Source organism: Undibacterium hunanense, from assembly GCF_014284335.1.
Classification (GTDB): domain Bacteria; phylum Pseudomonadota; class Gammaproteobacteria; order Burkholderiales; family Burkholderiaceae_D; genus Undibacterium; species Undibacterium hunanense.
In genome coordinates this window covers 1-57,671 of the sequence record NZ_JACOGF010000011.1, presented here as the reverse complement: position 1 = coordinate 57,671, position 57,671 = coordinate 1, and the positions used below count along the sequence as shown (strand labels likewise).

Genomic DNA, 57,671 nt, shown 5'->3' with positions numbered 1-57,671 from the left:
AAACCCTATGCCCAACCAGCTAGCCCCCTCTTCAACGACCACGTCGGAAGAAATGAAACAGGAAGTCATTGCAGAAAACAAGCCGGTCGAGAAGCCAGCCAAAGCAGAAAAACTTGTCAAGGCGACAAAGCCTGTCAAGGAAGCGCCTGCTGAACTGTCACGCTCCGTCATCTTCCTTGACCGTGAAATGTCGCAAATCGCCTTTAACTGGCGCGTGCTGGCACAGGCAGAAGACCGTAGCATTCCATTACTGGAACGACTGAAATATCTGTGTATCGTCGGTAGTAACCTGGATGAATTTTTTGAAGTCAGGGTAGCCAGCCTGCTGGCCCAGAACACCGTCGATGGTGAACTGGTACAACATCCGACCTTTCAAGCCATGCTTGAGCGCATCAGCAAGGAATGTCATCAGTTAGCACATAGACAATATGAGCTGCTGAACCAGGAAATCCTGCCCCAGTTATCCAAAAAAGGCATACACCTGCTGCGTCATTCAGAACGCAATGAAGCGCAGCGTGCCTGGGTCAAAGCATATTTTGAACGTGAAGTGCGCCCGCTGCTGACGCCGATAGGCCTGGATCCGGCCCATCCCTTCCCGCAGGTAGTCAACAAAAGTCTGAACTTCATCGTCTCGCTGGCGGGCAAGGATGCATTTGGTCGCGGCACCGGCATTGCCATCGTCAAGGCACCGCGCGTCTTGCCTCGCATCATACGGCTGCCGGATGAGCTGTCAAACAATGGCATGGCCTTCTGCCTGCTGTCGTCGGTGATTCACTCGCATATTGAAGATTTATTCAACGGACGTGAAGTCTTATATTACTCACAATTCCGCGTCACCCGTGACAGCGATTTGTGGGTAGATGAAGAAGAAGTCAAAAACCTGCGCCAGGCACTGCAGGGCGAATTGCAAACGCGCCAGTTCGGCGCTGCCGTGCGCCTGGAAGTCGCCAAAAACTGCCCGGAAAACCTGTCGCGCTTCTTGCTGGAGCAGTTTTCACTCGACAGTGACCGTCTGTATCCGGTCGATGGTCCGGTGAATATGGTCAGGCTGGGCGAACTGGTTGACCATGTGAAGCAGGCAAATTTGCGCTTCCCACCGTTCTCTGCCAAAGCCATTGTGAAATATGCGCATGCAGACATATTCACATTATTACGTAAGCAAGACATCTTGTTGCATCACCCCTTCCAGCCTTTCCAGACCGTGATTGATTTCATCCGCTCTGCATCACTGGACCCCAGCGTGGTTGCCATCAAGCAGACGATTTATCGTACCGGCATGAATTCCGACCTGATGGAATCCCTGATCACGGCAGCCCGGCTGGGTAAGGAAGTCACCGTCATTGTCGAACTGATGGCGCGCTTCGATGAAGAAGCCAATATCAACTGGGCAGACAAGTTGCAACGTGCCGGTGCCCAGGTTGTATACGGTGTGGTCGGCCTGAAGACCCATGCCAAACTGGCGCTGGTGATACGCCGTGAAGAAGGTGGCCTGTTGCGTCACTATGCCCATCTGGGAACTGGAAATTACCACCCGTCCACTACCCGTTTCTATACCGACTTTGGTTTATTGACCGCCCACCCTGAAATGGCAGCAGAAGTGAATGAAGTCTTCATTCACCTGACTGGTCTGACCAAACCGAAGAAGCTCGATTACCTGTGGCTGGCCCCCTTTGCGCTGCAACCGCAGATCATCAAGGCCATCCGCAATGAAGCACGGATTGCCCGCGAGGGCCGCCCTGCCCGCATCATTGCAAAAATGAATGCCCTGCTGGATGAATCCGTGATTCGTGCCCTGTATGCGGCCTCGTCTGATGGCGTGAAGATAGATTTGATCGTACGCGGTGCCTGCGCCTTGCGCCCTGGCGTACCGGGTCTGTCAGAAAATATACGCGTACGTTCGATTATTGGGCGCTTCCTTGAGCATAGCCGCATTTATTACTTCCGTAATGACCTGGCACACGATGTACATCTGGCCAGTGCTGACTGGATGAACCGTAATCTGTTCCGCCGCATTGAAGTGGCTTTCCCGGTACTGGAAAAATCACTGAAAAAACGCGTGATATCAGAAGGTCTGGAACCCTACCTGAAAGACAATGTGAATGCCTGGGTACTGGATTCTGAAGGCCGCTATGAACGCAAGAAAGTGCGTGCAAAACAATTGCGTTTCTGCGCCCAGCAGCATTTGATGCACAGCCTGGGTTCGGTAGCGGATACGGATAGTTAGGAATAGTTAGCGATGGATTTAATTCTCTGGCGACATGCGGAAGCCGAACCTGCAACAGAAGAGCTCACTGATGAATTCAGGAAGCTGACTGGCAAGGGTTTAAAACAGGCAGGCAAGATTGCCTACTGGCTTGACAGCACGCTGCCGGAGACCTGCAAAATCCTGGTCAGTCCCACCATACGCACCAGGGACACGGCCGAAGCACTGATCGCCTGCGGCAGAAAATCCAAAGTCTTGCCCGAACTGGGGCCCAGCGCCAATGTCGCCGACATATTGACGGCAGCAAACTGGCCCAATAGCCGTGAACCTGTACTGATCGTCGGCCACCAGCCCTACCTGGGTCAGGTGGCGGCAGAATTGCTGGGCCATCCCTTGCAGGAATACAGCGTACGCAAAGGTAACGTCTGGTGGATCACGCAAAGACAACGTGAAAACAGCGTTACGCAAACTTACCTGAAAGCGATCATGTCACCTGACCTGGTCGTCAAATAATCGCTTTCCTCTGCGCGCCCGATCGCGTTGATACCGGGGCCGCAAGCAGCAATACAGGCTAACTGTTAGTATACCGGTCTGCCATCACTATTTTCCCGCCGATGAAACCCGTACACATTCTCGCCGCAATGATTGCTGTCATTACCTGGGGCGTGAATTTTGTGGTCATCAAGATCGGTCTGCAAGGTTTGCCACCGGTATTGTTTACGGCATCCCGCTTTGTCTTTGCCGCTTTTCCGCTGGTTTTTTTCATCCCCCGTCCGCAGACTGCCTGGAAATGGATTATTGCTTACGGCATGTTCCAGTTTGCCTTCCAGTTCACCTTGCTGTTTTGTGGCATGAAGCTGGGTTTCCCGGCTGGCCTGGCATCGCTGGTGATGCAATTACAGGCTTTTTTCACCATGGGTCTGGCGGTATTAATGCTGGGTGAAAAAAAGCCGCAACTGATGCAGGTGCTGGGTGCACTGATCGCCCTGTCGGGCATGGCTCTGGTTGGTATGCATATTGAAGCGCAAGCGACAATGCTGGGCTTTCTGCTGGTGGTGGCTGGCAGCATTTGCTGGAGCATCGCCAATATCGTCACCAAGAAAATTGGCGTCGTCAATCCGCTGGCTATGGTGGTGTGGGGGTCGGCCATTGCCAGCCCGCCGCTGATGATTGCATCACTGCTGCTGGAAGGCAGCGATGCCTGGCTCAACGCCTATGCGCAATTGAACTGGACATCGGTCGCAGCGATTGTGTATCAGTCTTACCCGAATACCTTGCTGGGATTTGGCATCTGGTCCTGGCTGATGCGCAAATATCCTGCCGCTACGGTGGCACCTTTCACCCTACTGGTACCAGTCGTAGGCATGCTGAGTGCATCCGTGATACTGGATGAACCGCTGTTCTGGTGGAAAATCTGTGCTGGCTTGCTGGTACTGGGCGGCCTGGTGTGCAACCAGTTTGGTCAGCGTCTGTGGGTATGGCTTAAACCAGCGCCGTCGAATTAACTGCCAACGGCTTCCAGTTCCGCTTCATGCTCTGCTTCTGCGAAGGTTTCAACTACGCTTGCCGGATGGATGATGTCATGCCAGGTCACCAGTTTCAGCACGCCCTGCGCATCTTCCACCAGGGCTGACAGGCTTTCTACCCAGTCACCATCATTGCAATACAGGATACCGCCGATATCGCGGATTTCTGGCTTGTGGATGTGGCCGCAGATAATGCCGTCCAGACCTTTACGACGCGCCTCATCTGCCAATGCATCTTCAAATTGCGTGATGTAGCTGACGGCGTTCTTGACCTTTTGCTTCAGGTATTGCGACAGCGACCAGTAAGGCATACCGGCACGTGCGCGCCAGTTATTGAAAATCTGATTGAATTTCAGGATGACCGTGTACAGGCTGTCGCCTACATAGGCCAGCCATTTGGCACAGGCAATCACACCATCAAAGCGATCACCATGCAACACCAGCATGCGCTTGCCGGCAGCGGTGGTATGCACAAGTTCATCACGGATCTTGATACCACCAAAATCGAGATCGATGAACTGACGTATGGATTCGTCGTGGTTGCCAGGCACGAAAATAACATTCGTGCCTTTCTTGGCTTTCTTCAATACGGTCTGCACCACATTATTGTGGGTTTGGTCCCAGTACCAGCGGCGCTTTAACTGCCAGCCATCAATGATGTCGCCCACCAGGTACAGGGTTTCAGAGTCGGTCGCGCGCAAGAATTCGAGCAGTTTGGCTGCCTGACAGCCGCTCGTTCCCAAATGTAAATCAGAAATCCAGATGGTGCGGAAACGCTGGGTTTCTTTTTTACCGGACTTGTACAATTTACTGTTGAGGAACTGATCGGCTGGTTTCATGCTTGCTACTCCCCTGTTCCGTAGTGACGTGCATAACGGTTGTCCAGATTCGCCAGTGGCAACATGACGAACAGATCGGCACTGTGAAAATCAGGATCCCAGGCCGGGTCACCGCACACCCAGGCACCGGCACGCAGATAGCCCTTCAACAAAGGCGGGATGCGGGCTTCAGTTGCACTGCTGTCGATTTCGTCCAGCGGGAAAGGCGTGTGTGGCGTGACGCGGTATTCAAGCGGTGAAAAATCAGCTGCAGACAAGCCGCGATAAATCGCTGCCGCATTCTGGCCGCCATCTGTCAGGCTGATGCTGGCACAACCGATAAGGTGCGAGCAACGTTCACGGCGCATATAGGCAGCCAGGCCAGCCCACAACAGCATGATGACAGCACCACTGCGGTAATCTGGATGGATGCAGGCACGTCCGGCTTCTGCCACGCTGTGACGGATATTGTGCAGGCGAGACAGATCAAATTCTGTTTCCGAATAATAACGGCCCATCTGGCGGGCTGCGTTTGGCCCCATGATGCGATAGGTGCCAACTACTTTCAGGCTCTTGGAGTCACGTACGATCAAATGATCACAGTAATCATCAAATTCATCTTTATCCAGCCCATCCGGGTTGGACAGGGCTGACAAGCCCATACTTTCGATAAATACCTTGTAACGCAGGCGTTGCACTTCCGTGACTTCTTCTGGCGTTGTAGCAAGGCTCAGATTGAGTTTGGAAAAACTTGGATTAGCATCCGCGGGTATCGTAAGTAATCGCATTCATCGTCCTTGTCATGTTGTTCGTTGATTCGACGAACGAAGGATAATCAAGGATTACTTCAGCAAGATGACAGCCAGATGTCGGTTTGATGACAGGTAAAAAAACAACAATCCCCGGTCAAACCAGGGTTTTCCGGGGATTTCTTAGCGACAAGACAGCAATACGATCTGTGTTGTATGCGATCTGTATTATTTTTCTTTCTTTGGACGCCCGGCCTTCAGGGGAGCCAGTCCGGCGATCAGTTTTTTCAGTGCCGGCACGTCTGTCTTGCTCAGCAGCGCCACGCCTATGCGCAACAACTGGCTTTTCTTTACTTCCACGCCAGCCTTCAGACAGGCTTTTTTGACAGCACCAAGTGCTGCGTATTCGCTTTCCGGCATCGTGAAGCTATCACGTACCAGCTTTGCTTTCTTCACTTTTTCTACCGGGACGGCAATCAGCTTGGCAGCAGGAACCACGACTTTGACTTCTGCCGCTTTCACTGCCTTGGGTGCTGGAGCCGGTTTGGTGACCGGTGCAGGCTTGGCCTTAGGTGCAGGCTTAGGTGCAAGTTTAGGTGCAGTTTTTTCAACGGACACAGACTTCGCTACAACTGCTTTTTTAACTGCAGCGACTGGACTTTTTCTCACAGCCACTTTTTTCGGCGTACTTGCTACTACGGAATTCACGGGATTCGGTTTTTTGCTTGTTGCAGTTGCCATCTCAACCTCCAAATTTAAAAACATGTAAACAATATAAACAATTTATTGTCGATATGCAAGGACGAAGCATAGCCAGCAGAAATGACAGCCGCATTACCAAATGCGGCTGTCACAGAAAAATCCCTCTGCCATATGAAAATTTTGACCCGTTTTTGACCCGCTTTTAGCCCGCTTACATTCATATTGCGCTTTAAAAAGCTGATCTCTAGCGCTCGTCTGATCAACCGAAAGCGTTCTACGCCGATGAAATAGCCTTATTGGGGCCTGGCTTCCGCTTCGGCCTTCGGAGGAATGACAGGTGCCTCAGGGACGGCAGTAATCACATAACGGGCGTCAGAAAGCTGATCAACCGCCAGGTTTTTTTTAACGCAGGCGCTGGCGAGTTTTTTGGTGTATCAACGCCGTTGGCTACGCTGACAAGGATGGAAACAAGGGGCAAGGAAAAAAGCAGGCCTACAGCACATACTGACGATAGTCGTTTCAGTCGCTTTACGTTTTGATCGCGGAATATAAAAATAATTTACAAAATTGCAATTTTAATCGAAATTATTCCTGCACACTCCATTACACGCCATTAGACGACTAGTCCGCGCTACCGATCATCCACAACAAGTCTCAATCCAGCGTCGCGGTACGATAACGATTGACCTCAGGTGCCGTCACCACAGATGCATGATTGCCCCAGGCGTTACGCACATAACTCAATACCAGCGCCACCTCATTGTCCGACAGGACCTGGCCAAATGGCGGCATGCCATATGGACGCGGGTTACCCTTGGTGACGGGTGGAAAGCCGCCAGCCAGAATCAGGCGCACAGGGTTAGCTACCAGTTGCGTCTGTATCGCCGGATTGCCTTTCAGGGCCGGGTAAATCGATGGCACACCTGCACCAGTGGCGCCATGGCAATCCATGCAATGTGTCTTGTACAGCGCAGCGCCAGATTTCATGACACCGTCCATGGTTTCCTTGCTGATGTTTTGCGCAGACAGCGCGCGATCAAACAGATCTTTTTCTTCGATCCTTACCGCCGGGGTGGCACGCAGATAAGTCACCATCGCACTCATATCCTGGTCTGACAAATGCTGCAGACTGGCGGACACGACTTCCGCCATGGGGCCGGATAGAGCGGTATCTGCATTGATGCCGTGTTTCAGCAAGGCCAGCAGTTGCGGTGCCTGCCATTGCGCCAGATTGATTTCCCCGCCGTTTGCCAGCGAAGGCGCGTACCAGCTGGTCAGCGCCAGTTCACCACCAGACAAATCTGCCGTGCCAGCATTCGCCCCCAGCATATTGCGGCTGCTATGACAGGCGCTGCAATGGCCAAGCCCGTTCACCAGATAGGCACCCCGGTTCCATTCCACGCTTTGCTGTGCATTTTGCCGGTACACCGCAGGACGGAAATAGGCAGCACGCCAAAACGCCAGCAAGGCCCGTTGATCATAAGGAAAACGTAATTCATGCGGCTGGTTGGCGCGCTCTATCTTGGGGATGGACTGAAAATAGGCATACATGGCATCAGAATCTGTGCGTGTTACCTGGCTGTAATTGGCATAGGGAAAAGCCGGATACAACATGCGTCCGTCGCGCCCTTTGCCGTTGTGCAAGGCTTGCCAGAAATCGTCAGCACTCCAGCTACCGATGCCGGTTTTCACATCCGGTGTAATATTCGGCGCGACAAAATCCCCAAATTCGGTCTGCAGTACCCTGCCGCCGGCGAAGGCAGCACCGCCGCGTGCAGTGTGGCAGGACATGCAGTTACCGGCACGTACCAGATATTCACCACGGACGATCAGATCAGCAGTCTCTGCACTATTTACGCCATTGGCACCATTAGCACCATTAGCAGGCTTGAGCTGCTCAGCCAGTGTCTGATGATCATCTACCAGATAATAACCATACGCAGCCACACCGGCAGCGCCCAACACACCGACCGCCACCAGCGCCAGTAAAATCAAATAAAATCTTTTCATGTGGTTCTGTCGTATCTGGATTTAGCGAGGAATACTGCCGCAAGACAGCGGAAACTGACGCCCACCGGCATCAGCAGATACCAATGCTGTTGCTTCCGTCGGTACATGCTGTGCTGCCAGCCAGGCAGCAATTGCTGAAATATCCTGAGGTTTCAGTTTGGCTGCCACTTGCTGCATGCAGTCTGGTGCATGGGCCTTGCGGCTGCCGGTTTGCCAGGCGCCTAGTTGCGCAACCAGGTAATCCCTGGGCAAGCCCAGCAAACCCGGGACATAGGGTGCCAGACCAGTCATCTTGTCGCCATGGCAGGCAACACAGGCAGGCAGATCACGTGATTTATCTCCATTCAACACCAATTGCCGACCTTGCTCCAGCACGGATGCCGGGGCATCCGGTGCCTGTGGTGCCGAATAAGGGGGATGCTGATTTGAAAAGTAATCTGCAATTTCTTTCAGGTAGGCGTCCGACATATGCGCCACCATATAACGCATGGCAGGGTATCCGCGTTTGGCATCACGAAAATTGAGCAACTGATTGTAAAGATAACCAGCTGGCTTACCTGCTATCCTGGGATAAAAACCATCCGTACCAGCCCGGCCTTCGGCACCATGACAGGCTGTACAGGCCTTCAGGCGCTGGGCCAGGGTATCAGGTATGCTTTGTGCCATGACAAAAACCGGCATGATCAACATGACCGAAGCAAGAATGTTCCTGCAGCAGGAAGAAAAAAACCGGGTAATCGCTACCATCATCGACACAGACAAAAAAGAGGGGCAAAGACGATAGCTTAACAGTTTGCCTCCGATATTTCCCGACATGCACCTGTTGTATGATGCAGATCAAACTTTATGCACATTTACTTATCAAGCCAACCAGACAATACCCATTTCATGGAAGAAATCCTGCCATTGCCGTGCACATACCCGGCTTTAAGAGGCAGGAAATGATCTATAAGTTATAGATAAATACTTTGCCTGGACACTTTCTGCGTAGAAAAGCAAAGTCTTGCTTGTCAAGAAGGCCCAAGCCGAGGATAATTCTGCCCTTTCGTCTCGATTTGAGACCCAGATTCAGCAAGATGAGATTAGCCCGCTTTAATTCATTTAATCAGCGGGCTTTTTCATCCGCGCCACGCCTGCCGTTGATCTGTTACTGACGATCGCCAGCAGCTTTTTCGCCCTTGCTATTGCCAAACACTTTTGACAAGCATTTGTTGTCGTATTCGAATTTGTTACATGAAAAACAGCTTAACTGACTCAAACACTTCTCCAGCAACAAAAACAGGATCCACGCTCACTTTAGGTAAAAAAGCACCACTGCAACTGAATCGCAATGCGCCGACCATTTCGCGCACAACGACAGTACAGATGGTGGTGCCCGTCGCCGATATCACGGAAGAAACGCCCACACTGGTTTCTGCACCGGTAACGGTCATCACCAAGCGCCGCTCGCGCCTGCAAATAGCCGGCGCCGATACTGGCATGACCGACACAACAGAAATAGTTGCGCATGCTGAGCCTGACGGATCTGCCTTGCTTGCTGGCGATAACAATGACCAGGCAGATGAGGTCATGTCCAACCACGCGCAGCCCGTTCAGGCCCGTGAAGAAGCCGTTGCCGCAGACAACAAGCAACAAGATACAAGCAATGCAGGTAATGCAGGAGATAGCGACACCGCCAAGCCACGTGTGGTCGTGATCCGCAAGACCGCGCCCAAACTGGCCAAGAAACTGCTGCTGGCAGACCAGCAAGCACCCGCGCCCGTGATCATTAAGCGCGAAGCACGCATAGGTTCGGGCAAACTGGCACCACCGGCACCGGTAGTGACACTGAAACCGATGTCCGTAACACCCGCATCCAGGCCAGTACCGGAATCGGCTGCGACACCTGTCATGACGCCCATAGCAGCTTCTGTGACGGCTTCCATAACAGTTGCCGTCGCGGCCCCTGTCACCAGTATGGCGGACATCGACACCTCGGCTTATATCTTGCCTGCAATGCGGGAACCGGCAAAACGTGGCCGGAAATCATCCGAATTCAATTTTGAAAACGATGAAATCCTGGCCTTGAATGCAGCAGAATCTGCAGAAATAAAACGTGCTGCACGTGCCAAGGCTAAAAAATCGAGCACGGGCAGTTCCGCCAGTATCGCCAGCAATGAAGAGCAACTTGACCAGTATCGCAAGCAACTGACCAAACTGATCAATCTGGGTAAAGACCGTAGTTATCTGACCCATGCAGAGATCAATGATCACTTGCCGGACGATGTGGCAGATGCCGAAATGATACAGGGCGTCATCAGCACCCTGAATGATATGGGTATCGCTGTCTATGACAGCGCGCCGGATGCCGCCATGATGCTGTTGACCGACAATGTCGCCACCAATGTCAGCGAAGATGAAGCCGAAGCGGCTGCCGCGGCAGCACTGGCGACCGTGGATTCTGACTTTGGCCGTACTACGGACCCGGTACGCATGTATATGCGCGAAATGGGTGGCGTTGAACTGTTGACGCGTACAGGCGAAATCGAGATAGCCAAACGCATAGAAGATGGCCTGAAAGACATGGTGCAGGCGATCTCTGCCTGCCCGGGCACGATACAGGAAATCCTGGATATCGCAGACAAGATTTCCAAAGATGAAATCCGTGTCGACGACATCATAGACGGCTTGCTGGACCCTGATGCCACAGACGCAGCAGCGATAGAACTCAGCGATGCCGATGACCTGGACGACCTGGATGATGACGATGATGCCGTAGCCGACAATGCCAGCGGCATCAGCGATGAGCAATTGCAACAGTTAAAAGCCACCGTACTGCAAAAATTTGCAGTCGTGGGCATGCGCTTTGAGCAAATGCAGGCAGCCCGTGCAGCAGACGGTTATCAGTCACCTGCCTATCAACAGGCACAGCAAGCAATTACCCGTGAATTGCAAGGCATGCGCTTCAGCGTGAAAACTGCCGAGAAATTGTGCGACACGCTGCGCAAACAAATGAAAACGCTGCGCCAGACAGAAAAGCAGATGCTGGAATTGATGGTCAACAAATGCGGCATGCCGCGTGCTTACTTTGTTGAGCATTTCCGTCAGAATGCCTGTAATACCCAATGGCTGAACCAGGAAATCAATGGCACCTCCAGTTACGCTGCCATCCTGGGCCGTAACATCCATGCCGCACGTGAATTACAGCAACGACTGATTGATTTGGAACAAAACGTGCGCCTGCCGTTGCATGATCTGCGCGAAATCAACAAGCAAATGGTAGCGGGCGAAAAACGCTCCAGCGAAGCCAAGGCAGCCATGACCGAGGCTAACTTGCGCCTGGTGATTTCCATCGCCAAGAAATATGTCAACCGTGGCCTGCAATTTCTGGATCTGATCCAGGAAGGCAATATCGGCCTGTTGAAAGCAGTTGATAAATTTGAATACCGTCGCGGTTATAAATTCTCTACCTATGCCACCTGGTGGATCAGACAGGCGATTGCACGTGCCATTGCTGATCAGGCGCGCACCATACGTGTGCCGGTGCACATGATAGAGACCATCAACAAAATGAACCGCGTCAAACGCCAGTTGCTGCAAGCCAGCGGACTGGAGCCAGAACCGGCAGCGATTGCTGAAAAGATGGGTCTGCCAGAAAACAAGGTACGTGAAATCCTGAAGATTGCCAAAGAGCCGGTGTCTCTCGATGTCCCTATCGGCGATGATGGTGATTCACAACTGGGTGACTTTATTGAAGACAGTATGACTCTGTCGCCCATGGCCGCAGCCATGCAGGCATCGGTACAGGAAAAACTGAAGGAAGCCCTGGATTCACTCAGTCCACGCGAAGCCAAGGTCTTGCGCATGCGCTTTGGCCTGGAAACCAGTACGGAATTTACACTGGAAGAAGTGGGCAAGCAATTTGAAGTCACGCGCGAGCGCATACGCCAGATTGAATCCAAGGCCATGAAAAAATTGCGCCACCCTGCCCGTGCCGATCATTTGAAGAGCCTGATGGAAAGCAGCTAAGCCTTATCGGTTTTTTAGCGCGCTAAAAACACTGTTCTGAAAGCACTGCCCTTTGAAAGGCAGTGCTTTTTTATTGGTGAAACTTAAAACCGTCTGACAAATTACATCATTAAAAACGACAGGGCAAACTGTACCTGCTCCAGTCTTTGCGCCTTACTGCCCTCAACCAGCAGGAATGGGATATCCCGGTCCTCCAGCACATTCAGCACCTCTTCATGAATCAACTGGCGTACTGCAGCCGATTCACGTTGCAGGCCATCCGGCATCCACGGAAAATCTGGCGCGGTCACGATGGTGAAGTCGTATTGATGTGCCTGATCCAGCGCATCCAGTTCAGCACCGGCATCACCAAAGTAATGGCGGCTATAAATGGCTGTCATGCAGGGGCCGGTATCGCAAAACAGCCAGTCTTGTGCTTTGGATGCCAGCTCGGCTTCACGCTGCAACTGTGTGCGGGCGATCAGTATCTGTTCTTCCTGCCTTGGTACGCGCTGCTGTTGCTCGACAAACTCACGCAGATACTCAGGCACCCAGATGGTCTGGTAATGTGCCGCCAGTGCCTCGGCAAGGATAGATTTACCTGATGATTCTGCTCCCAGAATCACGACCCGGTTTACTGTGGACATGCTTTACTCCAGGCGCGCAGGCCCATGATCGCCATCACAACGAAGATGCCATACAAAATAGCAGTCAGCATCAGGCCTTTATATACATATAAACCGACATACAGAACATCAACGATGATCCAGACATGCCAGTTCTCGATTTTTTTCCGGCTCAGCAAGACCTGTCCCAGTAAACTGCCTGCGGTCAGAAAACCATCGGCATAAGGGACATCGGTATCAGTGCAGTATTTGAGAAATACTGCCAGCACCGCAAATGCCAGCAGACAGGCGACAAGCGCCTGCCAACGGCCTTGTGCACCAAGTCTGGATACCGGCAAGGCCGCCGACTGATCATCGCCGCGCAGCCATAGCAACCAGCCCCAGACAGACACACCGATAAACACAAACTGCAAACCCATGTCGCCATACAGTCTGGCATCAAAAAATACCACCGCATATAAAGCGGATGACAGAATGGAAAACAGCCAGGCCCAGTGCAACTGCCGTATATTCAGGGCAACGGTGATGACAGAGAGAACAAAGGACAGTAGCTCCAGCAAATTGGTTTGGAGCCCGAACAGGATAATCGGATCATTCATCATGTAGAAATGCGGCAGATATTGAGTGCGGATATGAAGTGCTGGCGTGCCCGCATTATCGGCGAAAGTGCCCAGAATTCACAGGAAAATGTCATTAAATCCAGCCTGCAATAGCACAAGCCAGCTGACATTCAGATGGTAATTGACCCCGACAGCAATATTTCGATTGTGAGATAGCGCGCTTATCCGCTATATTTCTAAGCGGCTGTTGCAAAATTAACTTGTGCCTGGCGATTTGCCAACCATAGTCCTTTCATAGTCCTTTAACAACAGCCTCCAAACACATTATTGAAGCAGATTTCATGAAAAAACAACGCGGCTTTACTCTTTTGGAAATGATGCTGGTGATTGTGGTGATCGCCACGCTGGCAGCGCTGGCCATTCCATCTTATTTATACAAGATCGTCAGGGAACAGATAGAAGCTGCAATTCCACTGGCAGATATCGCTAAAAAACCGGTCGCAGCCACCTGGCTGGCAGAACAGAAATTCCCGGCAGACAATGCTGCCGCAGGCTTGCCCATGGCTGACAAGATCGTCAGTAATCTGGTCAGCTCTGTCGCCGTCAAGGATGGGGCTATCCATATCACCTTTGGCAACAATGCGCATTCTGCCATCAGAGGAAAAATTCTCAGCCTGCGCCCCGCCGTGGTGGAAGATGCGCCAGTGGTGCCGGTCGCCTGGGTCTGCGCAGCAGCATCGGTACCGGACAAGATGACGGTCAAGGGAGTAGACAGGACCACGATCCCAGCCGTTAACCTGCCGCTGAATTGTCGTGCAAAACTCAGTAAGTAAATTCAGCGAATAAAGTCAACAATAAGCTCAGCAGATTGCCACTACCGCCTGAATTATTCTTTTTTTATCAGCGCAAAAAAAACATGGGCACTTATCAGTGCCCATGTTTTTTGCTCAAGCAGAAAAGCGTAGCGCCATCACATTCAGAACTTGTGTTCAAACATCACTCGTGCAGCCACCGTGGTAGGTGTCGTGTTTGTCTGGTGAATAGTACCTTTGCTATCGCTGTAAGTGCTGGCATTGATATTGTCCTGATGCAGGGCATTCCCTATTGATACACGCAGGTTGGTTTTTGCATCAAACTTCCACAAGGCGTAAAAATCGAGTACACGCTTGGGCACAGAATAACTGCTTTGCGCTACAGAAATACGTACTGGCCCGCCATCCTGGAAGCTGGCATTGCCGCCCACTGTCAAAGGCAGTTTGTCGAACTTGTAATCAATGCCAAGGTTGGCGCTGATAGGTGTCTGTGAATCAAGACGATTATTCGGCCCCGGTACGGTACTCAGGTCAGACCAGTTAAACGACAGGTTAGCCCTGAAATCAATTGCTGGAGCATCCGCCATGATGGCCTTCAACGGCAGCTTGGCTTCCAGTTCTATGCCCTTGGTCGTGGCCTGGCCACTATTCACTGGCATAGCAACCCATTTTCCATTGGCGTCCTGAGACAAATCTGTACGGGTAATATCATCGATCCTGCGCATGAACACGCTGGCACTGAGCATACCGCCACCAGGCAGGTAATGTTCATACGCCATGTCCAGACCCCAGGCCAGTTCGGGTTTCAGGTTAGGGTTACCCGTGTAATCAGGGCTGGTGGCGCTGTTATTATTGGAAATAGAACGGCGTGGAATCAGACGACTGGTATCCGGTGCCTTGTAAGTACGGGTAATACCCAGTCTGATCTGGTCATTTTTACTGTCTGGCAGTTTATACAGTGTCTGCAATATCGGGCTCCAGACGCTGGATTTATTATGTACTTCGTTAAAAGTATTACCCTGGCTACGGGTATCCAGGCCTTCCCAGCGCAAACCACCGTAGACCGACCATTGCTTGGTCACATTCCATTCATCCTGGGCAAACAAAGCCAGGCGCGTCACGTCTGCAGTGAAATCTTCATTGAGAGGAATGGCAATCAGTTTGTTATCAGGGTCAGTAACTTTATCCGTCTGTTCACGTGTCTCGCTGCGCTTGCTGTAAGCACCATCCCAGCCAAATACGAAGGAATGATTTTCGACAAAGGGCGCACTGTACTTGCCGCTCATGGTGATGCCTTTGTCGGTACCGCCAGAAGTCGATTTGCGATCCAGTATCTGCGTTTTATTAACGTTATATCCCAACAAGCCTACATCCGATGTGCGCTTGTTGTAGTTGGCGCCCAGCTTGAAATCCAGTTTGGCACTGTCGGCCAGCTTGTGTATCCAGTTCAGGTTGGTACGCAACATGGTAGCGTCAGACTGAATTTGCTGGTTATCGCTTGCATAAGTCGACGGGGTACCAGTCGATGAATCGCGATTATTTCCAACAAAACGATTCGCATTGATAAAACTCTGCGTCGTCACGGTATCGCCGTTTTCCAGATTCCAGTTCACCCTTGGTGAAAATCCCACATTGGTGAAAGTTCCCCAACCCAGGCTGTCGGTATGACGCAGCAAATTGGGCTTGCCATTGGCGTCAGTACCGACTTCATCTGAATAGCTGGGGCGTTCATACTGACCGCGATTCAGGTTGCCGGACAAGGCATAAGACATACGTCCGGATTTATCCGAAACCTGATAACTCAGATTTTCACCAAATTTGCCTCCGTCTTCAAACAAACCTGCCTTCAATTCTTTCTGCGCGGTCTGTACACTTTTCTTCAGCACGATATTGATGGAGCCAGCAATGGACTGGGTGCTCAACTCAGCTGTCGCAGCACGAATGACTTCTATCCTTTCTATCATGTCTGGCGACAGAGAATCCAGAGAAAAACCTGGTGGGCTGGGTTCACCATTCAACATGATCTGGGTATATCCAGCACCCAGTCCGCGCATGCGGATATCACCGCCACGGCCCTGTACGCCACCCATGGTGACACCTGGCAGACGCTTCATGACTTCGCTGACGGTAGTATCACCATAGCGCACGATATCTTCCTGCGTCACCACGATTTTGGTGGCCGTGTCCTGGCGACGTTCGTCATAATTGCGCGCACCCTGCACTTCAACTTTTTGTATTTTTGGATCGGTTTTTTCTGTTTTTTCTGCCGATTCTGGTTTTACTGGAGTGGCTTGCTGCGCCATAGCTGGCTGGCTGAATGCCGCCATGATTGCCAGGGACAGGATAGTTGGACGTAAAGAAAGGTTCTTGCTTTGCATATAGATATTATTGTGGCAATAGTGGTAAATGGTGAGTCTTGGACCATACCACATCAAGTAAAGTTCCGCGCCGCAACAAGGCCTTGCGTCAACTTATTGAGCGATTATTTGCCACATCAAAAATTGCACCAATAGCAATCTTGCTCTGCTAACTGAACAAAGTCAGCTCACGTGATTTGGAAACAACGGAAACATAGACTTACATTCTGGCAGTCAACGCCAGACGTGGTCGCGCATTGTATGTGTATGCGATCAAAAAGGAGAACATCATGCGCATTCATCGTCTGGCCATATTGGCATTGCTGGCCGCCACATTGAATCTGTCAGGCTGCGTTGTATTGCCACCACATGGCTATGTGGCAGGCCCATCCGTGGTCGTCAGAGGACCACCGATCGTCATCGACAATGGTCCTTACTGGGGTGGTGGCAGGCACTGGCGCCGCTGGTAAGCTGGATGCAGTACCTGATCATGGCGAGCGCAGTTAAAGACCTCGCTTAAAGATCTTGCTGCAGCATCTTGCTGCGGCTTGATCAGGCGTGATCAGACTTGATCATTCAAACATCGGTGTAATGATGACAGGGGCATTCTGGGTCAGTACTTGCCCCTTGTCAGCCGCATCTGCAAAACGGATGTGGGCAATTTTATTTATCCTGGGTAATTCATTTGAAAATGGATTGCCGTCCTGTACCGGCAACGCCGTCAGTTGCTGCGTACCACTTCTGAAGCGTATCAGTGCCTGTTCAATATTGCGTCCATAGGCAAATTTGACACCCGTGCACTTTTTGTCAGCCACAGTGACATCGCCCTCGTTTTTCAGATAAGTCCATGCCTGCTCGCAAGCTGCGCGTAATTCTGTCATTTCATACACACCATCGGCGCGGGGAATGATGGAAATTCTGGACTGGAATATCAACTGTTCAGGCGCATGATTGACAAGCAGTTCTGCATTCTCATCATAAGCCGACTTCAACAAGGGAAAATTGGCACGACCTGCCGCATCAAGTGGCAAACCAAGGCGCATGCTCTTGCTGACCAGCGTCAACTCCAGATCGTCCGGCGCATAATTGCCCTGCCGGGTCAGTATCTGCAAATGATTTTGTATGAGATTTTTTTGTTTGCCGTATTTTTCAAAACGTATCATCAGCTTGTAGACATTGCGATAGCTGACCCATCCGGCATCCGTTTTTTTCGCCTGTTCCTGCGTCGCTGGCTTATGGCTTGCCTCTGCGGCCGGCAGCTGCGCAGACGCTATCCCGGATGCCAGTAACAGCATTGCAAAGAGTGAGGAATAAGGAATGATCATACGTTTTAAAACTGATTAATATCGATAAGCCAGACCGGAATACACGGTCACATAATTACGCTTACCCAGCCACAGGCTGTCTTTACCACTATCAAACTGGTGTGTTGCCGTGACATGGGAAGTAAGCATCCATGCCGGGCTGAATTCCCAGTTCCAGTTCAGCCCCAGATAAGCGTTCCTGACATTGGCATCCATCTGGTTTTGCATCCTGGTTGCAGGTGTACCGAAACCATTGCTACCAGAAGCCATTATGTCAGGATCAAAGCGGGTACCTGACTGATCATAAGAGCGCTTGCTCCAGGCCAGACCGGTTGACAGGGCAATCCCGTGATGTAGCGCCAACTGGTGGTAACTGCGGGCTTCCAGATTGATGTAACTGCTTTGTTTACCGGCGACTTTTCCCACCAGGAATTTGGAGCTCAGGCGCAATCCGGCCAGTGGGTAATAATTTAAAAATCCACCCGCCTGGAAACTGCCATCCACATCCCCATATCCCGCCAGCTTGCGTGCAGCAGATGCACTGCAACCGCGCTGATAGGCCAGCAAGGGACCAAACTCAACACGATCAAATGGGCTCAGATGCAGGCCCAGGTTGGTGTTGCGCAAGAACAGGCCATTACTCCATTGCATTTGCACATTGGGCATGATGCGTGTGGTTTGTTCACCACCCAACTCACAGCTAGGTTCGGAAATCACGCCCAGTCCCACGTACTTGTCAGAGCTACCGTCAGGCAGCATGGTCGCCGCTGGTGTCTGTGCCAAAGCAAATTGCGCGACACCTGAAAAAAATAAGAAAGAAAGAAATTTCATGCTGAATGATTTTTTTAGTTAGGATAGCCAGCCTATTGTAAACACAGTAGAAATCTCAGTCTGTCTTTTTATCGCGGCCAAGACGAAGGATGCCATGGAAAACACAGTCACCGGGAAAACCTGCACCTTGCCCCTAGGGCATGGTGGTATTACCCGAGATCACATCGACATACAGACGCACATAATTGCTCGCCATCAGGTCGGCAGTAAACACTGATTCGTATCTTTGTTGCGCCAGCCGCCCCATCTGCATGGCCTGGCGCGGGTTGTTCCACAATTGTGTCATGGCGGCACGCAAAGCCAGGGAATCATCGGGTGGTACAACCAGGCCGGTTTCATCGGCGATGTTGATATAACTTGTACCGGTACCTATTTCGCTGGAAATCATGGGCTTGGCAAACATCGCCCCTTCCAGCAATGAAATACCAAATGCTTCCGAACGTAAATGAGAAGGAAACACCAGGCCGTAACACAGGCTCAGCAAGGCAATTTTATCTTCTTCTGGCAGCGCGCCTAAAAAATGGACGTTCGTCAATTTCAATTCCTGCGCCTGCTGCTTCAATGCCTGTTCTTCGGGACCATTGCCAACGATAACAACGGGCATGTCCGAATCTGCCACCGCTTCCAGCAAGATATGCAAACCCTTGTAATAACGCAGCATGCCCACGAACAGGAAAAAACGTTCGCCAAAACGCTGACGCCAGTGCGCAACCACCGCAGGCGATGCTTCAGGATAAATGTTCTTGTCCAGACCATAGGTAATGACCTCGGTCTTGTCGCGATAGCGATGCAGAATCGGACTGGTAGACAAATAATTGGGCGAGGTAGCCACTATCCGGTCAACATCGTTCAAGAACCAGTTTTTCAAAGGCTCATACACCTTGTGCAAAAATTTCTGTCTGACGATGTCGGAATGATAGGTCACGATACTGGGTTTCCTGATTCTGCCGATAAGGTGCATCAAATCCATAAAAGGCCAGGGGAAGTGATAGTGAATGATGTCTGCACTATTCGCCAGTTCGATGAAACGCGAGAGTGCCTGCCATGAGAATCCGGTCGATGCAATTTCAAAATTCTGCCTGACCCTGTGCACCTGATGCCCTTCCAGTTCAAGCTCAAGCTGGCCCTTGCTGCGCGTCAGTGTCAGTACTTCATTGCTGACACCCAGGCGCGTGGTGCCCACAGCCAGTTGCCGTATGACCTGCTCTATCCCGCCAAAGGTATCGGGATGATAAGTGCGATAGAAATGTAAGACCTTCATTGCAAACCTCGTCTGTTACGGCATATTCCTTATCCCCGCCTGCATGGCGGGCATTTCTTCAGTACGAGCTGCGTGCCGTATTCCTGCGCAAATCGGCCTCTACCATCATCTGACACAACTCTTCCAGCGTAGTCCTGGTTTCCCAGCCTAAAACCGTTCTTGCTTTTTGCGGATCGCCTATCAACAACTCGACTTCGGCCGGGCGATAAAATGCAGGATTGACTTTCACCAGGGTCTTGCCGGTTTTGCGACAAACACCGACTTCATCTTCACCTTTTCCGCGCCAGTGCAACTGGCGGTCTGCCGCCCAGAAAGCCAGCTCGACAAAATCACGGACAGTCTCGGTGCGATTGGTTGCCAGTACGAAGGTGTCGGGCGCATCAGCCTGCAACATGCACCACATACCTTCGACATATTCTTTCGCATAACCCCAGTCACGTTTGGCGTCCATATTTCCCAGCTCCAGACAATCCAGCAGACCCAGGCGGATTTTCGCAACGGCATCGGTAATCTTGCGGGTGACAAATTCACGTCCGCGCAAAGGCGATTCATGGTTGAACAAAATGCCGCTGCTGGCGAAAATATCGTAGGATTCGCGATAATTGATCGTCATCCAGTGTGCATACAGTTTGGCGACACCGTAGGGACTACGCGGATAAAACGGTGTCGTTTCAAGCTGGGGAATGGCTTGCACCTTGCCAAACATTTCAGAAGTCGATGCCTGATAAAAACGGATCTTCTTGTTAACAATGCGTATGGCTTCCAGCAAATTCAAAACACCCATGCCGGTGATGGCCATGGTGGTGACAGGCTGTTCAAATGACACACCGACAAAGCTTTGTGCCGCCAGATTATAGACTTCCGTCACATTGGTATTTTGCAGCAGACGTATGCTGCTACTCAGATCAGTGAGGTCATATTCCACCAGATGTAAATTGGGGTGGGTGCTGATACCCAGTTCTTCCATACGCCAGAAATTAACCGAACTGGTACGGCGATAACTGCCAAATACGGTATACCCCTTACGCAATAACAGCTCTGCCAGATAGGCACCGTCTTGTCCTGTAATACCTGTAATTAATGCTCTGCTACTCATTCGCCCTTCTCACTTGTTTCTGAAGCTGCCAATAACAAAAAACTATCTCATGCAAGAATGATAGTGACAGTGAGAAAGCAAGTCTTCCCCGAGTTGTCGCGCAAATGTCATGAATTTGTAAGAGAGCTCAGGCAAGAAGACAGCGCCGCAGACAGCACTTTCAGGGCTGCCAAGATAAATAATGAATACTGTGGCGGGTATCAGGTAGCGATTACTGCGGCTTGCGGGGTGGCAGGAAGGCTTAACACGAATCTGGCGCCACCCAAGGGACTATCCTCTACGGTAATACGGCCGCCATGCGCCTGTATGGCTTTTTGGGTGATTGCCAGCCCAAGTCCAAAGCCGCCGGTTGCCCGGTCACGGCTGCGATCAAGCCGGTAGAATGCATTAAAAATCTGCTCACGTTCTTCCACAGGTATACCTGGGCCGTCATCATCAAGCATGATAATGATATCGCCAGCGGCTTTCTTGAGCGTCAGGCTGATATGCTGACTGGCGTATTTACCGGCATTTCTGAGTAAATTACTGACCGCCCTGGCCAATAAATGCTGATCAGCGATCATGCTTCCCACTGCATCTGAAAACAGGGTATCGACCTGAAAGCCAGACAATTCATGTTGCAAGCTATCCAGACAGGTCTCCAGGCAATCGGCGACGACAAACTCTGCCAGTTTCAATGCGGGTTGCTGGTCGAGTTTGCTCAGGCTCAATAGCTCGGTCACCAGCGAATTCAATTCAAGCAAGTCGGCTTCCATGGCGGCGGCGCGGGTTTCCAGTTTGGGGTCTTTGGCTGCATTGCGCAACAGTTCCAGACCAAATTCCAGACGGGCGATAGGGGTACGCAATTCATGCGAGACCGAATGCAACAGGCTTTTTTGCGCATCCAGCAAGCCTTCTATGCGTGCCGCCATCTGGTTCATGCGCTGTGCCAAGGGGTAGATGCTGTCGCTTTCACGCGTCTGCGCACGTATCTTCAAATGTCCTTCACCGAATTCATCAGCAACTTTTTCCAGCGCCTGCAAGCCGCGCCAATGGGAACTAGACCAGATGGCAATCGGTATCAACAGACAGAGTGCGACTATGATGTAACGCACGACTTCGGTCCTGATCACGGGTATCACATCAATAGGCAATTCTTGCGCATGCAAGACTTCTTCATCACTGCCTATATAACGCAACCCCTGCAAGTCAACCCGGCGATAAAAAGATTTTCCCGCAATATCGATCACCACTTCGCCGCGCATGAATTGTGGTTTTTTTTCTGTCGCGACCTGTTGAAGTGCGCTTTGCAGGGGAATCAATTCCAGCTTGCTGTGGGTAATTTCGCGGATTTTATTCAGACGCACCAGCCATTCATCAGGACCGGCCTGATCGACATACTGCGTGAGTAAAAAGACTTGTCCTGCGGCCTGCTGTTGCGCGACTTCTTCCAGCGGATCACCAAAGAAGCTACGAATCACGACGTAGACAGCAATAGTGGCGACACTGATGGACAGCATCACCAGGATGACAAAACGCAGGAACAGGCGATTCATAGACGATTCATGGAGGAGTCATAGTCTAGTCCCAGGCGGACGGGCTGAACAGATAGCCCTCTCCCCAGACGGTCTTGATCTTGTCTGCATGCGTATCATCAAATTTGCGACGCAGGCGGGAGATTTTATTGTCAATGCTGCGATCCAGTCCGTCAAACTCTATACCGCGCATCTGTATCAATATATCGTTGCGCGACAAGACCTTGCCAGCAGCCTCGGCCAGGACCAGCAACAGTTTGTATTCGGCACTGTTGAGCAGAACATCCTGTTCGCGCCACGACACGCTACGATCACGCCGGCACAACCGGAATGCGCCAAACACCAGGTCTTCGCTATCATCCACCGGCGCGTCCTTGATACGTCGCAACAAGGCACGCAGGCGGGCCAGCAGGATACGTGGCTGTACCGGCTTGTTGACGTAGTCATCCGCCCCCTGCTCCAGTCCGGAGACTTCATCAAAGGCATCTTCGCGGGCCGTCAGTATCAGGATGGGCACGGTACTGACCGCACGCAGCTGGCGACAGACGACCATGCCATCCAGCCCTGGCAACATCAGGTCCAGTACCACCAGGTCAGGCAAGGTTTGCTGAAAATGGGACAGCGCGGTATCCCCCCGGCTGACAACGTCAACGGTGAATTCATATTCGCCCAGATATTCGGCGACCAGATTGGCAAGCTTGGCATCATCTTCTACCAGCATTACACGAAACATAGCATCTCTCCTTTGCCCGCATTGTAGTAGAGCTCGCCCCCAAATTGCGAGAAATACCAGGTCATGTACGGTCAACTTACAATTTTCAGACAATTTCAGCCAGGGCGTCCACTTACAAATTTACGACAAATATCCGACATTTTGGCGACTGATTTACGGCGAACTGCTCGTTATGCTCTCGGTCATCTCGTGGACTGATGTGTGTACCGGATTGTGTACCCGAATATGTCCCTGAGCATGTATTCAATTTAAAAGGATAATGTATGAAATTTCGCCCTGGTCTGACCTTTTTCCTGTTCGCTACCGCCTTGCTAAGTGGCTGCGGGGGTAGCAGTAATTATGTGCCGGCCCCGTCGCCCGTACAGATCAGTATTGATTTCAATAGTGAACCGACGGGCTGGATATCCGGCACGTCCGATTTTTCGGTGGAAACAAAGCCTACGGATATGGTCACGGAATATCGTTCGCTGCCAGCCCCTCTGTCAGGCAAAGGCCTGTATGCATTTGGTACCAACCGCAGTGATGATCTGTTCATTTATATCAAGAAAAGATACAGCGGTTTTGCCCCGAACACTGAGTATGCGCTGCGTTTTCAAACCACCATTGTCAGCAATGTTGCCACCGGCTGTTTTGGTGTAGGCGGCTCACCTGGTGATAGCGTCTGGGTATTTGCCGGAGCCTCATCAATTGAACCGCTGACGATACTAAAAGGGAATGAATATGTGATGAATATCGACCGCGGTGGCCAAAGTGGCTCGGGCAAATCTGCCCTGGTCCTGGGTACCATAGGCAATGCCAGCACCGACTGCGGACGTGCTCCTTATATGGAGAAAAAGCTCGACAATCAGACCGCGCTGAATGCAAGAACCGATGCGGCCGGCAACCTGTGGTTATTGTTCGGTTTCGATTCGGGCTTTGAATCCACCAGTCATATTTACTACAAGAGCATCAACATACAGGCAACACCATTGGCCAATTAAGGACGGTATACAGGCACAGAAGGCAGCTTGCGCAAGCTGCCTTCTGTGCGCAAATCACGCAAACTTTCTGCTTACTCTTCCTGCTTGATTGCAATACCTGGCTTCATCACTCAGCCATCCTGATTGATTCTGCTGATCAGGCTTGCCAGTGTAGAAGCGGCCTTGTCGTTTTCCACCTGACAGGTACCGGCGTTTTCATGGCCACCACCGCCGAATTCCAGCATCAAGGGGCCGATATTGGTTTTGGATGTGCGATTTAAAATCGACTTGCCGGTTGCAAACACGGTGTTCTGATTTTTCAGACCCCACAATATGTGAATTGAAATATTGGTATCCGGGAACAGTGCATAAATCAAAAAACGGTTACCGGCGTATATCGTGGCTTCAGTACGCAAATCCAGCACCACCAGATTGTTGTGTACCGTGGCACAGCGCTGTATCTGTTCCTTGCACTTCTCTTCATGTTCAAAATACAGATCCACCCTTTCTTTCACATCAGGGTTTTGCATGATTTCGTCTATACCCTGGGTCTTGCACAGCGTAATCAGTTCCATCATCAGATGGTAATTCGATATCCTGAAATCACGAAAACGCCCAAGGCCGGTACGTGCATCCATCAAAAAATTCAACAAATCCCAGCGCTGGGGATGCAACACCTCATCCTTGTTGAATCGTGCTGAATCACCTTTATCGACCGCGGCCATCATGTCATCCCAGGATGCAGGAAAAGACTTCAGGCCGCCATAGTAGTTATAGACTACGCGAGCCGCAGAAGGTGCATCCGGCTCTATCACATGATTGTTTTTTTCCAGATTGGCATTGCGCAGCGTTTCTGACAGATGGTGGTCAAATGCCAGATGCACACCTTCGACATACGGTAAATTGGTGCTGATATCCTTTTCGGTGACAACAATCTTGCCGTCCTGCATGTCTTTGGGATGAACAAACAAGATGTCATCAATCAAATCCAGATGCTTGAGCAAGACTGCGCACACCAGTCCATCAAAGTCGCTGCGCGTAATCAATCGGAATTTTGGGGCTGTGGCGGACATGAATACTCCCTTATTGATAGGTGGTAATTCGCTGTGGGCAGGATGAATTTAAAAAAATCGGCATCTGAATCTTAAATGTAATCACTTTCTATGCTCTTGTCTATTCACAAATAGTTTGCGTTCATGCAACGGCCACCAAAAACAAAAACGCCGCTTGCAGGCGGCGTTTTTGCTGAGACTCCGATCAAGCCGGAAATACTTCAGGTATTACTTCCAGGTATTCTCGTCTGCCGAGAAGCTGCCATCATTATTCTTGTCCCAACGTCTGGCACCGGTTGAATCAATTTCTAAATTCCCGTTACCGGTTTGGGTGCCCGTAGGAGTAGCACGCAAGGTATAGAATTTACTTGTAGTACCTACCAAAGTGATGTTGTAGTAAGTCGTACCCGTTTGCGGGGATACCGTGAAAGGCAAAGTGGGTACTGCCGGTGTCGCACCTGGCATATAAGTCAGCGCTTCGGTGTGCGTCCTTTCCATAAACTGGGCCAGGGTCATCAAATCAGCCTGCGCGGTTGAGCGGCGGCTGTTTTGCATACTGGATTTGTAGTTGGTCACAGCAACACCAGTAATGATGGCAATGATAACAACGGCGATCATTACTTCAACCAGAGTAAAACCTGCATTTCTTTTCATCAGTGGCTCCATTATTTTCCGCTAGGCTGTTGCATTACCCAAATTTCAGTAATGACATTGTTAGCTTGCCCCACTTTTTTCTCGGACGCAACTTTAATACGTGTTCCCTTTTTAATGCTGGTCATCGTCGACGTCTTGTTGCCTTCATGCACAACCACCGATGGTGACACCGTATAGGTAGTCTGGTCCACCGTTACAGTACGTTTGGATGTATCAACGTTCTGCACATAGGATGGCACCGTACCGGTACTTTGCTTTTGCGCAGCCAGGTCTTGCGGTGTAATACTGGCATAAGCCTGACTTGTCAGTGCCGATGCCAGAAAACCACATATCAGATAGTGCTGTTTCATATTCATTACTCCTGTCATTACTGGACTTGACGCCACATGATACGTTTTTGCGTAATGGACGATTTTTCAGTCAGGTTATTAATTGTGCCGTCAGACTGACTGGTCAATTTTTTCTCCTTCGCATAAGCTGTACCTGTACCTGAAGTCGAACCTGAACCTGTAGTGCTTCCATAGGATACACCTTGTTTATTAATTACTCGTGGCGTCGATGGAATGGCAGAAGTCTTGACACCTGCTGTAGCAAAATCCGTCGATGCGAATGTATCTGAAGTTCCTGTTGGGAAAATCGGGTCAGAAATCATATTGCCAGTTACCGCGTCCAATTCCATAATCCAGCCGCTACCGCCTGAAGCACATGGATCCGTACTAGGAATCAGCGTAGAAAACACGATATTACTATCATTCAATAAAGGATCCGTCACCTGACGCTCCGTAGAAATTGGCAAGTCTACATACCAACCCTTTTTATTGAGTGGCGCAACATACATGGTTGTGGCGACGCCATTTTGAGAGCTGGTACGGAAAGTACTGCCAGCTCCTGTTGCGGTCGTCGTATTGATGGTTTGCGCCAACAACAGGCTACGCCCACTAACAGTTGCTCCATTGTCCCAGACTCCATAAAAGCTTTGAGGCGAAGTATCTGTTAAATCAGTAGTAGCCAAGTATTGACCAGTACCGAAATACACCATGTAACCTGAAACGGGATTACGACCTACTGTGACCTTGCCTGTAATCGGTTGATTTTTACCGGTAGAGTCTTTGGCAGTAAAAAGAGGTAATGGTGCAACGTTTGTACCAAAAGATGGTCCCCATGAACTTGTACTGGTCGCCCTTACATCAAATTTCCATACATTTCCTAGCAAATCACCGGCATAAATATAGTCAACAATATTGTCCCCGTTGACATCAACCGGAGTAACGCTACCAATACCGTTTGGCGTACTTGCACTACCAGTATTAGTGTACAGCTTCTTGATCAATGCACCAGTCTGGATATCTACAATGTAAATGGCAGCAGCACCAGTAGAACTTGCTTTGCCGTCAGCAGTAGTATTATTGTAGCCATTACCAAATACAGCCGCCCACTTACCATTCGCCATCTTGACAACCATGGGCTGGGTATAGGTATAGCCCAGGTCATACTCGGTACCATCGTCTGCATCATTGAATTCCCACAGGACGGTAGTGGCGGCATTGGTTTCAGCAAAAGTGGAAGGATTTGTTACATCCAAGGCAAAAATGCCCTGACCACCGCCACGCAAGCTGCCAACCAGCACAGAATGCCATGCACCAGCATAAAAGACGTCACCAACCGTAGGTGATCCATCTACAAAAAACCTGTGCGCATAAGCCGGATCAGTCAACTTGGACAAGTTGGAATATACCTGGGTTGGAATGTAGGCAATTTTTTCGGATCCATCGACTGCACTAAAGCCATGCAGCATACCGTCGTTGGCTCCCACATAGACCATCGGTGTGCGAGTGGCATTACTTTGGGAAAAGGTTACATATTTCGCAGACTCCAGACTGTCTGGGTAAGTGAAAGGCGGCTTAGCCACATACACAGAATTGGAATCGACGATGTCACCCAAAACACTTCTGGTACGTTTTCTGAACATAGGTGCTGCACCCTCGTTCGACTTGTCACCGCGCAAATATTGCACACGCAATTGACCTTGGCCATCGGCTGTACCGGATGAATTTTTATTCAATGCCAGAATCTGATTAACGTTGATTTCTGTCGTCGAACTTGGGCTGAGCGGGTTGCTTGGCCAGCGGAAAGCAACGCCACGTCCGGTTGCATTCGTCGTCAGCAGATTATTGGTCAGAATAACGCGGCCAGTATTCCAGTTCTGCCCATTCAGTACCTGTCCGGCATCCCATGACAATGCCCCCAAAGCACCGGTTGAGGTGATTGGGTAAGATAGCAATTGACCAGACCAGTCAATACTGCTGAACTTACCCTGGAACAGTGCAGAACCGCTGTTGATCTGGGTAGAGTTCAGGGATACCGCAGACGCTGAGCCAACCTGCGCCGTAATATTGCCAGCGATGGACTGTATCGCATTATTAAAAGCAGTAGCGTTCGAGGCAAGATAAGCGTTCCCGGTACCACCAGCATTTGCCATAGAATTCAACGCGGCAACAGCTGTTGGGTTTTGTACGGTATCGCCCAAACCAACGACATAAGTCTGAATATCTTGTGTGCCAAATGATGGTACGGCAGTAGTACGCAAGGCGGTAATAGCGGCAACAGTATCATTCAATGGCTTACCCGCAGCCCTGTCTGCGGCAGAATATTGATTACCTGACGTATCAGCAGTTGCCAAACCATCGGTTACCAGCATCGCAAAATTTTTCTGGCAGTTATATTTAACTGGTGTTGAAGCACCGGAAAAATATGTTTTCACTGATCCCAGTGCACCTGGCAGAGGTGTAAAAGTCGATGCGTTTTTAATCTCAGTCGTGCTGGTGGAGGCTGTTTCCGTCGCCAGATACGATATCAAATTATTATAATGTGCAGTCGTATCTGCCATTACCGCTTCGTTCAATTTACCTTTACCAGAATTCGTACCACCATAACCCCAGGCGCGCGGCAAATACAATTGCCGCATGATAGGTGGATTACGTGGTATGTAGCCGGCATCTGTCTCACTCAGGCTGATTGGGCTGCACGTACCAAGCGGGCAACCTGAAAAGGTACTCGCGGCCCAGGAGTTCGTGGCCGTATGGTTACCATAGAATGTGTAAGTTGTACCTGCACCACCGGTCAACGCCCACATTGCCTTGCAATATGTCAGGCTACCAATTGTTGTGGTTGCACACTGAGAAGCACTAGGCGAACTGGTATACAACACGTCATTAATACTGGCATCATCACCCGATGTATCGTAGGTTACATACGCACCACCTGTGAACGGGGTAGGATTAACCACGCAAGGCTGGCCACCCGATGTTTGCAAAGGGCTACCCGAACAACTATCGGTAAATACCATGCCTGTGGTACTACCCAAATAATAGGCATAGGTTACATAAAAACTCGTACTGGTAATGTCAAAAGACATCAAACCCCAGTTAAACGCATTACGATAATTAGTTATAGTATCGCGCATGACAGTACGTGCGACGTTAGACCGCGTCGTTGCGTCATCACCGGCAATCAACTTACCTGACATGGTGCCGTCCATGGATTCTGAGTTATCCAGAACAACCAGTACGTTTGGCAAAACTGAGTTAGTCACGAATAGCGGTGTCTGTGACAGCACAAGTGCTGCGGCGCTTGCAGTGCCAGAACTCAGCAGCGTCAATACGCCGGCAAAGATTGCCGTAACGGGTAATTTTACAATTTGGGTATTACGAGGAATTCTCATGATCACTCCATCACTTCAGATAAACAGATTGCAAAATCACCTGGGCAGAGTCAGACCCACCCCAGGCTTTCACAGTAATTCGAAAAGTTGCCTGCGTGGGGCCCGGTGCGCTACCCCCTACATCCAACGACCCACCGGCGATATTCGGAATGTTTTCAGCCATCATTTCAATAATATAACGCGGTTGCTTGGCAACATTTTGGACCGTCTGCGTATAAGGTAAAGTCAGATTGGTGTGATTCCAGACATCCAGCGTTGTATCCAGCCAAACCGGGGTAGATGTTGCGGAGGGCAAACACAAGCCGCCTGTACAGGTTGCTGAAAAACCGGATGTCGGCGTCAGGTTGGTGTCCACATACAGTTCAGCATCGCGCAATGCGGATTCTGCCGTTTGAAACGCCAGATCCTGATCACGGAAATTACCCGCCCCTTTTTCTTGCAGCACATTCATCTGCATGGCACTGATACCGATAATGGCCAACAAACCCACCATCACCAGTACAACGGCCAGAGAGACCCCTTTTTGACGCGCCAGCATCCGTGAATGTGTACGCTTCATGCTGGTTACAGCTTTGGAGTTATTATTTTTATCCATCACAAAACTCTGTTTCGCAAACTAATAGTTGTAGAGAAAACACTGCGCAAACGATAATCTGTCGCAGTAGTAGCTGAGCCATCAAAGGTGTAAGTTTGATATGCTTTCGTTACATTATCGCTGGGTGATCGAATCAACATGCTAAACCGGAGGCTGATCACTTTACTCATATCAATACCAGTAGCATTTGCAGGAATATAGGTGTTAGGAGAATAGTCACGCTTGGTGTTATCTGAACCAACGGATGGGTCCATACCATAATAAACTTTGAGTCTTTCTACATTTTCAACAAGCTCTTCTGCTGCGTTTGTACCTACGATACGCCACAACGACGGGTTGGTACTAAATTGGCTGGGTGCAATATAGAAAGTAGTCGAAGCCAATTTATAGACCTCAGAACCACTGGCATAAACTTTACCCAATGTATTATCAATATTTCCTGGACTACCGCCTGCAGCATGAGTCAAGGTTCCAGTAGTATCAGGCGTACCTGACACCTGAAAAATAGTTGACATAATACAATCAGAAATAACCAACACATCGTTGGCTGCAAAGCCATTTCCCGTAGTTACAGTCACGGCATCCGTCACGGCAGTCATGAACGGGGCAATGACGACTGCAGGATTGCCAGTCACACCGCGTATAGTAACGATATCGCTATTTTTGTCAGCATTGGTCGGTATAGGCAGATCACTTGGAATGGTTGGCGACCAGGCGGTCCCGGTTCCATCATATCCAACCACCTGCGTATCCAGGGGGTTAGTGCCATAATTGTAAGCATACGGGGGGCTGGTAGTGACTCGATTTACAAACCCTTGAAGAGAGACTAAGGTCCAGTCAGAACGGCAACCAAAATCACTCGCGGTACGCACCGTTCTGCCGAACACATCCACCGCAGTTCTGCCTGCCTCCTGGATTTGTGATTGCTCTTGTTGAACAAAATATCCCTTGGAACCAGATGCAAAAATGGAACCTGCAACCACGGTGATAATCATGCCCAGCGTCAGAGCAATCATCAGCTCAACAATAGACAAACCTTTTTGACGATATAAGAATGATGAATGGATTTTCATGGCTGGAAATTTGTCGTAAAAATTTGAGGAATTTTTTCACCGTGTGAATCATCCCACCAGACTTTGATGCTGTAAGTTGTCCCTGTGCCACTACAAGTAGGTGAAGCGTAGGTATCAGTCGCAGCATTCGCTGGCCCTGCTTGGGTATCGAGACAAATAGCTGCCTGAGCTTCGGGTATGGCTTTCGAAAGCGCAGTAGTCCACTCATAAAAATCATGCTGTGCCATCTCAGCTGCGTTACATGGCGTAGCAACAGCCGAACAACCAGACTTCGGATCAAGTGACGGGATACCTTTGACCAAATTAAAATAACTCAGCCCTGAACGATTGGCCCGCATACGATCGGCCATATCATTGATATGTGCTGCCGCAATTGATCGGTATTTGGCACTGGAATTGGCACGTATACCAGCGATTTGCAAACCCGCATTCGCCAGGGCAGCCAACGACAGGATCAAAATCGCTACCAACACTTCCAGCAAGGAGGCACCGACCATGCGCTTCAACACCATTTTCTTTTGTAATCTCATATCATCATCCTAAGGACAGGTAACGCTGGTCGTTTTATGCACCATGCCAGTGACAAGGACAGATTGAGAAATACCAAATGCCCCGGAGAGCTTACTGTCACATAACTTGACCACGCCCGAATAGCGGGCCTCTCCTGTGGATTTGAATTGAATATTAGCCCCTGTATTGAAACCAGTTACAGTAATGGCTGACGTTCCTCCAGAGGCCGCACGGATTTCCAATATTTCATCCTTGCCAGTAGTCACGATACCATCAGCATTTTCATCAAAAAAGATAATCCGCCCAGTACCCCAGGCTCCCCCCGTACAAGTCGCGCCATCTGAGCTGGGGCACATCGTAATCGTGCTGCCCGTCCTGGTTTTCGCCTTGCCTTTCATAAATGCCAGATCCTGCGAAAACAAGGTACTGTCTGCATTCAATTTTGTACGCATGATAATGCGTTGAAAGCTCGGATAGGCAATCGCTGTCAGAATGGACAGAATCACCATGGCAATTAATAGCTCTATCAGGGAAAAACCTCGGGTCTTGCCTGGTAATGTTTTGCGATTGATCATGAATTTGGGGTAATACCAAAGTTTATCGAATACAACATCATAAGCTTAAGAATGACTATAAGATAAAAATACTTCATTGGCGATGGGAAACAGTTGATCGGTAATATTCATCCGATAAGCGGTTAAAGCTAAACGACAGACACACAAACACATTTTGAAAATAAATTCAATTATTGCAACATTGAATTAAGAGCATTTAAATCTGCCTCATTCAATGCACCAGTGGCGGCCTTGAGTTTCAATCCTTGCAACAAAGTATCGTAACGCGCCTTTGATAAATCTTTCTGTGCATTGTAAAGTTGCTGTTGTGCATTCAGCACATCAACATTGACACGAATGCCCAGGCGATAGCCTGCCTGGTTACCTTTCACAGCGTTCAGCCCTGATTCAACAGCAATATTAAGAGAATCAATCAGTGCCAGGCCATTAATGACTCCCGCAAAAGCCTGTCTCGCATCGGTCGCCGCCTGTCTGCTGGCGGCTTCCAGATCAGCCTCCAATTTTTTCATGTTGGCAATTGCTTCGGCAACCCTGGAGTTCACCGCCCCACCAGCAAACAATGGAACAGTCAATTGCAAGCTAATCTGACGCTGGTTAACACGCGTACTATAGTCACTTGGCGTACTCAAGCTTCGCGAACTGTAATTACTGCCGTAATTCGCCACCAAATCCAGGCTGGGCAGATGTTCTGAACGCGTTTTCTTGATGGTTTCTCTGGCAGCGTCCAAGGCCGAGCGCTGAGCACGCACCAAAGGATAACTGCTACGTGCTTCATCCATCCATGCTCGACTATTCATGGGACTTGGCGGTGAAGGTAAGGCGGCCGGTTTCAAAAAAGCCAGATTGTCCATGGCTTTGCCAGTGACTTTCTCCAGATCGGCCTGCGCACTCTCCAATGTATTACTCGCGGCAATGCGTTGCGCGCGTGCACTGCCCAGCCGTGACTTCGTGTCATCCACATCAGTTACTGCATGCGTACCAAGTTGCAAGCCCCGGCTTACGATTGCCTGCTGTTGTACCAGAGCTGTGACCTGTCCCTCTGCAGCGGCAATGGCATCTTGTGCCACCAATACACCAAAGTAAGCCTGAGCAACACGCAAGAACAAATCTTGCTGCGCTTGTGCAAATTGGGCTTCCGCCTGCATTACCAGATAACCGGACTCACGATACGCGTACAAGCTTCCAACACGCAACAATGGTTGCGTGAGTTGCAAATTCCAACTCCATGCACGCATGTTACGGTCAACAGGCAATACATCAGAGAAAGTGGTTGTCGCACTGGTAGTACCTTCATTGCCAGTCATGGACACCACCGGCAGCAAACCTGCGCGCGCCTGGGGGATTTTTTGACGAGCGGTCTCCAGCGCATATGTTGCAGCCTGGAAGGCTGGGTCACCAAGCTGCGCCAGGCGATATGCCTCCATCAGATCACTGGCATCTACTGCTGGTGAAGCAAGCAAGCTTATAACAAACAAGCCTGCAATCTTCCAATGCATTTCTATCTTGGCCAGCATAAAAGTTCGGGCACTGCTCATCGCTCGCGCCCACTTTCTTTCACGGTTTTTTGTAACGGCGACAAAATATATTCCAGAACAGTACGTTTCCCTTGATTGATTTCTGCAATCACCTGCATGCCTGGTAACAATTTATATTGTTTATTATCGATATCCAGCTGTTGTGACTTCAAGCTGATAAGTGCCTTATAGATCGTGGCTGAGCCGGACTTCTCTCTCTCTTTCGCCGAGCTACCTTGTGATGCCTGCTGCATGTCACTGGCATCTGCACCAATGGTCAGCACTTCGCCATCCAGCATGCCATACTGCTGGAACGGGTAAGCAGCCAGTTTTACCTTGACATTCTGGTGTGGATAAACAAAACCCACATCATCGTTTTTTACCATGATCTCGGCTACGAGCGCTTCATTGTCAGGTACCAGCGACAAGAGCACTGTTCCTGGTGAAACTACCGTACCTGCGGTGTGCGTTGCCAAATCTTTGACAATACCGGCTTGTGGTGCCTTCAACTCCAGCAAACTGGTCTTGTGTTCATGTTTGACCATATCCTGCTGCAATTTTCGATACTGCCCTTCTGCATCGATACGCTCATTTTGTAGCTCGCTACGGTACTTGGAAGTCAACTCAGCCATTTGTTTGACTGTCCCGATCACCGCCGACTCCAAACTGGCCAAGGTAGATTCCTGTGCTTTCAGGTCACGTGATTTTTCTATATATTCACGCTGCTTCTCTTGCACTTGCAGCTGCGCCACATAACCATCCTTACCCATCTCGGCATAAGATTCCGCCTGTTGCTTCAGGAGGGGCACAACTTCACGTAATTTCCCCAACACTTCCCTACCGGAAGATGCATCATGAGTGGCTCGTTCATTCGTCTGGCGAATCTGTTCCATTGCATCGGTATACACGCGCCGGTGATCGGTGTACTGGGACAGAATACGGCTCAATAAATCATCCGGATCGCCTGCCATTTTGAGCATAGGCTTGTTATTCAATTCCGCATCGATTCTTCTCAATTGCAAAGAACGCAAAGCTAACTGTGTCTGCAACGTACTTCCATCGGCTGTTGCATCTTTGGTATCCATGCGCATCAAGACCTGACCAGCGACGACATGCTGACCATCCTGTATCAATATTTCCTGAACGATACCGGCATCTGCAGGCTGAACTATCTTGACATACGATTGCGGCACCAGACGCCCTTCTGCACTGGCAACGATATCAAGCCGCCCAAAAACAGCCCATACGATCAAGACAAGAAACAATGTTGCCACCATATACAGCGTCACCCTTGGCAGACGCGCCGGTGGGCTATCCTGAATGGCCAGCAATCCTGGAGCAAAATCCAGGGCATCTGGTGACAACACGTTTTCCTGACGCCCTGATTCTTTACTCATGGCGAACACTCTTTATTGTTACTGCATACCGCTTCACATTTATTCCCTTAAATTCAATTCAAGTCTATTCATTGCAGCCACCACAACGATTAGTGACGCATCAATTTAAATCAATCAATGCGTCACCTCGTTAAAGCTGCTACGGCATACGAGTCGCTATCTATTATTGAATGCGATTATTGCTGTTACTGATACCAGCCCAGGCATCAATCGTCTGCGCCGTCTTGCCATATGAAGCACTTTGCAATGTGCTCACTGCCGTCGCCAGATTGATACCTGTCAGGTTGCCACGCAAACCATCATAGTAGGCCAGATCACCGCCGATGGCTGTCGTACTGCTACCACTCAGATGTGCAGTCAACATACTGCTCATCAGGTTCCAGCTGGTCATGGTTGGCGTTGCGGCAAGGGCGGTATTGAACAAGGTAACCAGCTTCTTGAAGTCAAACTCTTCCACTGCCTGGTTGTACAAGACATTGGTTGAGCTGGCGTTGTAAGTGCTGGCGGCCTGTTCAATCACCTGCAGATTGACAAAATTTTGATTCGCAGTCGAGCTATACCAATTTTGGAAAGTGATTGTGTTGGCACCACCTGTACCGAGTATCAGATTATTGCCACTCTTACTGAAAGTCAGGTTGGCATAGTCTATTCCGCCACCCAGCGACAGTGTGTTTGACACACCGGCACCAGCAGTAATGGTAGATTTTCCATCACCGGCGTTAACGCCAACCACTGCTGTACCGGCCCCCAAAGTGATCGTATTTGTACCCGCACCCGCAGCAATATATTGGGCCCCGGTACCACCTATCATGGTGGTATTGCCTGCACCACCAACCATCACATTGGCACCTGCCGTATCTTTCAATGTACTGGCCCCATTTCCTGCTTCAAGTACATACACACCCGAACCACCGACCAGTGTATCAGCACCGCTATTCGCAACAATAATGCCGTTGCCGCTATTACCAGTAGCAGTCAGGGCTGCGCTTCCTGTCAAAAACAAATCCTGCACATTGGCTGGAGCTGTATAGCTTACCGACGAATACACCTTGTTGAGATTGGTACCGCTTTGTGCAACAACTACGTCAGCCGCATTGTTAACATAGAAGGTGACATTGCCTGCCCCACCGGTCATCGTTGCCAGACCTGATCCTGCGATCAAGGTATCGTCACCAGCACCCGCCACCAGTTTGTGGGCGCCAGCATTACCGGTAATCACATTGTTCAAAGAATTGCCTGTCAGGGTGATATTGCCGCTACCTGTGCCAGTCATATTTTGTACGTTTGCTGGCAAGGTATAGCTCACCGACGTCTGTACCAAATTGGTATTGGTATTGGCTGCCTGAGTAATCACGTCAGACGCATTATTGATAACAAAGACGTTATTGCCCGTTCCACCTATCAAGGTTGCCAGACCTGTACCTGCAATCAGTGTGTCATTCCCTGCATTTCCAGTAATCACATTCGATAACGTATTACCTGTCAGTGTGATATCTGCCGTGCCGGTGCCAGTAATGTTCTGCACGTTGGCAGGCACGACGTAGCTGACAGAGGTCTGCACCAGGTGCGTTTTCGAATTAGCAGCCTGGGTAACAACGTCTGCGGTATTGTTAACCACAAACACGTTGCTACCTGCCCCACCTACCAGCGTTGCCACACCACTGCCGGCAACCAGAGTATCGTTACCGGAGTTAGCAGTAATCACATTCGCCATGCTGTTACCGGTCAAAGTAATATTTGCTGTCCCGGTGCCAGTAATGTTCTGCACATTGGCTGGTAACACATAGTTGACGGAAGTCTGTACCAGATGTGTCTTGGAATTGGCGGCCTGGGTAACAACGTCTGCGGTATTGTTGACCACAAATACATTGCTACCAGCACCACCTACCAAAGTAGCCACGCCACTGCCTGCAACCAGGGTGTCATTGCCTGCATTGCCGGTAATCACATTCGACAGCGTATTACCGGTCAGGGTGATATTTGCCGTTCCAGTACCGGTAATGTTTTGCACATTCGCAGGCACAACGTAGCTGACAGAAGTCTGCACCAGATGTGTCTTCGAATTGGCGGCCTGAGTAACAACGTCTGCTGTATTGTTGACCACAAATACATTGCTGCCAGCACCACCTACCAAAGTAGCCACGCCAGTACCCGCCACAAGTGTGTCATTGCCAGCATTGCCGGTAATCACATTCGACAGCGTATTACCGGTCAGCGTGATATTTGCCGTTCCAGTACCAGTAATGTTTTGCACATTCGCAGGCACAGCGTAGCTGACAGAAGTCTGCACCAGATGTGTCTTCGAATTGGCGGCCTGAGTGACAACGTCTGCGGTATTGTTAACCACAAATACATTGCTGCCTGCACCACCTACCAGCGTTGCCACACCACTGCCGGCAACCAGGGTGTCATTACCTGAGTTGGCCGTGATGATATTCGTCAGGTTATTGCCTGTCAGGGTGATATTCGCGGTACCTGTACCGGTGATATTTTTCACATTGGCTGGTAAGGTGTAACTGACTGAGGTTTGAACCAGATTGGGATTGGTATCAACATCCTGCACAATTACGTCTGCAATATTATTGACCACAAATGTGTCGTTTCCGGTGCCGCCAATCAAGGTAGCTAAGCCACTGCCAGCTATCAACGTATCGTTCCCGCTGTTTGCCGTGATCGTGTGGGCCGTGGTATTGCCAGTGCCGGTAATATTGGCAGTACCCGTCAGCACCAATGACGTTATACCTGCTGGCATAACAGCACTAGTCGCCGAATATAGGGTCGTTGCAGCCCCAAGCAATTTAGTGATTGTGGATGTGCTGCCATCAGCAAAACTAACCTGTGCCAGCGTATTGCCATTCACAATCACTGACCCGCCACCAGTCACTGTCATGGTCACGACAGTAGAGCTGCCGCTGCCTGTTGAACTGGCGTGAATATCCGCCGCTGTAAGACCTGTTCCAAATTTCAACGTATCGCCACTGGCGCTTTGTGTAATTGTGGTTTGGCCATTTCCTTTGTTATAGACATAAGTGGTGTTGCCAGCGCCGCCTGTCAGCGTGTTTTTACCTATACCACTGACCAGTGTATCGTTTCCTGCCCCTGCAATCAGGGTGTCATTACCGGTATTGGCTGTAATCACATTGGCCAGGTTGTTTCCCGTCAGCGTGATATTGGCGCTACCCGTGCCAGTGATATTCTGTACATTGGCTGGCAATGTATAGCTGACCGACGTCTGAACAAGATTGGTATTGGTATTGGCTGCCTGAGTGATAACGTCAGCGGTATTATTTACAACAAACACGTTATTGCCTGTTCCACCAACCAAAGTCGCCAGGCCTGCACCCGCAACCAGTGTGTCATTACCTGCATTTCCAGTAATCACATTGGCTAGCCCGTTGCCTGTCAAGGTGATGCTGGCATTGCCCGTACCTGTGATATTGCGTACGCCATCCGGTACTGTATAGCTGAATGGCACCTGCACGGTATCAACACCGTTAGTCGCACCTTCGACAATGACATCTCCCGCCTTATTCAAGACAAAAGTATCATTGCCGACGCCACCGATCAGCGTTGCTGGCCCACTGCCTGCAATCAATGTGTCATTACCGCTATTTGCAGTGATGGTATGGCTAAGACTATTGCCTGTACCACTGATGTCAGCAGTGCCTGTCAATATCAGTGACGTGATACCGGCTGGCATGACAACACTGGTGGAAGAATACAAAGTACTCGCTGCGCCCAGCAATTTGCTAATGGTCGAAGTGCTGCCGTCAGCAAAACTAACCTGCGTCAGCGCATTGTTGTTGAGAACAATTACACCCCCACTGGCGATAGTCAAGGTCACGATTGTTGTAGTGCCACTACCGGTTGAACTGGCGACGATGTCAGCAGCAGTAATGCCTGTACCAAATTTCAGGGTATCGGTGTTGGCTGTTTGATTGATAGTCGTGTTGCCATTACCTTTATTAAACACATAAGTCGTGTTGCCAGTTCCGCCTGACAATGTGTCTTTACCAGTACCACCTATCAATGTGTCATTTGCCCCCACTGCAATCAAGGTGTCGTTACCGGCATTGGCGGTAATGACGTTAGCCTGACTGTTACCAGTCAGACTGATGTCCGCTGTACCAGTGCCTTTCAGGTTGATCGTCGTACCTGGCGCAACATAGCTGCCGGATGTGGAAAGTGTGACGCCATCGTTGGTATAGGTTGTTACCGTGCCATTGACGTTGTGGACAGTGCCGCTACTGCTTCCGTCTACGTTGTACACATTACTTCCATAGCTACCATCTGCCTTGGTCCAACTGTCGTTGGACAGGACGGTTGATACGATGGAAGACGTGTTTTCTGTAGCTGTGGCGATTGCAAAAGTCGTATAGGAGATACTGCTGCCTATGTTGGTATTGATCGATGAATTAACTAATGGTGACAGCACACCATCGGCCCCAATGGCATATTCAAGCATGACTGCGCCTGCATTGGCTGCTGCATAAATGAATTTGCCTGAGGGATCAATCGTCAAGGCACTCATGGCCGTGCCAGATGCCGTTATTTGTGTTGGCAACGCAGTGACAGAGCCATTGGCATTGAGGTTATAGCCATAGATACCCGTTCCGTTCGAACTGATCTGATAAACATATTTGCCAGACTTGTCGATAACAACCTGGCTAATCAATCCACCCGTTTCAAAGACATTACCCATGAAGGTCAACTGGCCATTTGCACCAATGCTATATTCAGCCGGTCCATAGAACAGGAATTTACCTGAAGGATCAATAACTGGTTTGGCACTTGCTGAGAATTGATAGCTGACGGTTCCAGTAACCCTAGCTGTAGCCATCGGGGTCAATGCCCCGTCAGCACCAATATTGAACTGGAGCACGCTCGGTGAATTGCCGTTTTCAGCGACGTAAGCATATTTCCCCGTTGGGTCAATAATGATACTTTTAGCAGTACTAGAGGTAATGTTTGGTGTCGAAAGCGGTGTCAAGGCCCCGTTTTGAGCAACTGTAAATTGGGAAATATAGTTACCAAAGTTAATCGTGTAAGCATAACGTCCGGTCGGATCAAAAGTGATACCTGATGCACGCACACTACCATTAGAATTGACTCCGTTGCCCATGGTTGCCGTAGCGCCGATCATTGTCAATGTGCCGTCTGCCGCTATGGCATATTCCCACACATTGCTATTGGTATTGACGTCAACAGTCCGGCTTGAGGCATACAGATATTTGCCTGAAACCGAAATAGCAATATCACTGATATTGGAGTTATTGCCTGCAATGATCTTGTTTACCGAAGTCAAGCCACCGGCATTTCCTTGCACAAACACACTTAAATTACCACCATCTATATTGGTATCGGTACTTCCCAGGTATATGTAATTGGTCGTCGGCTTACTGACAACAGCGTAATTGCTGATCGTCGTATTTCCCAAACCATCACTGACATACGTGTTATAGCTACCATCAGCAAAGCGTACTTTACCCAGATTGCCCTGTACGGCAATACTCGGCCCACCAGCTACGCTAAACGTCATGGTCTGCACATTAGCTACCAGTGCATTGCTATAGCTGACGTTGGCAGATGTGATGCCGGCACCAAATTGCAAAGTATCTCTGGTGCTGCTATTGGTCACAGTCACATTGCCGTTACCCTTGCTGACGAGGTAAGTCACAGAGCCAGCACCACCTGTCAAGGTATCGCTGCCACTGCCGGCAACCAGTGTGTCATTACCTGACCCCGCTATCAGCACGTCATTACCGCTATTGGCAATAATCGTGGATGCGCCAGAATTGCCTTTGAGAGTGAGATTATCACTGCCTGTGGCAACCAGGCTGGTAGTATGCCCTGCAATAGCATTCGGTAAGGTAAAACTGACCGATGTTTGGACGGTGAAAGAAGCATTGCCAGGGCCGGCCAGCAAAACATCAGATGAATTATTGACGATGAAAGTATCGTGGGTATTGTCTGCCCCGCCGACCATGGTAACCAAACCACTACCGGCAATCAGTGTGGCGTCACCAAAACCAGCATCCAGTTCACTATTGCCACTACCACCGATCAGGGTCGCATTGCCACCTATGCCTGAACCACGGAAAAAATCACTTGCATAGATGGTGTCATTACCATTATTGGCAACAATGACGTTGTCCAGTTCATTACCGTACACAACAAGATTTGAGCTGCCAGTAAGCGTTAAATGCTGTACACCAGCAGCCATCCTGATATTGTAGGCAGACGTTGCTGCAGTCGGGCCGGTAGTCGCTTGCGCCAACAGACGACCTAAACTATAGGTGCTTCCATCCGCAAAATTAATCTGGTTCAGGACATTGGCATTCCAGTTAGGAATGATGACTGATCCACTTGTGCTGCTGACCACCGTCAGGGTGTACGAGCCGTCAGCTTGCCTTGCTGTCGTTGCCGACAACGTATTCAATCCTATACCGGCACCAAATGTCAGTCGGTCCTGAGCGGACGTTTTGGTAATGGTCGTATTGCCAGTACCACTCCGTATCAGGAAAGTATCAGCACCGGTGCCACCTACCAGAGTGGAATTACCGGTTCCGGCAACCAACGTGTCATTGCCTGAATTGGCTGTGATGATATCGTTGAGATTATTGGCTGTCAGCACGATATTGTCTGAACCGATGCCGGTCAACTGCAACAATCCATCCGCAGCCGTTACGCTCACGCTTGATTGTTCAATATGGTTGGCCGCACCGGCCCCAGCAATAATGACATCTGCTGCATTGTTGATCACGAAAGTATCTTTCGTGCCAGCAGCGCCACCTATCAGTGTAGTCAGACCTGCACCTGCGATCAGGGTATCGTCACCCGTACCGCCAATCAACACGCTGTTGCCACTGCCGCCAACCAGCGTACTTGGCCCACTGCCAGCGGTGATGGTGTCGTTGCCACTATTAGCGGTAATCAGGTTTGGCAAATCATTGCCTGTTGCTGTCAGGTTACCTGAACCTGTTAAAGTCAGATTCAAAATACCGGCAGGCAGCACGGGGACACTGGTTGAAGACGTCATTGCTGTCGGCCCAGTCGGCGATTGCCCAAGCAATTGTGCAACAGTGACCGTACTGCCATCAGCAAAAACAAAATTGTTCAACGAACTCGCTGACCAATTTTTGATGACCACCGAACCACCAAGTTTATTCTGGATGGTGACATCTTTTGTGCCGTCGCTGCTGGTGACAGCAGTTGCTGTCAAACTGGAAGCAAGCACGCCTGTGCTATATGCAAGGCTATCACGCAATGCACTTTGCTGTATCGTGGTTTTACCAGTGCCAGCCTGGATAAGGTATTGCTCTTTGCCGGCACCACCGACCAGGGTCGCGTTACCCGCCCCCGCAACCAGGGTGTCATTGCCAGTTCCTGCAATCAAGGTGTCATTACCTGCATTGGCAATAATCACATCATCGAACATATTGCCGGTGACGCTGACATCTGCATTGCCTGTCAGCGTCAGTTTCACTGCCGTTAAAGGCATGACCATGCCAGTTGCAGAAGAAATGGAATTGGCAGGATTTAAAGCCAGTAACTGACTTAACGTCACCGTTGATTTGTCACCCAAAAGAATACTTGGTGATTGCGACGCAGTCACATTCTGTATCAGCACAGAACTGTTGGCGATCGGTATAGTCAACAACACATTGGCAGAACCATCAGCACCAGCTGTGGAGGTGGCGGTAACGTGATTACGGTCTGAGGCAATTTGCAAGACCTCTTTACCACTACCCGCGACCAGCGTATCGTTGCCGGTGCCAGCAATGATTGTGTCATTGCCGGTTTCACCGTAATAAAGGTTATTACCGTGACCACCAACCAGCGTGTTGTTACCACTTCCGGCATACAGGACGGTATTACCACTACCTGCAACCAGCGAATCGTCACCGCCACCACCTTTCAGTGTGTCCTGGCCTATTCCACCAATCAGCGTGTCATTCCCTGCTCCGCCAATGAGCATGTCATTGCCATCATTGGCAGTGATGACGTTACCAAAATTGTTTGCCGTCGCCGTCAGATTACCCGTACCAGTCAGGGTCATATTACGAATACCGGACGGCAGAATAACGTCCACACTCGATGTGGCAGAAGTCGGACCATTAGGGATTCCAGCAAGCAAGGTACTCAATGATGCAGAACTACCATTGGCAAAGCTGATTGTGTCCACCGATGTGCCATCAGCATTGGCATTGATAACAGTTGATCCGCCAGCACTGTTCGTCAGCGTATAAACAGATTTCCCATCGCTTGCAGTCGTCACAGAAACGCTGAGGTTGGCAACGGTAACACCTGTGCCATAACTTAAAATATCACCTCCACGGCTACTGTTAATAGTGGTGATTTGACTACCGGAGCCGATGACATAGCGGACTGAACTGCCACCCCCGACCATCGTGTCATTGCCACCGCCCGAAATCAGCGTATCGTTACCGTAGTTGGAAACTATGACATTGTCGAGTTCATTACCTGTCGCTACAACGTCATTTCCACCGGTCATAACAAGATCGGTCACCCCCGTATTTGCAGTTGCACTTACCTTCGAATATGTTTTTGAGCCAATTGTGACTTCATTACTCTGTAGTTCGGCCAGCGTAGTTGTTCCACCATCCGCAAATTTAATCAGACTTAACTCACCAGAATTGATAGTAACTGTTGCACCACTTTCAAGCTGCAAAGTCGTCACGGTACCATTAGAAAATCGTTCAACCCGCACAGTAATATCAGTAAAGTACACACCATTACCAAACAAGAGGGTATCGGCTGCTTTACTATCGTTAATTTTAGTTTGTCCGCTGTTGCCATCAATTTTATAAGTGCTCGCACCAATGCCACCAAAGAAGGTGTTGCTACCGGCCCCGGCAACCATTGTTGCCTTACCACTTCCCGCAGTCATCTGGACTACACCGGCGCCACCATAGATAGTTGCCTCACCACTGCTCAAAGAGACGGTTGTCGGATTGTCTTTGGTACCACCATCACCACTGTAAATCAGATTAGTGCCGGTACCAGCAAAAATGTTATCTATACCAAGGCCACCATATATCGTGGTATCACCAGCGCCCGCAGTCACCTGAGTAGCTTCGCTGGCATCACCGCCATCGCCAGCAGAAATGATATTTTTACCCGACCCGCCCCAGATATGAGCGACCCCGCTACCGCCTATAATTGTCGCGTCGCCAGAACCACCAGTGACATCCATCCTGCCGCTACCACCAATGATCGTATCGTTGCCCGCACCGCCTATCATAGTGGTATCGCCGGTACCGGCTTTCATATGATCGTTCCCTGACCCAGCGACCATCAAGGTTTTACCACTACCACCAATCAGGGTTTCTTTGCCGGACCCCGCATACAAAGAATCTTTGCCACTCCCACCAACAAGTGTGTCGCTACCACCCGCACCATAAAGTGCAGTATTACCTGTACCAGCGACAAGATAGGTATTGTTATTTTTTTGTGATGTCGCCCAGTTGGCACCTAAATCACCACTATAGATTGTATCGTTGCCAGACCCGCCATAGACCGTCGATTTACCGCCTTGCAACACGACCAAATCGTCGCCACTACCAGTTTCGATGTAGTTGTTGCCGCCACCACCAAAAATGGTGTCATTACCACCACCACCGAAGATGCTGTTATTACCGACCCCTGCGTGAATATAATCATTGCCATCACCTGCATCCAAATAATTATTACCGTTGGAAAGCATGTAATAGCTATTACCATTGCCACCAATGATCGTGTCGTTACCTACACCAAACGGTACTCCTGCCTGGTTGGACCCCGAGTCGTCAATTAAAACATTACCTTGATATCCAGCGGATGCGTTGTATGGAGAAAGTACTACGCCACCTACATGCGAGTATCTAACAGAGGCTCCTGCGATTGAAGTCGTCCAGTCTGGACCTAATAGCGTCGTTTCTGTTCCACCACTCAAAGTAACTGAACCGGGACCACAAATTACATAGTTGTTTCCCGTGCCAAGACTAATTGCGTCATTGCCATTACCACCGACAATCGTATTATTGCCGTCACCCACGGCGATAAAAGCACCCTTTGAATTTGTGGCAACAGCAGTATCTTGAAGAGCAATGATGGCACTAAAATTAAGATCAGTATTTTTAACCCCTGCAAAGATTTGATTGTCACCATTGCCGACCAAAAAGAGATCCTGTCCGCCACCACCGGATATCGTACTTTTACCATTTTGAGTGACGATAAGATCATTACCCGTTCCGCCGGTGATACTTGAGTTGCCATCGCCTATCCAGACATGGTTGGCATCATTGTCAGTAACGACCGAATAATTATCATTCTTTGCGACGCCAGTCAGATTTGCGTCATATACGGTATAAGATTTATGTACGCCGTCACTTCTGTACTCATAATGATCCAATGGTTTCAGTACAGTTCCAGTATTAGATAGCGCCAATACATTGTTCTGTAAATTAATACCAAAATCACCATCGTGGAAGTTTTTGATGTTAACAAAATCCCCACTACCGTAATTGATAACCAGGTCTTTCTTTCCACCAACCTGTTCTAATAAAGTAAGCTTGATATTGCTATTTTCGTTGCTGATCCATTCTTTGTTGCCATTGGCAACTGCAACACCACCGGTAATATTTTGTCCATTAATGGAAATAACACCCTGACCATCACTGTCAATGATTTGATCTAAGCCATCATTTGTTGAGAACCGATAAATATCGACACCATCTCCACCTACCAAAGTATCACTGCCAACGCCACCAATAAGAATGTCAGCACCGCCTTCACCTTCGATATAGTCATCCCCTTTTCCACCAGTCAGAACATCATCTACATTACCGCCATAGATATGACTATTTGAACTATCTGCAGTGATGGAATTCGCAGTCAGTCGCTTTCCAAAGTAAACTTTATTGAGTTGACCAATGGGATTACTGCTTCCTTGCGCATTACCAAGCGGATCCAATGGGTCACCAGAATAGGGGCTCAACGTCAAAGTACGGCTACTGTCCGAATCTGCAATGATCCAGGTATTGGGGTCAAACGACGTAGCATTGTTGCTTTTCGAATTATTTGCCTCAATGAATGCAGCAATAAAATTCGAACGATCCAGATACCACTGATCTGTAAAATTGGCTTTCCCTAAATCCCTGTCTGACTGACTCAATGATTTATCAGCCAGCCACTTTGATCCTATATCGCCCTGAGCTGTGATCAATTGCGTTTCGATTGACGAATCTGTCCGGAATGTAAATGGCGCTAAATAGTACAAACTGAGGAATGCACCAATATTCTTTTTTGCCTCATCTGAAGTTGGTGCGGCTTTATCTATAAAAACCTTGCCCATCAATTGATGAAACGGTCCGTCATCGCCGCCGCGAACTTGAAGATCCTCAAGATTAAAATGAAAAGACTGGCGTGTTAAACTACTACCAGAAGAATCGCCAATTAACGTTGGAACAGTTTGGGGGCCAAAAAGTATCTTTCTCACCGCATCCAGCACTCCCTCCAATGAGGCATCCATAGTGCCAGCACCGTCAGAAATAAGTGTATTCAAAGCATCAATATTTAAGGTCGGATCCAGCTTGTACAATGCATCGCCCAAAGCCAACAAATCGGAAATCTTATACATAAAATGATTTCCAATTTGGGTGAGGTCCCTCTCGTTAAATAATGGAATCCTTTGTCCAACCTGACTAAAATACGCGTTATTTGTGGTGATATTAAAACCATTCTGTGCAAAATAGTTTGACTGTTGTGATTCGTTTGAAAAACTTGCGTTGCCATAGCCTTGACCAATTACATTTTGTAACTGACTAAAAATTTTTTCGTAGCCGGGAGCAAAACCCGCGCTATTAAATGTGGAGGTATGTTCGACATGGGCTTGACTACCAAAGAGTCGCGTAAAAGCTGAAGCGAGATACCCTCCCAAACTGTGGCCATCAACCTGTACGCCATTCATCAGTGTAGACGCAGAGATAATACCTTCGCCCGGAACACCATCTTTCGAAACATATTTTGTCGAAACTGGAATAAGGTCAAGCGCCGTCAATATTTGATTAGGCAAAGCAAATGCCAAATCAAGTCCAACTTGGGCTGCAGTTTGCCCGACTGGGGTAGTTATTCTCAACCACCAATTAACCATATCGACTAATTGAAGTCGTGCCTGCGCAGATTTTGCAAGATCCATATCTGCCACAATTAAATCTTCAAGAAATTCTTGCGTTCCGCGAATGGACACAAATACTTTACCAGTACTAATTTCTTTCCATACCACCGCGTTAAAACTTGAAAAATTAGGTGGCGTTACATCCAGAACAATAAAATTTTCTCCAATATACGACGCGAGCGGCGAGGTCATTCGGGTCACTAGTTCTGATGCCAGATTTTCACCCGTTTCATTCTTACCTAAAGTCTTTACATATGATGCGTCTGCCAAAATGGCATTGATAAATGCGTTGTGAATATTTGCCATACTTGTACCTGTATTTGTTGAAGCCAATTTTTTCTCCTAAAATTTCATTTCTTTTTTTCGCGACTAATTAACCCCAACCTTTCAAGCTGATCTACTTGATTGTCTGGCCGACAAAAGGCAGTGAAAATAAACGGCTGAGGATCTTCCGTTAGTGACAAAAATCTACTCAAAAATCCACCGCTGGCTGTAACAATGTTGTAATGAAAAACTAATTCTCCAGTTTCTACATCAACATATCTTTTGGGCAAAATCGTAATAGGGATTGCGGTATCGCGAGGATATTTCAATGGGCTACGATCAAATTGTACAATTCGTCCTTTCGCCATTACCACATCAACAACAACTTTAGACTGCTCTTCACACATTTTTTCAAATTGTCTTTTACCAATTATTTCGTCAGCAATTGGTAAAAGTAGCAGAACAAAAAAGATAGGGGTTGCAACCACTAGCCGCCACCACTTATCAGCGAATTTACGGGTGATTAACTCTATAAAAAACATGAGTCCGGTAACCCAAATAAGAATTACAAAAATAATAATTAACCCGCCCATAATTTTTCCGCACAATAGACTTACATAATCGTGATCTAAAATCAGCTCCCCAACCTTGACCAAATTTGACCAAAATCAGAATTACCGTCACTAGATGCTCACCCAATCCTCAAATTCTTCAGCACCACATGCGTATAAACAGCATCGTGACCGGCTCTTTCAATTGATGGTTGGATGCAAAAGGTTCTGCTGTTCTCGCATCCATACGACCGGTTACTTCATTGTCTACTGAACACAACCTCTAACGTCTGACAGTTCACTTTATTCAGCAGCAGTAAAGGTATACGGCATTGATTAATCCTTAACAATATATGAATTTAGTTCTCGAATAACAGCGTTAGCGATTTGAGCGCCCTCTTCCAAAAAATGGGGAGAGTAAATATCAATACGGCCACCTGCACCGGGCGAGAAATTGAGTCCAGAATCACATTTCGTGCTGTTTGGATCTGTCACAAATCTAGGATCAAGGCTTACAGACAACCCATCACCCACTTCTTTAAAATCTATATGCCCGCAAGAAAACAAAACGGAGGAGCCGGTAGCATCTAAAACTTCAGTAAATAGCAATGATGATCTCCATAATGTTTTATCTTTTCGACTCTCTGGCCGTAGTTCAGCAGCATAATAATTAGCAAAAGGCAACACCCAAATCTTCTCGTATCCAACAATAGGGAAAGCCCCCTCAAGCATCCATTTATAACTCGGTGGCAGGAAAATATTCTGCCCATAATTTTCAATTTGAATTTTATTTGGCTGCGTAAACTTGACAAAATATTGAATCATCACGCCTTTAGGTACTCGTGCGCCCGTTTTCAAATCAAAATCGGGAACCAATTTTCCATCAACCCAAAAAAAATCAAATCGTCCTGTTTGCGCTTCACAACGCTCATTAGGTGTCCCCAAGCCGCCAACAAACGGCGGCAGACGCATTGTGAATCCCGATGCAGTTTTAATCTCTATCAAATCATTGATAAATCTCTTGCCTTCAGGTGCATTAGAGTCAGGGTAGCTAACTAGCTTACCGACTTCTTTTTTATATCCATTACAAAGACTTTTAGCGATGGCACTTGCTTTAGTTGCTTGTTCATTCTTGTCACACCCAGAAAACGCGAGTAACAACATTAATCCAGATAATATTTTCATGTGGCGGTTCAATTTAATCTCCTTAATAGCGCGTTGCTAAAATTGATTCCTACCCAATCCTCACCACCTCATCCACCATCAAATTCTTCGGCAATGCATGCGTAATAAACAGCATGGTGACTTGCCCTTTCAATTGATTTATGGTCGCTGCAAAATGTTCTGCCGTTTCCGTATCCAGGCTGCTGGTTGCTTCGTCAAAGACCAGGATTTTGGGTTGCTTCAATAACGCGCGGGCAATGGCCAGGCGTTGCTTTTGGCCGCCAGACAAACCAACCCCACGTTCACCAATTTCTGTCTGATAGCCTTGCGGCAGGCTTTCTATGGTGTCATGCATTTCTGCCATACGACTGGCGTTAACCGCCTGCTCGAAGGTGGCGAGCGGGTTGGCCATTAGCAGATTGTCGAGTATGGTGCCGGAAAACAGGACCGTCTCTTGCGGCACTACACCAAAGTAATTTCTTAATTCGTTGGCCGACAGATGGCGAATGTCATTGCCATCGATTTTGATTTGCCCATCAACCGGCACATAAAAGCCTTGCAGGAGCTTGGCCAGAGTGCTCTTGCCGGAACCAGACGGCCCCATGATGGCAATCACACGCCCCGGTTCTACCCGCATATTAAAGCCCTTGTACAGAAATGGCAGGTTGTCGCCATACCGGAAACTGAGATTGTCTATACTGATGCTGCCACGACTTTCGCGCAGGCGGTTTGGCAAAATGGAATACGGCTCTACCGGCGCGTTCATGATGTCGCCCAGGCGCTGCACCGACATATTGGCTTGCTGAAATTGCTGCCACAACCCGACTATGCGCAACATCGGTTGTGAGACACGACCAGCAAACATCTGGAAGGCAATCAGCATACCGATGGTAAAGGTGCTGTCATTCATGACGGTATAGGCGCCCACCATCAATACGAGCAGCGACATTAATTGTTCAAGGCCATTGGCTGCCACGTTATAGGTATTTGCGATCTGCTTCATGGCAAAGCCTGCCTGTAGATAATCCGCCAGGTAATTACCGTAACGCGTGCTTAGCTGTGGTTCCATTTGCAGGCTTTTTACCGTTTCCAGGCCAGACACATATTCCGTCACAAAAGCCTGATTGCGTGCGCTCAGCAAAAATTGCTGATTTAAACGGTCACGAAAAATCGGCGCCATCACCAGGCTAAGCAAGACGATCAAAGCGATCAGCGACAATGCCAGCAGCGTCAAGGTGACGTTGTAATAGAACATGATGCCAACAAAGATGAGCAAAAAAGGCAAATCCAAAATCAGGGTAACCGCTGCACTGGCGACAAACTCACGTATGGTTTCTACCCCATGCAGGCGTGCTGCAATGACACCGGTTGGCCTGTGTTCAAAATAACGGGGTGGCAGTTTAAACAGATGTTCAAAAACAGCGCTGCCCAAAACAGCATCGACCCGATTACCTGTATGCAAAACAAGATACTGGCGTACCCAGGACAATAATGCGGAGAACAGCATGAAGACGAACAGCCCGACACCAATCACTATCAAGGTGCTTTCTGTACGATGGACCACTACTTTGTCTATCACAACCTGGGTAAACAGAGGCGTGCCCAAAGCCAGCAATTGAATGATCAGTGAAGCGATGAGCACATCACGCCACACCCGGCGATGTTTCAGCAGCTCTGGAATAAACCATTTAAATCCGAATATCGCTTTGCCGTTTTTGGTGGCATCGGGATCAGATGGGCTTTGTGTTTCTGGTGTCAGCTGAAAAACCGTCCCGGCATAATCACGTTCAAATGCAGCATGATCAAGGTTTTTGGGGACATTGCTACCGGCCTCGAATAACACGACATGGTCAGTGTTGACCTGGACGACGATGGCAGGTCGTACCAGAGGCATTGTTGACGTGCCGGTATCAGCCACATCAAGGACGTTGGCACGCAGTATTGCCAGGCACGGCAGGCTCAAACTTGCAATCGCCTTGCTATCGCAGTCCTTGCGTTTAATACGAAAACCTAATGCCCGACCAGCATGGATAAAAGAATCACTGGTATACGGTGGCGGAAATTGACGTGTCAGCAAACCACTATCAAACGGCTTGCGATTCAAGGCGCAAAAGCTGCCCATTGCCCACACCACATCATCAAGGGCAAACACTTCGCGCCCCAACCGTTGCTCAGGTTGATTATTTTGGCGTGGGAATAAAGTACGTGTAATTCGTCCGAACATCAGGATGTAAGCTTTATGGAATGCATCAGCAAGCACAGATATGAAAAAGGGGTCTGATCATGCTTGAAGGCTGGTTACTGAGGAATAAAATAGAGAAATTGGCAGCATGGTGCCACCGTTGCAACACATCGCATGCGTGCGATCTTCCAGGTAAATATGCAATCCCATTGGTGCCCGAACACATCTGGATACCTACGTCGACAGATACAAAAATAAATCACCTTTGCTCGCGCACGCATATTATGTCACATTTTTTCACAATTTAAATAATTAAATTTTGCCATTGAATCGGGATGAGTAGATTTTCGAATTACCGTGAATCGTGTACAGTGCCAATCCCATGAAAGTCTTATTCGTCCACCAAAATTTCCCGGGTCAATACTTGCACCTGGCCCGCCATCTCGGAGCAACGCCTGGCAACGAGGTGCTTTTTATTACGCAAAGGACCGATGCCAGTTTGCCTGGTGTTCAAAATTTTGTGTATAAGCCACAGCGCCCTGTCACAGCAGGCATCCACCATTATTTGCAGGAAACGGAAGCTGCCGTGCTGAACGCGCAGAATGTGGCGCGGGTTGCCTTGTCATTAAAAGAACAGGGCTTTACCCCTGACGTCATGCTTGCGCACAATGGCTGGGGTGAGCCGTGGTATCTGAAAGATGTCTACCCGGATACGCCTCTGATCGGTTATTTCGAGTTTTTTTATAGGCTGCATGGAGCAGACGTTGGGTTTGAACCGGGCCCACCATTGATTTTCGATACAGGCCCCAGAATTCGCACCAAGAATCTTGGCAATTTGCTGGCGCTGGATGCCGCCGATTTTGGGCAATGCCCGACGAACTGGCAAAAATCGCTTTATCCTGAAGAATATCAATACAAACTACATATCACGCATGAAGGCATAGATACGCAGGTAGCAGCACCCAACCCGTCTGCACGCTTTGCGATACCTGACAGCGACGTTGAGCTAACGGCTGATGATGAGGTAGTGACGTACGTTGCGCGCAACCTGGAGCCGTATAGAGGCTTCCCCAGCTTCATGCGTAGCCTGCCATCCATATTAGCAAATCGCCCCAAGGCGCATATTCTGATCGTTGGTGGAGACGAGACCAGCTATGGCCCGCAATTAAGTTCGGGCATTACTTTCAGGGAGCAACTACTTCAAGAACTGGGAAGTAGTATTAATTCAAGCCGTGTACATTTTTTAGGCAAAGTTCCCTATTCGGCTTATATCCGCATTTTGCAAATATCGTCCGTACACGTTTATTTAACTTACCCCTTCGTCTTGTCCTGGTCAATGCTCGAAGCCATGTCGACAGGTTGCATTGTGGTGGGATCTGGCACTCAACCAGTAGAAGAGGTAATCACCGATGGAGAAAATGGCTTGCTGGTAGATATCTTTTCCCCTAAGAAAATTGCTCAGCGGGTGATTGATGTGTTGCAAGAACCTGAGGCATATGCATTTTTAAGACAGAATGCACGCAAGACTATTCTGGAACGATACGACCTTAAAACCATTTGCCTGCCGGCTCAATTAAACTTGCTGCAAATGGCACTAAATAAAAAGTAACTCATCATGCAGTGGCAGTAATGCCAATCAAGAAATGACACCACACTATTTTTAAGAAACGCTTTTTTTGCATTAATAAAAAGGCATCCTCATCAAATTTCCGCAACATTAAAAAGAAAAAGCCTCTGGAAACCAGGGGCTTTTTCAGTATTGCTGGCGGAGATGGTGAGATTCGAACTCACGATTCAGGTTACCCCAAATGCTTCCTTAGCAGGGAAGTGCCTTCGGCCACTCGGCCACATCTCCACACTATTACAACCGCTAACTACTCAGTCGCAATCGAGACCGAGATAATAGCTGTTTGAATGATTTTGGTCAACAGTCAACCCAAAAAAATCATCTTTTCTTTTATGCACTTTCCAGACCAAAAGCTTTGTGCAGGGAACGCACGGCCAGTTCCATGTATTTTTCGTCGATCAATACAGAGATTTTGATCTCTGATGTGGAAATCATCTGAATGTTGATGCTCTCTTCCGACAGGGTGCGGAACATCTGGGATGCAATACCCACATGGCTACGCATGCCTACGCCGACCACAGATACCTTCGATACCTTGGAGTCACCAACGATGCTGCCGGCACCGATATGCGCCTTGACGCTGCCTTCCAGCACTTCCATGGCCTTGGTGTATTCACCACGTGGTACCGTGAAGGTGAAATCAGTCTTGCCTTCTACCGACTGATTCTGGATGATCATGTCGACTTCGATATTGGCATCGGCAACAGGTCCCAGAATTTGGTAGGCGATGCCTGGTTTGTCCGGCACACCCAAAACGGTGATCTTTGCTTCATCACGGTTAAACGCGATGCCGGTGATGGTAGCTTGTTCCATGTGTGTATCTTCCTCAAACGAAATCAGGGTGCCGGATTTTGCTTCTTCTTCCAGCGGCATTAAAGGGTCAGTCAGTGATGACAAGACGCGGGTAGGCATGCGGTAATTACCGGCAAATTCGACCGAGCGAATTTGCAATACCTTGGAACCCAGCGATGCCATCTCCAGCATTTCTTCGAAAGTCACGGTATTCAGACGACGGGCATCAGAAACCACGCGTGGATCGGTCGTGTAGACACCATCTACGTCTGTGTAAATCAGGCATTCCTGCGCCTTCAGGGCAGCAGCCACAGCCACCGCAGACGTATCAGAACCGCCACGGCCAAGGGTCGTGATATTGCCCTTGTCATCCACACCCTGGAAGCCGGTAATAATGACAATTTTGCCTGCGTCAAGATCGGCTTTGACTTTGGCATCGTCAATCGAAGCGATACGTGCCTTGGTGTGGGCAGAATCAGTTTTGATGGCTACCTGCCAGCCTGCATACGACACAGCCTGCTTGCCTATGGCCTGCAAGGCCAGAGCCAGCAAGCCGACCGACACTTGCTCGCCGGTAGAGGCGATCATGTCGAGTTCACGTGGATCAGGTTGCGCAGAAATTTCTTTTGCGAGACCGATGATACGATTGGTTTCGCCGGACATTGCTGAAGGCACCACGACTATCTGGTGACCGGCATCATGCCATTTGGCGACGCGTTTGGCGACGTTCTTGATGCGTTCTGTCGAACCCATCGAAGTACCGCCGTATTTGTGGACGATTAAAGCCATAGATATAGAAGACTAAGGGTGAAAAATGCGAAAAATCAACCTCTTACTGTACATGTTGCCCCGCAAAATAACAAGGCACTCTCATGCAGAAATTCTGAAGAAACAGTGGCAATTGATGAAGTGAAAGCAAATTTTCTACAGAAAAATTACATTTAAATTAAGTTATTTGCGTGGGAATGACGAAAAACTGCAATACCGCATGAAGATGCGTATCCAGACACATCTGTGAATAAAGTGAATATTCAGGGAGTATATGCATTCAGTCGAGGCAGCTTCCATAGATATATATCTTGAACAGCTTTCATATACTCCCCGCAGTATAGGAAGGAATATTATTTTGTAAGAATGTAGTGACCAGACACAATTACAAATTACTTATTTGCATATCAATATAAGAATTCAATTGCTATACATATGGCCGCTGTCAGCATTTTATAAAAATCAGAGCAGTCGTTTATTTTTTGCCATACTTGGAAAACAAGCGGCGCCAGCCTTCGTGGCCCAGTTCACGCATGGTATCCATGTTTTTTTCATAAATCTGTTCCGCTTCTGGAAAAGCCAGAACAGCTTTGTCTATACTCTCTTCACGCAACAGATGTAAAGTCGGAAAAGGTGCACGATTGGTATAGTTTTCAATATCATCCGGCTCGGTGCCGGCGAACTGATAATCCGGGTGGAAGCTGGCGATCTGCAGTTGACCATCCAGTTCTACTTCTTCCAGCAGACCATCGGCGACATCCAGAAAATCATTGAAATCCAGAAAATCATTTAAAGTCATCGGGTGAATCAGTAGCGTCGTTTCGATTGTTTCCGGATTTGCTTCTGCCAGCAATTCCAATTCTCGCGCCAGATCATCCAGCAAGGCTTCCGGCGTACGGGCCTGGCTAACGATATAGCGAATTTGCTGCTTTACCTGTACAGCTTTGGCAAAGGGACATAAATTCAGTCCGATAACAGCCTTTTCCAGCCACAATTCAGTAGCTGCAATGACATCCGCAGAGTTAAGGAGATTGCTGGTCATGATCAACATCAAAACAAAGAAGGCCCGAGAATAACATGCCAATTTTCTGTCTGCATGACATCAGAAAATTTAATGTAATCGCGGGCCATTCCATCAGGCAAGCTCACCAGCAAGATACATAGCAGTCACCCAGATTTATTTGTCTTCACTGGCGATAGCTTTATAAGCAACTGCACCAAGCACCGCGCCAACAATAGGAGCAATCCAGAACAGCCACAACTGTTGTAACGCCCAGCCGCCAACGTAAAGCGCAACGCCGGTACTGCGCGCCGGATTGACCGACGTATTGGTCACCGGAATGCTGATCAGATGGATCAATGTCAGGCCCAGACCAATGGCAATCGGTGCAAAACCCTGTGGTGCACGTGCATCTGTCGCCCCCAGGATGATGATCAAAAACATGGCTGTCATCACGACTTCTGTTACCAGTCCAGCCAGCAAGGAATAGCCGCCTGGCGAGTGATCGGCATAACCATTCGATGCAAAACCGGCAGATACATCAAACCCGGCCTTGCCACTGGCGATCAGGTATAACACCCCACCCGCCACGATACCGCCTAATACCTGAGCCACAATGTAAGGTAACAACTTATTCGCGGGAAAACGGCCACCAGCCCACAAACCAATGGATACGGCTGGGTTCAGGTGACAACCAGAGATATGCCCTATCGCATAAGCCATGGTCAACACTGTCAGACCAAAGGCCAGCGATACACCGTGCAAGCCAATACCCACACCCGGAAAGGCTGCCGCCAGCACTGCACTACCGCAGCCTCCCAGCACCAGCCAGAACGTCCCAAAAAACTCCGCACCGTATTGTTTCATTTGCCCGCTCACTTTTCTATTGAGGAATATGGATGTTAAGCACCTTACTCTCATTCCATTCAAAACTGAAAGCAAAGTGGCATCAATATAGCAAATTTATCTTGCCTTATTGTTAAAATTTGTGATGAGAAGTGTGACAAATTGAATATTGCGAGCAATAAACATGTCTTTCAAAATCGAAAATTCGTGAATTAAAACTGGAGAGATTGAATTTCCATGCTGGTCAAATTCAGCGCTGCAAGACCTTTAAGCACAGAGACACAGAGTCACAGAGTCACAGAGAAATGCATGAGAATCTGTTGATGCTAAGCAGCGCCCTCTCCAAGGATCTGAATTCGTCGCTCCAGTGCAGGCTTATTGTTGTGCGGAATAATGTGCCTGACTCGTTCTGAACGTCAAGTACGCGCCGTGTTCTGGTAATTTTTCCAGGTCGGAGACTTAATTCTGCAATTGAATATCATTTGCCAATGGTCGTGCTTAAAGCTCCGTCCCCTTCACGGGGAGATTTGTGGGAATTCGCAAAGCGCAGCTTTGTGCCACAAATTTCTAAGCAGCCTGCAAGCTGCGCGGTGAAATGGTTGGGATGGGGTGGGCTTTCGACGTAAATTCATCCATCGTCAATCGACCGAAACCCATCCCCGCCCCAACCCTCCCCTTGAAAGGGAGGGAATGTACTCGTTATTGTTTGTCAAGGACATTATTCAGGAGAGCGGTGCGCGCAGCGCACCCTACGCATTGAAGAAGCGCTACGGGACAGAAATAAGATAAGAACATAAGATCAGAAGCCCAGAACACAGAGTCAAAACAGAGATTTCTCTGTGTTTTTTGCTGTTCTCGCCTTTCTCGGTGCCCTCTGTGGATTCTCTGTGCCTCTGTGTTGAGAGGTCTTGATGTTGATTTGAAAGGTCTTGAAGTTGTTTTGATTGTTTTGATGCTTGTTACTGCTTGCGATGCGGTCTCTATTCCGTCCGCGCAAAAGCAAAACCCCCACTCAAGTATATGAGCGGGGGTTTGCGGAATAAAAGCCTGACGATAACCTACTTTCACACTGGTTGCAGCACTATCATTGGCGCGTAATCGTTTCACGGTCCTGTTCGGGATGGGAAGGGGTGGTACCGATTAGCTATGGTCATCAGGCA

Annotated in this window: 39 protein-coding genes, 1 tRNA gene and 1 rRNA gene; 8 read left to right on the top strand and 33 right to left on the bottom strand. The window is 49.1% G+C overall.

Translation table 11 applies throughout. The annotated features are described in order from the left end of the window. The first annotated feature begins 7 nt into the window (after positions 1-7). From ppk1 to H8L32_RS19615, 3 genes are all read left to right on the top strand, one after another. Positions 8-2,224 carry a polyphosphate kinase 1 gene (ppk1, locus tag H8L32_RS19625; RefSeq protein ID WP_230412318.1) on the top strand — a complete coding sequence of 739 codons (2,217 nt, stop codon included), beginning with the start codon at positions 8-10 and terminating at the stop codon, positions 2,222-2,224. 12 nt (positions 2,225-2,236) lie between these two features. Next, positions 2,237-2,716, top strand: a complete 480-nt coding sequence (sixA, locus tag H8L32_RS19620; protein ID WP_186948963.1) for a phosphohistidine phosphatase SixA — start codon at positions 2,237-2,239, stop codon at positions 2,714-2,716. A gap of 101 nt (positions 2,717-2,817) precedes the next feature. Next, complete coding sequence (locus tag H8L32_RS19615; RefSeq protein ID WP_186948962.1) at positions 2,818-3,708, top strand: EamA family transporter; 891 nt, start codon at positions 2,818-2,820, stop codon at positions 3,706-3,708. Here the strand turns inward: H8L32_RS19615 and H8L32_RS19610 are convergent. The 5 genes from H8L32_RS19610 to H8L32_RS19590 form a co-directional block, all read right to left on the bottom strand. Next, the gene (locus tag H8L32_RS19610) at positions 3,705-4,568 is read right to left on the bottom strand and encodes a UDP-2,3-diacylglucosamine diphosphatase (protein ID WP_186948961.1); all 864 of its coding nucleotides are present in this window, start codon (positions 4,566-4,568) and stop codon (positions 3,705-3,707) included. The genes H8L32_RS19615 and H8L32_RS19610 overlap by 4 nt on opposite strands. Before the next feature lie 5 nt (positions 4,569-4,573). After that, a complete protein-coding gene (locus H8L32_RS19605; RefSeq protein WP_186948960.1) occupies positions 4,574-5,335 on the bottom strand; it encodes a GNAT family N-acetyltransferase in 762 nt (253 codons plus the stop codon). Between the two features lie 189 nt (positions 5,336-5,524). Beyond that, positions 5,525-6,037 (bottom strand): hypothetical protein, encoded by a 513-nt coding sequence (locus H8L32_RS19600; protein ID WP_186948959.1) that lies wholly within the window; start codon positions 6,035-6,037, stop codon positions 5,525-5,527. Between the two features lie 615 nt (positions 6,038-6,652). Further along, on the bottom strand, positions 6,653-8,008 hold the full coding sequence (locus H8L32_RS19595; RefSeq protein ID WP_186948958.1) for a c-type cytochrome: 1,356 nt from the start codon (positions 8,006-8,008) through the stop codon (positions 6,653-6,655). Positions 8,009-8,029: 21 nt separating this feature from the next. Further along, complete coding sequence (locus tag H8L32_RS19590; protein ID WP_186948957.1) at positions 8,030-8,674, bottom strand: c-type cytochrome; 645 nt, start codon at positions 8,672-8,674, stop codon at positions 8,030-8,032. 567 nt (positions 8,675-9,241) lie between these two features. Between H8L32_RS19590 and rpoD the strand changes: the two genes are divergently transcribed. Further along, on the top strand, positions 9,242-12,016 hold the full coding sequence (rpoD, locus tag H8L32_RS19585; RefSeq protein ID WP_230412317.1) for an RNA polymerase sigma factor RpoD: 2,775 nt from the start codon (positions 9,242-9,244) through the stop codon (positions 12,014-12,016). A 101-nt stretch (positions 12,017-12,117) separates the two neighbouring features. Here the strand turns inward: rpoD and H8L32_RS19580 are convergent, their stop codons facing one another. Together H8L32_RS19580 and pnuC are read right to left on the bottom strand one after the other, a co-directional pair. Then, positions 12,118-12,642: an AAA family ATPase gene (locus tag H8L32_RS19580; protein WP_186948956.1), complete on the bottom strand. Its 525-nt coding sequence runs from the start codon at positions 12,640-12,642 to the stop codon at positions 12,118-12,120. After that, complete coding sequence (gene pnuC, locus H8L32_RS19575; protein WP_186948955.1) at positions 12,630-13,220, bottom strand: nicotinamide riboside transporter PnuC; 591 nt, start codon at positions 13,218-13,220, stop codon at positions 12,630-12,632. Before pnuC ends, H8L32_RS19580 begins: the two co-directional genes overlap by 13 nt. 302 nt (positions 13,221-13,522) lie before the next feature. Between pnuC and H8L32_RS19570 the strand changes: the two genes are divergently transcribed. After that, positions 13,523-14,014 carry a pilin gene (locus tag H8L32_RS19570; RefSeq protein WP_186948954.1) on the top strand — a complete coding sequence of 164 codons (492 nt, stop codon included), beginning with the start codon at positions 13,523-13,525 and terminating at the stop codon, positions 14,012-14,014. Positions 14,015-14,157: 143 nt separating this feature from the next. Here the strand turns inward: H8L32_RS19570 and H8L32_RS19565 are convergent, their stop codons facing one another. Further along, positions 14,158-16,371 (bottom strand): TonB-dependent receptor plug domain-containing protein, encoded by a 2,214-nt coding sequence (locus tag H8L32_RS19565; RefSeq protein WP_186948953.1) that lies wholly within the window; start codon positions 16,369-16,371, stop codon positions 14,158-14,160. Between the two features lie 269 nt (positions 16,372-16,640). Here H8L32_RS19565 and H8L32_RS19560 point away from each other — a divergent pair, with 269 nt between their 5' ends. Beyond that, on the top strand, positions 16,641-16,820 hold the full coding sequence (locus tag H8L32_RS19560; protein WP_186948952.1) for a hypothetical protein: 180 nt from the start codon (positions 16,641-16,643) through the stop codon (positions 16,818-16,820). A 102-nt stretch (positions 16,821-16,922) separates the two neighbouring features. On the opposite strand, the gene H8L32_RS19555 is transcribed toward H8L32_RS19560, so the two are convergent. The 6 genes from H8L32_RS19555 to H8L32_RS19530 all read right to left on the bottom strand — a co-directional run bounded on the left by H8L32_RS19555 (position 16,923) and on the right by H8L32_RS19530 (position 23,089). Further along, positions 16,923-17,675, bottom strand: coding sequence for a hypothetical protein (locus H8L32_RS19555; protein WP_186948951.1), 753 nt, complete (start codon positions 17,673-17,675; stop codon positions 16,923-16,925). A gap of 15 nt (positions 17,676-17,690) precedes the next feature. Then, a complete protein-coding gene (locus H8L32_RS19550) occupies positions 17,691-18,485 on the bottom strand; it encodes a MipA/OmpV family protein (protein ID WP_186948950.1) in 795 nt (264 codons plus the stop codon). 133 nt (positions 18,486-18,618) lie between these two features. Beyond that, positions 18,619-19,746, bottom strand: a complete 1,128-nt coding sequence (locus tag H8L32_RS19545) for a glycosyltransferase family 4 protein (protein WP_186948949.1) — start codon at positions 19,744-19,746, stop codon at positions 18,619-18,621. 58 nt (positions 19,747-19,804) lie between these two features. Next, positions 19,805-20,842, bottom strand: coding sequence for a GDP-mannose 4,6-dehydratase (gmd, locus tag H8L32_RS19540; RefSeq protein WP_186948948.1), 1,038 nt, complete (start codon positions 20,840-20,842; stop codon positions 19,805-19,807). 200 nt (positions 20,843-21,042) lie between these two features. Beyond that, the gene (locus H8L32_RS19535; protein ID WP_186948947.1) at positions 21,043-22,377 is read right to left on the bottom strand and encodes an ATP-binding protein; all 1,335 of its coding nucleotides are present in this window, start codon (positions 22,375-22,377) and stop codon (positions 21,043-21,045) included. 25 nt (positions 22,378-22,402) lie between these two features. Beyond that, the gene (locus H8L32_RS19530) at positions 22,403-23,089 is read right to left on the bottom strand and encodes a response regulator transcription factor (RefSeq protein WP_230412316.1); all 687 of its coding nucleotides are present in this window, start codon (positions 23,087-23,089) and stop codon (positions 22,403-22,405) included. Positions 23,090-23,352: 263 nt separating this feature from the next. Between H8L32_RS19530 and H8L32_RS19525 the strand changes: the two genes are divergently transcribed. Beyond that, positions 23,353-24,069: a hypothetical protein gene (locus tag H8L32_RS19525; protein ID WP_186948946.1), complete on the top strand. Its 717-nt coding sequence runs from the start codon at positions 23,353-23,355 to the stop codon at positions 24,067-24,069. A 110-nt stretch (positions 24,070-24,179) separates the two neighbouring features. Here the strand turns inward: H8L32_RS19525 and H8L32_RS19520 are convergent, their stop codons facing one another. The 14 genes from H8L32_RS19520 to H8L32_RS19455 form a co-directional block, all read right to left on the bottom strand. Next, entirely contained in the window at positions 24,180-25,121 is a 942-nt protein-coding gene (locus H8L32_RS19520; RefSeq protein ID WP_186948945.1) for an exopolyphosphatase, read from the bottom strand. Positions 25,122-25,328: 207 nt separating this feature from the next. Next, on the bottom strand, positions 25,329-25,754 hold the full coding sequence (locus tag H8L32_RS19515) for a type IV pilin protein (RefSeq protein WP_222619421.1): 426 nt from the start codon (positions 25,752-25,754) through the stop codon (positions 25,329-25,331). Between the two features lie 11 nt (positions 25,755-25,765). Then, complete coding sequence (locus tag H8L32_RS19510) at positions 25,766-26,104, bottom strand: hypothetical protein (protein WP_186948943.1); 339 nt, start codon at positions 26,102-26,104, stop codon at positions 25,766-25,768. Between the two features lie 17 nt (positions 26,105-26,121). Next, the gene (locus H8L32_RS19505; RefSeq protein WP_186948942.1) at positions 26,122-29,475 is read right to left on the bottom strand and encodes a pilus assembly protein; all 3,354 of its coding nucleotides are present in this window, start codon (positions 29,473-29,475) and stop codon (positions 26,122-26,124) included. 10 nt (positions 29,476-29,485) lie between these two features. Further along, positions 29,486-30,034, bottom strand: coding sequence for a pilus assembly PilX family protein (locus H8L32_RS19500; protein ID WP_186948941.1), 549 nt, complete (start codon positions 30,032-30,034; stop codon positions 29,486-29,488). Positions 30,035-30,069: 35 nt separating this feature from the next. Next, complete coding sequence (locus H8L32_RS19495) at positions 30,070-31,143, bottom strand: PilW family protein (protein WP_186948940.1); 1,074 nt, start codon at positions 31,141-31,143, stop codon at positions 30,070-30,072. Continuing rightward, complete coding sequence (gene pilV / locus H8L32_RS19490; protein ID WP_230412326.1) at positions 31,140-31,640, bottom strand: type IV pilus modification protein PilV; 501 nt, start codon at positions 31,638-31,640, stop codon at positions 31,140-31,142. Before pilV ends, H8L32_RS19495 begins: the two co-directional genes overlap by 4 nt. Positions 31,641-31,682: 42 nt before the next feature. Next, complete coding sequence (locus H8L32_RS19485) at positions 31,683-32,228, bottom strand: GspH/FimT family pseudopilin (protein ID WP_186948938.1); 546 nt, start codon at positions 32,226-32,228, stop codon at positions 31,683-31,685. Between the two features lie 170 nt (positions 32,229-32,398). Beyond that, positions 32,399-33,763, bottom strand: a complete 1,365-nt coding sequence (locus tag H8L32_RS19480) for a TolC family outer membrane protein (RefSeq protein ID WP_230412315.1) — start codon at positions 33,761-33,763, stop codon at positions 32,399-32,401. Continuing rightward, positions 33,760-35,139, bottom strand: a complete 1,380-nt coding sequence (locus H8L32_RS19475) for an HlyD family type I secretion periplasmic adaptor subunit (protein WP_186948937.1) — start codon at positions 35,137-35,139, stop codon at positions 33,760-33,762. Before H8L32_RS19475 ends, H8L32_RS19480 begins: the two co-directional genes overlap by 4 nt. A gap of 163 nt (positions 35,140-35,302) precedes the next feature. Continuing rightward, positions 35,303-46,366, bottom strand: a complete 11,064-nt coding sequence (locus tag H8L32_RS19470) for a hypothetical protein (protein WP_186948936.1) — start codon at positions 46,364-46,366, stop codon at positions 35,303-35,305. 1,301 nt (positions 46,367-47,667) lie between these two features. Then, complete coding sequence (locus H8L32_RS19465; protein WP_186948935.1) at positions 47,668-48,174, bottom strand: hypothetical protein; 507 nt, start codon at positions 48,172-48,174, stop codon at positions 47,668-47,670. Positions 48,175-48,468: 294 nt separating this feature from the next. Then, complete coding sequence (locus H8L32_RS19460) at positions 48,469-49,317, bottom strand: hypothetical protein (protein WP_186948934.1); 849 nt, start codon at positions 49,315-49,317, stop codon at positions 48,469-48,471. A 49-nt stretch (positions 49,318-49,366) separates the two neighbouring features. After that, the gene (locus H8L32_RS19455; RefSeq protein ID WP_186948933.1) at positions 49,367-51,520 is read right to left on the bottom strand and encodes a peptidase domain-containing ABC transporter; all 2,154 of its coding nucleotides are present in this window, start codon (positions 51,518-51,520) and stop codon (positions 49,367-49,369) included. Positions 51,521-51,860: 340 nt separating this feature from the next. On the opposite strand from H8L32_RS19455, the gene H8L32_RS19450 reads away from it, so the two are divergent. After that, a complete protein-coding gene (locus tag H8L32_RS19450) occupies positions 51,861-53,087 on the top strand; it encodes a glycosyltransferase family 4 protein (RefSeq protein ID WP_186948932.1) in 1,227 nt (408 codons plus the stop codon). Positions 53,088-53,241: 154 nt separating this feature from the next. Here the strand turns inward: H8L32_RS19450 and H8L32_RS19445 are convergent. The 5 genes from H8L32_RS19445 to rrf all read right to left on the bottom strand — a co-directional run bounded on the left by H8L32_RS19445 (position 53,242) and on the right by rrf (position 57,669). Then, a tRNA-Ser gene (locus H8L32_RS19445) sits at positions 53,242-53,333 on the bottom strand. 102 nt (positions 53,334-53,435) lie between these two features. Next, positions 53,436-54,686: an aspartate kinase gene (locus H8L32_RS19440; protein ID WP_186948931.1), complete on the bottom strand. Its 1,251-nt coding sequence runs from the start codon at positions 54,684-54,686 to the stop codon at positions 53,436-53,438. Positions 54,687-55,140: 454 nt separating this feature from the next. Beyond that, positions 55,141-55,707 carry a DUF1415 domain-containing protein gene (locus tag H8L32_RS19435; protein ID WP_186948930.1) on the bottom strand — a complete coding sequence of 189 codons (567 nt, stop codon included), beginning with the start codon at positions 55,705-55,707 and terminating at the stop codon, positions 55,141-55,143. A 135-nt stretch (positions 55,708-55,842) separates the two neighbouring features. Further along, on the bottom strand, positions 55,843-56,532 hold the full coding sequence (aqpZ, locus tag H8L32_RS19430; RefSeq protein ID WP_186948929.1) for an aquaporin Z: 690 nt from the start codon (positions 56,530-56,532) through the stop codon (positions 55,843-55,845). A gap of 1,024 nt (positions 56,533-57,556) precedes the next feature. Then, positions 57,557-57,669: ribosomal RNA gene (gene rrf, locus H8L32_RS19425) — 5S ribosomal RNA — on the bottom strand. Between the last annotated feature and the right edge of the window lie 2 nt (positions 57,670-57,671).

Coding starts and splice junctions, on each gene's coding strand:
- ppk1 (WP_230412318.1), top strand. CDS start 8: ATGCCCAACCAGCTAGCCCCCTCTTCAACGACCACGTCGGAAGAAATG.
- sixA (WP_186948963.1), top strand. CDS start 2,237: ATGGATTTAATTCTCTGGCGACATGCGGAAGCCGAACCTGCAACAGAA.
- H8L32_RS19615 (WP_186948962.1), top strand. CDS start 2,818: ATGAAACCCGTACACATTCTCGCCGCAATGATTGCTGTCATTACCTGG.
- H8L32_RS19610 (WP_186948961.1), bottom strand. CDS start 4,568: ATGAAACCAGCCGATCAGTTCCTCAACAGTAAATTGTACAAGTCCGGT.
- H8L32_RS19605 (WP_186948960.1), bottom strand. CDS start 5,335: ATGCGATTACTTACGATACCCGCGGATGCTAATCCAAGTTTTTCCAAA.
- H8L32_RS19600 (WP_186948959.1), bottom strand. CDS start 6,037: ATGGCAACTGCAACAAGCAAAAAACCGAATCCCGTGAATTCCGTAGTA.
- H8L32_RS19595 (WP_186948958.1), bottom strand. CDS start 8,008: ATGAAAAGATTTTATTTGATTTTACTGGCGCTGGTGGCGGTCGGTGTG.
- H8L32_RS19590 (WP_186948957.1), bottom strand. CDS start 8,674: ATGGCACAAAGCATACCTGATACCCTGGCCCAGCGCCTGAAGGCCTGT.
- rpoD (WP_230412317.1), top strand. CDS start 9,242: ATGAAAAACAGCTTAACTGACTCAAACACTTCTCCAGCAACAAAAACA.
- H8L32_RS19580 (WP_186948956.1), bottom strand. CDS start 12,642: ATGTCCACAGTAAACCGGGTCGTGATTCTGGGAGCAGAATCATCAGGT.
- pnuC (WP_186948955.1), bottom strand. CDS start 13,220: ATGAATGATCCGATTATCCTGTTCGGGCTCCAAACCAATTTGCTGGAG.
- H8L32_RS19570 (WP_186948954.1), top strand. CDS start 13,523: ATGAAAAAACAACGCGGCTTTACTCTTTTGGAAATGATGCTGGTGATT.
- H8L32_RS19565 (WP_186948953.1), bottom strand. CDS start 16,371: ATGCAAAGCAAGAACCTTTCTTTACGTCCAACTATCCTGTCCCTGGCA.
- H8L32_RS19560 (WP_186948952.1), top strand. CDS start 16,641: ATGCGCATTCATCGTCTGGCCATATTGGCATTGCTGGCCGCCACATTG.
- H8L32_RS19555 (WP_186948951.1), bottom strand. CDS start 17,675: ATGATCATTCCTTATTCCTCACTCTTTGCAATGCTGTTACTGGCATCC.
- H8L32_RS19550 (WP_186948950.1), bottom strand. CDS start 18,485: ATGAAATTTCTTTCTTTCTTATTTTTTTCAGGTGTCGCGCAATTTGCT.
- H8L32_RS19545 (WP_186948949.1), bottom strand. CDS start 19,746: ATGAAGGTCTTACATTTCTATCGCACTTATCATCCCGATACCTTTGGC.
- gmd (WP_186948948.1), bottom strand. CDS start 20,842: ATGAGTAGCAGAGCATTAATTACAGGTATTACAGGACAAGACGGTGCC.
- H8L32_RS19535 (WP_186948947.1), bottom strand. CDS start 22,377: ATGAATCGCCTGTTCCTGCGTTTTGTCATCCTGGTGATGCTGTCCATC.
- H8L32_RS19530 (WP_230412316.1), bottom strand. CDS start 23,089: ATGTTTCGTGTAATGCTGGTAGAAGATGATGCCAAGCTTGCCAATCTG.
- H8L32_RS19525 (WP_186948946.1), top strand. CDS start 23,353: ATGAAATTTCGCCCTGGTCTGACCTTTTTCCTGTTCGCTACCGCCTTG.
- H8L32_RS19520 (WP_186948945.1), bottom strand. CDS start 25,121: ATGTCCGCCACAGCCCCAAAATTCCGATTGATTACGCGCAGCGACTTT.
- H8L32_RS19515 (WP_222619421.1), bottom strand. CDS start 25,754: ATGAAAAGAAATGCAGGTTTTACTCTGGTTGAAGTAATGATCGCCGTT.
- H8L32_RS19510 (WP_186948943.1), bottom strand. CDS start 26,104: ATGAAACAGCACTATCTGATATGTGGTTTTCTGGCATCGGCACTGACA.
- H8L32_RS19505 (WP_186948942.1), bottom strand. CDS start 29,475: ATGAGAATTCCTCGTAATACCCAAATTGTAAAATTACCCGTTACGGCA.
- H8L32_RS19500 (WP_186948941.1), bottom strand. CDS start 30,034: ATGAAGCGTACACATTCACGGATGCTGGCGCGTCAAAAAGGGGTCTCT.
- H8L32_RS19495 (WP_186948940.1), bottom strand. CDS start 31,143: ATGAAAATCCATTCATCATTCTTATATCGTCAAAAAGGTTTGTCTATT.
- pilV (WP_230412326.1), bottom strand. CDS start 31,640: ATGGTCGGTGCCTCCTTGCTGGAAGTGTTGGTAGCGATTTTGATCCTG.
- H8L32_RS19485 (WP_186948938.1), bottom strand. CDS start 32,228: ATGATCAATCGCAAAACATTACCAGGCAAGACCCGAGGTTTTTCCCTG.
- H8L32_RS19480 (WP_230412315.1), bottom strand. CDS start 33,763: ATGAGCAGTGCCCGAACTTTTATGCTGGCCAAGATAGAAATGCATTGG.
- H8L32_RS19475 (WP_186948937.1), bottom strand. CDS start 35,139: ATGAGTAAAGAATCAGGGCGTCAGGAAAACGTGTTGTCACCAGATGCC.
- H8L32_RS19465 (WP_186948935.1), bottom strand. CDS start 48,174: ATGGGCGGGTTAATTATTATTTTTGTAATTCTTATTTGGGTTACCGGA.
- H8L32_RS19460 (WP_186948934.1), bottom strand. CDS start 49,317: ATGAAAATATTATCTGGATTAATGTTGTTACTCGCGTTTTCTGGGTGT.
- H8L32_RS19455 (WP_186948933.1), bottom strand. CDS start 51,520: ATGTTCGGACGAATTACACGTACTTTATTCCCACGCCAAAATAATCAA.
- H8L32_RS19450 (WP_186948932.1), top strand. CDS start 51,861: ATGAAAGTCTTATTCGTCCACCAAAATTTCCCGGGTCAATACTTGCAC.
- H8L32_RS19440 (WP_186948931.1), bottom strand. CDS start 54,686: ATGGCTTTAATCGTCCACAAATACGGCGGTACTTCGATGGGTTCGACA.
- H8L32_RS19435 (WP_186948930.1), bottom strand. CDS start 55,707: ATGACCAGCAATCTCCTTAACTCTGCGGATGTCATTGCAGCTACTGAA.
- aqpZ (WP_186948929.1), bottom strand. CDS start 56,532: ATGAAACAATACGGTGCGGAGTTTTTTGGGACGTTCTGGCTGGTGCTG.